Source organism: Ruegeria sp. AL12 (genome assembly GCF_056540885.1).
In genome coordinates, this window is sequence record NZ_JBQFXN010000007.1 from 1 (window position 1) to 55462 (window position 55462).

58 protein-coding genes (1 of these 58 cut by a window edge) are annotated in these 55462 nt (G+C 58.6%); 34 read left to right on the forward strand and 24 right to left on the reverse strand.

All coding sequences use genetic code 11. The features are described 5' to 3' along the window. Positions 1–133 precede the first annotated feature (133 nt). Positions 134–1966: a dihydroxy-acid dehydratase gene (ilvD, locus tag ACR0C6_RS16090; protein WP_480447159.1), complete on the reverse strand. Its 1833-nt coding sequence runs from the start codon at positions 1964–1966 to the stop codon at positions 134–136. 107 nt (positions 1967–2073) lie between these two features. On the opposite strand from ilvD, the gene ACR0C6_RS16095 reads away from it, so the two are divergent. The 4 genes from ACR0C6_RS16095 (at position 2074) to ACR0C6_RS16110 (ending at position 5013) form a co-directional block, all read left to right on the forward strand. After that, positions 2074–2637, forward strand: a complete 564-nt coding sequence (locus ACR0C6_RS16095; protein WP_480447160.1) for a helix-turn-helix domain-containing protein — start codon at positions 2074–2076, stop codon at positions 2635–2637. Continuing rightward, a complete protein-coding gene (locus tag ACR0C6_RS16100; protein ID WP_152459709.1) occupies positions 2634–2903 on the forward strand; it encodes a CBU_0592 family membrane protein in 270 nt (89 codons plus the stop codon). The genes ACR0C6_RS16095 and ACR0C6_RS16100 overlap by 4 nt, the downstream gene beginning before the upstream one ends. Positions 2904–2974: 71 nt before the next feature. Continuing rightward, the gene (sseA, locus tag ACR0C6_RS16105) at positions 2975–3829 is read left to right on the forward strand and encodes a 3-mercaptopyruvate sulfurtransferase (protein WP_480447161.1); all 855 of its coding nucleotides are present in this window, start codon (positions 2975–2977) and stop codon (positions 3827–3829) included. Continuing rightward, entirely contained in the window at positions 3829–5013 is a 1185-nt protein-coding gene (locus tag ACR0C6_RS16110; RefSeq protein ID WP_480447162.1) for an amino acid aminotransferase, read from the forward strand. Before sseA ends, ACR0C6_RS16110 begins: the two co-directional genes overlap by 1 nt. A 70-nt stretch (positions 5014–5083) precedes the next feature. Here ACR0C6_RS16110 and ACR0C6_RS16115 read toward each other — a convergent pair whose 3' ends face one another. Both ACR0C6_RS16115 and ACR0C6_RS16120 read right to left on the reverse strand, forming a co-directional pair. Beyond that, positions 5084–6406: an ammonium transporter gene (locus ACR0C6_RS16115; protein ID WP_171230246.1), complete on the reverse strand. Its 1323-nt coding sequence runs from the start codon at positions 6404–6406 to the stop codon at positions 5084–5086. Between the two features lie 33 nt (positions 6407–6439). Then, positions 6440–6778: a P-II family nitrogen regulator gene (locus ACR0C6_RS16120; RefSeq protein ID WP_152459713.1), complete on the reverse strand. Its 339-nt coding sequence runs from the start codon at positions 6776–6778 to the stop codon at positions 6440–6442. 258 nt (positions 6779–7036) lie between these two features. Here ACR0C6_RS16120 and ACR0C6_RS16125 point away from each other — a divergent pair, with 258 nt between their 5' ends. Further along, positions 7037–9211, forward strand: coding sequence for a transglycosylase domain-containing protein (locus ACR0C6_RS16125; RefSeq protein ID WP_171171870.1), 2175 nt, complete (start codon positions 7037–7039; stop codon positions 9209–9211). 75 nt (positions 9212–9286) lie between these two features. On the opposite strand, the gene leuB is transcribed toward ACR0C6_RS16125, so the two are convergent. Further along, positions 9287–10390, reverse strand: a complete 1104-nt coding sequence (gene leuB / locus ACR0C6_RS16130) for a 3-isopropylmalate dehydrogenase (protein WP_171120093.1) — start codon at positions 10388–10390, stop codon at positions 9287–9289. Positions 10391–10481: 91 nt separating this feature from the next. On the opposite strand from leuB, the gene ACR0C6_RS16135 reads away from it, so the two are divergent. Continuing rightward, entirely contained in the window at positions 10482–11009 is a 528-nt protein-coding gene (locus ACR0C6_RS16135; protein WP_480447165.1) for a redoxin domain-containing protein, read from the forward strand. A 3-nt stretch (positions 11010–11012) separates the two neighbouring features. Here ACR0C6_RS16135 and ACR0C6_RS16140 read toward each other — a convergent pair whose 3' ends face one another. After that, positions 11013–11906: a LysR family transcriptional regulator gene (locus ACR0C6_RS16140; protein ID WP_152459717.1), complete on the reverse strand. Its 894-nt coding sequence runs from the start codon at positions 11904–11906 to the stop codon at positions 11013–11015. 84 nt (positions 11907–11990) lie between these two features. Here ACR0C6_RS16140 and ACR0C6_RS16145 point away from each other — a divergent pair, with 84 nt between their 5' ends. Then, the gene (locus ACR0C6_RS16145) at positions 11991–12899 is read left to right on the forward strand and encodes a Rossmann-fold NAD(P)-binding domain-containing protein (protein WP_480620195.1); all 909 of its coding nucleotides are present in this window, start codon (positions 11991–11993) and stop codon (positions 12897–12899) included. Here the strand turns inward: ACR0C6_RS16145 and ACR0C6_RS16150 are convergent. The 6 genes from ACR0C6_RS16150 to ACR0C6_RS16175 form a co-directional block, all read right to left on the reverse strand. Then, the gene (locus ACR0C6_RS16150; protein WP_480620197.1) at positions 12891–13919 is read right to left on the reverse strand and encodes an endonuclease/exonuclease/phosphatase family protein; all 1029 of its coding nucleotides are present in this window, start codon (positions 13917–13919) and stop codon (positions 12891–12893) included. The two genes, ACR0C6_RS16145 and ACR0C6_RS16150, sit on opposite strands and share 9 nt — an antisense overlap. Continuing rightward, entirely contained in the window at positions 13916–14746 is an 831-nt protein-coding gene (locus tag ACR0C6_RS16155; RefSeq protein WP_152459720.1) for a hypothetical protein, read from the reverse strand. Before ACR0C6_RS16155 ends, ACR0C6_RS16150 begins: the two co-directional genes overlap by 4 nt. Positions 14747–15078: 332 nt before the next feature. Continuing rightward, a complete protein-coding gene (gene leuD / locus ACR0C6_RS16160; RefSeq protein WP_480620199.1) occupies positions 15079–15684 on the reverse strand; it encodes a 3-isopropylmalate dehydratase small subunit in 606 nt (201 codons plus the stop codon). A gap of 42 nt (positions 15685–15726) precedes the next feature. Beyond that, positions 15727–16281, reverse strand: coding sequence for an HdeD family acid-resistance protein (locus ACR0C6_RS16165; RefSeq protein ID WP_480620201.1), 555 nt, complete (start codon positions 16279–16281; stop codon positions 15727–15729). 37 nt (positions 16282–16318) lie between these two features. Then, on the reverse strand, positions 16319–17722 hold the full coding sequence (leuC, locus tag ACR0C6_RS16170; RefSeq protein WP_152459723.1) for a 3-isopropylmalate dehydratase large subunit: 1404 nt from the start codon (positions 17720–17722) through the stop codon (positions 16319–16321). Between the two features lie 43 nt (positions 17723–17765). Further along, complete coding sequence (locus ACR0C6_RS16175; RefSeq protein WP_224857982.1) at positions 17766–17861, reverse strand: isopropylmalate isomerase; 96 nt, start codon at positions 17859–17861, stop codon at positions 17766–17768. 115 nt (positions 17862–17976) lie between these two features. Here ACR0C6_RS16175 and ACR0C6_RS16180 point away from each other — a divergent pair, with 115 nt between their 5' ends. From ACR0C6_RS16180 to ACR0C6_RS16195, 4 genes are all read left to right on the forward strand, one after another. Further along, positions 17977–19329, forward strand: a complete 1353-nt coding sequence (locus ACR0C6_RS16180) for a mechanosensitive ion channel family protein (RefSeq protein ID WP_171230251.1) — start codon at positions 17977–17979, stop codon at positions 19327–19329. 164 nt (positions 19330–19493) lie between these two features. Further along, the gene (gene rsfS, locus ACR0C6_RS16185; RefSeq protein WP_058276550.1) at positions 19494–19853 is read left to right on the forward strand and encodes a ribosome silencing factor; all 360 of its coding nucleotides are present in this window, start codon (positions 19494–19496) and stop codon (positions 19851–19853) included. A 44-nt stretch (positions 19854–19897) separates the two neighbouring features. Beyond that, positions 19898–20368: a 23S rRNA (pseudouridine(1915)-N(3))-methyltransferase RlmH gene (rlmH, locus tag ACR0C6_RS16190; protein WP_480620203.1), complete on the forward strand. Its 471-nt coding sequence runs from the start codon at positions 19898–19900 to the stop codon at positions 20366–20368. Between the two features lies 1 nt (position 20369). Next, positions 20370–20855 (forward strand): flavodoxin family protein, encoded by a 486-nt coding sequence (locus ACR0C6_RS16195; RefSeq protein ID WP_171230253.1) that lies wholly within the window; start codon positions 20370–20372, stop codon positions 20853–20855. A 3-nt stretch (positions 20856–20858) separates the two neighbouring features. On the opposite strand, the gene ACR0C6_RS16200 is transcribed toward ACR0C6_RS16195, so the two are convergent. Together ACR0C6_RS16200 and ACR0C6_RS16205 are read right to left on the reverse strand one after the other, a co-directional pair. Further along, the gene (locus ACR0C6_RS16200; protein ID WP_480620205.1) at positions 20859–21206 is read right to left on the reverse strand and encodes a hypothetical protein; all 348 of its coding nucleotides are present in this window, start codon (positions 21204–21206) and stop codon (positions 20859–20861) included. Between the two features lie 35 nt (positions 21207–21241). Next, positions 21242–21952, reverse strand: coding sequence for a DUF599 domain-containing protein (locus ACR0C6_RS16205; RefSeq protein ID WP_480620207.1), 711 nt, complete (start codon positions 21950–21952; stop codon positions 21242–21244). Between the two features lie 95 nt (positions 21953–22047). Here ACR0C6_RS16205 and ACR0C6_RS16210 point away from each other — a divergent pair, with 95 nt between their 5' ends. From ACR0C6_RS16210 to ACR0C6_RS16240, 7 genes are all read left to right on the forward strand, one after another. Further along, a complete protein-coding gene (locus tag ACR0C6_RS16210) occupies positions 22048–23487 on the forward strand; it encodes an FAD-linked oxidase C-terminal domain-containing protein (RefSeq protein WP_480620209.1) in 1440 nt (479 codons plus the stop codon). Positions 23488–23536: 49 nt separating this feature from the next. Further along, on the forward strand, positions 23537–24637 hold the full coding sequence (glcE, locus tag ACR0C6_RS16215) for a glycolate oxidase subunit GlcE (protein ID WP_480620211.1): 1101 nt from the start codon (positions 23537–23539) through the stop codon (positions 24635–24637). A gap of 4 nt (positions 24638–24641) precedes the next feature. Further along, on the forward strand, positions 24642–25955 hold the full coding sequence (gene glcF / locus ACR0C6_RS16220) for a glycolate oxidase subunit GlcF (RefSeq protein ID WP_480620212.1): 1314 nt from the start codon (positions 24642–24644) through the stop codon (positions 25953–25955). 119 nt (positions 25956–26074) lie between these two features. Further along, positions 26075–26866 (forward strand): trypsin-like serine peptidase, encoded by a 792-nt coding sequence (locus tag ACR0C6_RS16225; protein ID WP_371813376.1) that lies wholly within the window; start codon positions 26075–26077, stop codon positions 26864–26866. After that, positions 26863–27678 carry a trypsin-like serine peptidase gene (locus tag ACR0C6_RS16230; RefSeq protein WP_171206399.1) on the forward strand — a complete coding sequence of 272 codons (816 nt, stop codon included), beginning with the start codon at positions 26863–26865 and terminating at the stop codon, positions 27676–27678. Before ACR0C6_RS16225 ends, ACR0C6_RS16230 begins: the two co-directional genes overlap by 4 nt. 123 nt (positions 27679–27801) lie before the next feature. Continuing rightward, on the forward strand, positions 27802–28269 hold the full coding sequence (locus tag ACR0C6_RS16235) for an Hsp20 family protein (RefSeq protein ID WP_152459732.1): 468 nt from the start codon (positions 27802–27804) through the stop codon (positions 28267–28269). Positions 28270–28413: 144 nt separating this feature from the next. Then, the gene (locus ACR0C6_RS16240; protein WP_480620214.1) at positions 28414–30639 is read left to right on the forward strand and encodes a HEAT repeat domain-containing protein; all 2226 of its coding nucleotides are present in this window, start codon (positions 28414–28416) and stop codon (positions 30637–30639) included. A gap of 109 nt (positions 30640–30748) precedes the next feature. Here the strand turns inward: ACR0C6_RS16240 and ACR0C6_RS16245 are convergent, their stop codons facing one another. Then, complete coding sequence (locus ACR0C6_RS16245) at positions 30749–32224, reverse strand: NAD-dependent succinate-semialdehyde dehydrogenase (protein ID WP_171171834.1); 1476 nt, start codon at positions 32222–32224, stop codon at positions 30749–30751. A 284-nt stretch (positions 32225–32508) separates the two neighbouring features. Here ACR0C6_RS16245 and ACR0C6_RS16250 point away from each other — a divergent pair, with 284 nt between their 5' ends. The 7 genes from ACR0C6_RS16250 to ACR0C6_RS16280 all read left to right on the forward strand — a co-directional run bounded on the left by ACR0C6_RS16250 (position 32509) and on the right by ACR0C6_RS16280 (position 40058). Continuing rightward, positions 32509–33591 (forward strand): hypothetical protein, encoded by a 1083-nt coding sequence (locus ACR0C6_RS16250; RefSeq protein ID WP_480620216.1) that lies wholly within the window; start codon positions 32509–32511, stop codon positions 33589–33591. Positions 33592–33907: 316 nt separating this feature from the next. Continuing rightward, positions 33908–35029, forward strand: a complete 1122-nt coding sequence (locus tag ACR0C6_RS16255) for a hypothetical protein (RefSeq protein WP_480620218.1) — start codon at positions 33908–33910, stop codon at positions 35027–35029. A gap of 57 nt (positions 35030–35086) precedes the next feature. Further along, positions 35087–37018 (forward strand): AAA family ATPase, encoded by a 1932-nt coding sequence (locus tag ACR0C6_RS16260; RefSeq protein WP_480447189.1) that lies wholly within the window; start codon positions 35087–35089, stop codon positions 37016–37018. A 9-nt stretch (positions 37019–37027) separates the two neighbouring features. After that, entirely contained in the window at positions 37028–37801 is a 774-nt protein-coding gene (locus ACR0C6_RS16265; protein ID WP_480447191.1) for a hypothetical protein, read from the forward strand. Continuing rightward, positions 37798–39135 carry a DUF6638 family protein gene (locus tag ACR0C6_RS16270; protein ID WP_480620220.1) on the forward strand — a complete coding sequence of 446 codons (1338 nt, stop codon included), beginning with the start codon at positions 37798–37800 and terminating at the stop codon, positions 39133–39135. The genes ACR0C6_RS16265 and ACR0C6_RS16270 overlap by 4 nt, the downstream gene beginning before the upstream one ends. 1 nt (position 39136) lies before the next feature. Then, on the forward strand, positions 39137–39403 hold the full coding sequence (locus ACR0C6_RS16275; protein ID WP_480447194.1) for a hypothetical protein: 267 nt from the start codon (positions 39137–39139) through the stop codon (positions 39401–39403). Positions 39404–39413: 10 nt separating this feature from the next. After that, the gene (locus ACR0C6_RS16280) at positions 39414–40058 is read left to right on the forward strand and encodes a DUF1523 family protein (RefSeq protein ID WP_152459741.1); all 645 of its coding nucleotides are present in this window, start codon (positions 39414–39416) and stop codon (positions 40056–40058) included. Between the two features lie 54 nt (positions 40059–40112). On the opposite strand, the gene ACR0C6_RS16285 is transcribed toward ACR0C6_RS16280, so the two are convergent. The 6 genes from ACR0C6_RS16285 to ACR0C6_RS16310 form a co-directional block, all read right to left on the reverse strand. Continuing rightward, the gene (locus ACR0C6_RS16285; RefSeq protein WP_480447196.1) at positions 40113–41207 is read right to left on the reverse strand and encodes a flagellar basal body P-ring protein FlgI; all 1095 of its coding nucleotides are present in this window, start codon (positions 41205–41207) and stop codon (positions 40113–40115) included. Then, positions 41204–42211: a flagellin gene (locus ACR0C6_RS16290; RefSeq protein WP_480447198.1), complete on the reverse strand. Its 1008-nt coding sequence runs from the start codon at positions 42209–42211 to the stop codon at positions 41204–41206. Before ACR0C6_RS16290 ends, ACR0C6_RS16285 begins: the two co-directional genes overlap by 4 nt. A gap of 2 nt (positions 42212–42213) precedes the next feature. Further along, the gene (gene flgK, locus ACR0C6_RS16295; protein WP_480447200.1) at positions 42214–43665 is read right to left on the reverse strand and encodes a flagellar hook-associated protein FlgK; all 1452 of its coding nucleotides are present in this window, start codon (positions 43663–43665) and stop codon (positions 42214–42216) included. Between the two features lie 32 nt (positions 43666–43697). After that, on the reverse strand, positions 43698–44993 hold the full coding sequence (locus ACR0C6_RS16300; RefSeq protein ID WP_171727056.1) for a flagellar hook protein FlgE: 1296 nt from the start codon (positions 44991–44993) through the stop codon (positions 43698–43700). Between the two features lie 91 nt (positions 44994–45084). Further along, positions 45085–45924 carry a flagellar motor protein MotB gene (locus ACR0C6_RS16305; protein WP_480620222.1) on the reverse strand — a complete coding sequence of 280 codons (840 nt, stop codon included), beginning with the start codon at positions 45922–45924 and terminating at the stop codon, positions 45085–45087. A gap of 85 nt (positions 45925–46009) precedes the next feature. Next, on the reverse strand, positions 46010–47302 hold the full coding sequence (locus ACR0C6_RS16310; protein WP_371808362.1) for a FliI/YscN family ATPase: 1293 nt from the start codon (positions 47300–47302) through the stop codon (positions 46010–46012). A gap of 132 nt (positions 47303–47434) precedes the next feature. Between ACR0C6_RS16310 and ACR0C6_RS16315 the strand changes: the two genes are divergently transcribed. From ACR0C6_RS16315 to ACR0C6_RS16355, 9 genes are read left to right on the forward strand one after another with little or no spacing between them, the layout of a single operon-like run. Next, positions 47435–47821 (forward strand): FlgB family protein, encoded by a 387-nt coding sequence (locus tag ACR0C6_RS16315; RefSeq protein ID WP_171666663.1) that lies wholly within the window; start codon positions 47435–47437, stop codon positions 47819–47821. Positions 47822–47832: 11 nt separating this feature from the next. Further along, the gene (gene flgC, locus ACR0C6_RS16320) at positions 47833–48219 is read left to right on the forward strand and encodes a flagellar basal body rod protein FlgC (protein WP_480620224.1); all 387 of its coding nucleotides are present in this window, start codon (positions 47833–47835) and stop codon (positions 48217–48219) included. 12 nt (positions 48220–48231) lie between these two features. Further along, positions 48232–48522, forward strand: a complete 291-nt coding sequence (gene fliE, locus ACR0C6_RS16325) for a flagellar hook-basal body complex protein FliE (protein WP_480620226.1) — start codon at positions 48232–48234, stop codon at positions 48520–48522. Between the two features lie 4 nt (positions 48523–48526). Continuing rightward, positions 48527–48799 (forward strand): flagellar biosynthetic protein FliQ, encoded by a 273-nt coding sequence (locus tag ACR0C6_RS16330; protein WP_152459750.1) that lies wholly within the window; start codon positions 48527–48529, stop codon positions 48797–48799. Beyond that, positions 48799–49509 carry a flagellar hook-basal body complex protein gene (locus ACR0C6_RS16335; protein ID WP_480447208.1) on the forward strand — a complete coding sequence of 237 codons (711 nt, stop codon included), beginning with the start codon at positions 48799–48801 and terminating at the stop codon, positions 49507–49509. Before ACR0C6_RS16330 ends, ACR0C6_RS16335 begins: the two co-directional genes overlap by 1 nt. 21 nt (positions 49510–49530) lie before the next feature. Continuing rightward, complete coding sequence (gene flgG / locus ACR0C6_RS16340; RefSeq protein WP_480447210.1) at positions 49531–50316, forward strand: flagellar basal-body rod protein FlgG; 786 nt, start codon at positions 49531–49533, stop codon at positions 50314–50316. Next, entirely contained in the window at positions 50316–50732 is a 417-nt protein-coding gene (flgA, locus tag ACR0C6_RS16345) for a flagellar basal body P-ring formation chaperone FlgA (protein WP_480447211.1), read from the forward strand. The genes flgG and flgA overlap by 1 nt, the downstream gene beginning before the upstream one ends. Beyond that, entirely contained in the window at positions 50732–51463 is a 732-nt protein-coding gene (gene flgH, locus ACR0C6_RS16350; protein WP_480447213.1) for a flagellar basal body L-ring protein FlgH, read from the forward strand. Before flgA ends, flgH begins: the two co-directional genes overlap by 1 nt. 9 nt (positions 51464–51472) lie before the next feature. Then, positions 51473–51979, forward strand: coding sequence for a flagellar basal body-associated protein FliL (locus ACR0C6_RS16355; RefSeq protein WP_480447215.1), 507 nt, complete (start codon positions 51473–51475; stop codon positions 51977–51979). 33 nt (positions 51980–52012) lie between these two features. Here ACR0C6_RS16355 and ACR0C6_RS16360 read toward each other — a convergent pair whose 3' ends face one another. The 4 genes in view from ACR0C6_RS16360 to flhA are tightly spaced (each overlapping or abutting the next) and all read right to left on the reverse strand, a layout consistent with a single transcriptional unit that may run on beyond the window. Further along, entirely contained in the window at positions 52013–52399 is a 387-nt protein-coding gene (locus tag ACR0C6_RS16360) for a hypothetical protein (protein WP_480447217.1), read from the reverse strand. Continuing rightward, positions 52396–53484 (reverse strand): flagellar type III secretion system protein FlhB, encoded by a 1089-nt coding sequence (gene flhB, locus ACR0C6_RS16365; RefSeq protein WP_480620229.1) that lies wholly within the window; start codon positions 53482–53484, stop codon positions 52396–52398. The genes ACR0C6_RS16360 and flhB overlap by 4 nt, the downstream gene beginning before the upstream one ends. Beyond that, the gene (locus ACR0C6_RS16370) at positions 53481–54254 is read right to left on the reverse strand and encodes a flagellar biosynthetic protein FliR (protein ID WP_480620231.1); all 774 of its coding nucleotides are present in this window, start codon (positions 54252–54254) and stop codon (positions 53481–53483) included. Before ACR0C6_RS16370 ends, flhB begins: the two co-directional genes overlap by 4 nt. Next, a protein-coding gene (flhA, locus tag ACR0C6_RS16375; protein ID WP_480447331.1) for a flagellar biosynthesis protein FlhA crosses the window boundary here: on the reverse strand, positions 54251–55462 show its 3' portion. It continues 816 nt past the right edge of the window; only the last 1212 of its 2028 coding nucleotides appear in the window; the start codon falls outside the window, past its right edge — the gene reads right to left on this strand; its stop codon occupies positions 54251–54253. Before flhA ends, ACR0C6_RS16370 begins: the two co-directional genes overlap by 4 nt.

Here is a 55462-nt window from a genome sequence, read left to right on the forward strand (position 1 = left end):
CGCGCGTTGCGCGGCGCCGGGCCCAAGGCCAAACGTGGCATCAGCGAAGCTGATGGTGCGATTTGGGCGTGGGAGCTCTTGAGGGCGGTTGATTACCCGGCTCGCCGCCTCGGCAAGCCGGTCGCGCAGGTGCTTAGACTTGCCGCACAGCCCCTTTTGCTGCGCTTGTCGTCAGCTTGGCATAGGCCTTGAGCGCGGTTGACACCTTGCGCTTGCGCGGTGCGGCGGGCTCCCACCCCTTTGCGTCCTGTTCTTCGCGGCGGGTGGCCAGCTCTTCATCCGAAACCGCCAGATGAATGGTGCGGTTGGGGATGTCGATCTCGATCGTGTCGCCATTCTGAACCAGACCGATCTCACCGCCTTCGGCCGCTTCGGGTGATACATGTCCGATCGACAGGCCTGATGTGCCGCCCGAGAAACGGCCATCGGTCAGCAACGCGCAGGCTTTGCCAAGTCCTTTGGACTTCAGATATGACGTCGGATATAGCATTTCCTGCATCCCCGGGCCTCCGCGCGGGCCTTCATAGCGGATGACGACCACATCGCCTTCTTTCACCTTGCCCGTAAGAATGTCGTTGACCGCCTGATCCTGACTTTCGCACACGTAGGCCGAGCCGGTGAATTTCAGGATATTGGCGTCCACGCCAGCAGTTTTCACAATACAGCCGTCGCGGGCGATATTGCCGAACAGAACGGCCAGACCACCATCTTGGCTGAACGCGTGTTCTTTCGAACGAATCACGCCGCCTTCGCGGTCGGTGTCCAGTTCCTTGTACCGGTTGGACTGGCTGAACGCCTGTGTGGTGCGCACGCCGCCGGGGGCGGCCTTGAACAGCTCCTGCGCCTTTGGATTGTTGGCGACCTTGATGTCCCAGTTGGCGATCGCCTCGCCCATTGTGGCCGAATGTACCGTGTTGCATTCCTCGTGCAGCAGGCCTGCGCGGCTGAGCTCTCCGAGGATCGAGAAGATACCTCCGGCGCGGTGGACGTCTTCCATGTGCACATTTTCGGTGTTGGGCGCGACTTTGCACAGGCAGGGAACGCGGCGGCTCAGGCGGTCCATGTCGGACATGGTGAAATCGACGCCACCCTCATGCGCGATGGCCAGCAGATGAAGCACCGTATTGGTGGACCCGCCCATGGCGATGTCGAGGCTCATGGCGTTTTCGAATGCTTCGAAGGTGGCAATCTCGCGTGGGAGAAAACCTTTTTCGTCTAGGTCATAATGGCGCTTGGTGATCTCGACGATGCGGCGGCCTGCCTCAAGGAACAGCTCTTTGCGGTCGGCATGTGTCGCCAGTGTCGAGCCGTTGCCCGGCAGGGCCAGGCCCAACGCTTCGGCCAGACAGTTCATCGAGTTCGCAGTGAACATGCCAGAACAGGACCCGCAGGTCGGGCAGGCATTCTCTTCGATGTGTTGAACCTGTTCGTCGGTGAATTTGTCGTCCGCCGCGGCGACCATGGCGTCGACGAGGTCGATTTTCTTGGCATCCAGATCTGCGATATCGATCTTGCCGGCCTCCATCGGCCCGCCCGAGACAAATATGGCAGGGATGTTCAGGCGCATCGCGGCCATCAGCATGCCGGGGGTGATCTTGTCGCAATTCGAGATGCAGACCATGGCGTCGGCACAATGCGCGTTGACCATGTATTCGACCGAATCCGCAATGACTTCGCGCGAGGGCAGCGAATACAGCATCCCGTCATGGCCCATTGCGATGCCGTCATCCACCGCGATCGTGTTGAATTCTTTTGCGACGCCACCGGCGGCCTCGACCTCGCGCGCAACCATCTGACCCAGGTCCTTTAGGTGGACGTGACCGGGCACGAACTGGGTGAACGAGTTGACGATGGCAATGATCGGTTTGCCAAAATCATCGTCTCCCATGCCGGTGGCGCGCCAAAGGCCGCGTGCGCCAGCCATGTTGCGGCCGTGGGTTGAGGTTCTGGATCGGTACAATGGCATGATGCTGTTTCCCTGTTGCCTCGGGTTGCATGTCTTGGGGTTCGTGCGTTATAGCGCACGTACCACATGTGCGCTATAACGCACAAGAGGATTCGCGGGACGACGAGATGAACTCTGACGATATAACGCTGAAACTGCGAGACGTGCGTGCGGCATCGGGCCTGAGCCTGTCGAAAGTGGCCGAGATGACGGGCGTGAGCAAAGCCATGCTGGGGCAGATCGAGCGCGGCGAATCCAGCCCGACCATCGCAACGCTGTGGAAAATTGCCAAGGGGTTTCAACTGCCGCTCAGCGCGTTGATCGATACGGTGAACGGGGACCCTTCGGTTTTTCAGACCGTAACTTTCCCCGGCACGATCGAGGTCAAGATCGTCTTTCCATTCGATCCCGCTCTGGGGGCCGAGACGTTCCACGTCAACCTCAAGCCGAACCAAAGCCACGATTCGCCCGCCCACGCGACAGGCGTGACCGAGGAGGTCTTTGTTCTGAACGGCACGCTTGAGATCCTGCGCGGAGACGAGTGGGTTTCCCTACAGGCCGGGCAGGGGTTGCGTTTCGCGGCCGATCTTCCGCACGGATATCGCGCCGGTCCAACGGGGGCGGCCTTTCTGAACATGCATCATTACGCCCAACACACCGAATTTGTAGAGAACGGCAAGGCCCATTCATGACCGCATTTTTCGACAGCCTGACCATCGTCGACGCCATCGGCTCTTTCGGGGCTCTGATCGTGGTCGCCGCGTATTTCGCAACACAGATGCGAATGATGAACTCGGATGATCTGGCCTTTCCCGTGATCAACCTGCTGGGCTCGGTGCTGATCGTCTATTCCCTGCTCCAGAACTTCAATCTCGCATCAATGTTGATCGAAGGGTTCTGGATTCTGATCAGCCTCATTGGGATTATCCAACATTTCCGCCTGCGCAGCGCCAAGTGAGCGCTATCCAGCCTTGAACCCCTATGCCGCCGGGTATAGGGAAAAATCAAGCGCGCTTAGGGGAGGCTTTGATGCAGGACGATCCAAAAACCGTCGTATCCACCGAATGGCTGGCCGCGCATATGAAGGATCCGGATCTGCGGATTCTGGACGGGTCGTGGTATTTGCCCGCGCAAAATCGTGATGCACGGGCGGAATATGACGCAGGCCACATCCCCGGGGCGCGGTTCTTTGACATAGACGAGATATCAGACCACCGTTCCGACTTGCCGCATATGGCGCCTCCGGTCGAGAAATTCATGTCGCGCCTGCGGGCGATGGGTGTGGGCGACGGTCATCAAGTCGTGGTTTACGATGGTGCTGGGCTGATGTCGGCTGCGCGCGTCTGGTGGCTGTTCCGTCTGATGGGGCAGGAAAACATCGCAGTTCTGGATGGTGGATTCCCCAAATGGCAGGCGGAAGGGCGCGAGGTCGAAGACCTGCCGCCAGTCATCCGTGATCGTCATATGACCGTCCGGGTGCAAAATCAGCTTGTTCGGGATGTCACGCAAGTTTCCGCCGCCGCCAAGCTGGGTGATCATGAGATCATCGACGCCCGCTCTGCCAGCCGGTTTTCCGGGGCCGAGGCCGAACCGCGCGAGGGGCTGCGCTCGGGGCATATTCCGGGTTCACGCAATGTCCCCTTTGGCCAGTTGCTGAACGCCAATGGTACCATGAAGTCGCCGGAAGAGTGCCGCGCCATATTCGAGGCCGCGGGCGTCGATCTGTCGAAACCGGCGATCACCTCGTGCGGGTCTGGCGTGACCGCCGCGATCCTCAGCCTTGCGCTTGAACGCATGGGCAAGAAAGACCACTCGCTTTATGACGGCTCATGGGCTGAATGGGGCGCCTTCCCGACCCTGCCCGTCGCAACCGGAGAGACCTGATGTTCGAGAACCTGAAACCGCAGCCTGCCGACAAGATCCTGGCGCTGATGCAGATGTACCGCGAAGACCCGCGTGATCAGAAGATCGACCTGGGCGTTGGCGTCTACAAAAACGCGGAAGGTATCACCCCGGTCATGCGCGCCGTCAAAGCGGCCGAGCAGCGCGTCTGGGAAGAGCAGGAAACCAAAGCCTATACCGGGCTGGCCGGCGACCCGGCCTATGCGGATGCGATGATCGGGCTGATCCTCGGCACCTCGGTTCAACGCGGCAACATCGCCGCCGTGGCGACACCGGGCGGCACCGGCGCCTGCCGTCAGGCCTTCGAGATGATCCGTATGGCCAACCCGTCGGCCCGCGTCTTCGTGTCGAACCCGACATGGCCGAACCACTTGTCGATCCTGAACTACCTGGGGATCGAGACGGTTCCATACCGCTATTTCGATGGTGACACACGTGGCGTCGATTTCGACGGCATGATCGAAGACCTGAAGACCGCCAAGGCGGGTGACGTGGTTCTGCTGCACGGTTGCTGCCACAACCCGACCGGCGCCAACCTCAACATGGTTCAATGGCAGGAGGTCGTGAACCTGATCAACGCACTTGGCCTCGTTGCGATGATCGACATCGCCTATCAAGGCTTCGGCGACGGTCTGGAAGAGGATGCGCAAGCAACACGTCTGGTCGCGTCTTCGGTCAAGGAATGCCTGATAGCGGCGTCATGCTCGAAGAATTTCGGCGTGTATCGCGAACGCACCGGTTTGCTGATGGCCATCAGCGCCGATGCCGGGCAGACCGCTTTGAACCAGGGTACATTGGCATTCCTGAACCGCCAGAATTATTCCTTTCCGCCCGACCACGGCGCACGTGTTGTGACCACGATCCTGATGGACGAAGCCCTGCGCGCCGACTGGATGGCAGAACTGGAAGAGGTGCGCCTGTCGATGCTGGGCCTGCGTCGCCAACTGGCCGACGAACTCCAGCGTCTGAGCGGCTCGGACCGCTTTGGTTTCATCGCCCAGCACCGCGGCATGTTCTCGCGCTTGGGTGCGGCCCCGGAGTTGGTCGAGAAGCTGCGCGTTGAACACGGCATCTACATGGTTGGCGACAGCCGCCTCAACATCGCCGGTCTGAACGCCAACACCGTTCCGATCCTTGCACAGGCGATTGTCGACGTCGGCGTCTGATTTTCAGGCATTGCCAAACAAAAAAACCCGGGCATTCGTGCCCGGGTTTCTTGTTTGGGTGGAGGTGGGCTCAGCCTTTCGAGAATTCGGGATAGGCTTCCATGCCCAGTTCGCCCATGTCGAGCCCGTTGATCTCTTCTTCCTCGCCCACCCGCAGGCCGACGGTGGCCTTGAGGATCGAGAACAGGATGAAGCTGACCACGAAGACGAAGATCCCGATGGCTGCGAAGCCGATGATCTGGGTCACGAAGGACGCATCACCGTTGGTCCATGCCACGATGAAGGTGCCCCAGAAGCCTGCGATCAGGTGAACCGGGATGGCGCCGACCACGTCATCAATCTTCATCTTGTCCAGCAGCGGCACGGTGTAGACCACGATCACGCCGCCGATGCCGCCGATGATCAGCGCCTGGAACAGCGACGGTGCCAGCGGTTCGGCGGTGATCGAGACCAGCCCGGCCAGCGCGCCGTTCAGAACCATGGTCAGGTCGACCTTGCCATACATCACCTGTGTCAGGATCAGGGCGGCGACGGCACCGGCGGCGGCGGCCATGTTGGTGTTGGCGAAGATACGGCTGATGTCGGCCATGTCACCGATCGTGCCCATGGCCAGCTGCGAGCCGCCGTTGAAGCCGAACCAACCCAGCCACAGGATGAACGTCCCCAGGGTTGCCAGCGCCAGGTTCGAGCCGGGGATAGGCACAACTTTGCCTTCCTTGTTGTATTTACCGATGCGCGGGCCCAGTACGATGGCACCGGCCAGAGCTGCGAAGCCACCTGCGGCGTGAACCAGGGTCGAGCCGGCGAAGTCGCTGAAGCCCATCTCGGACAACCAGCCGCCACCCCACTGCCAGGACGCTTCGATCGGGTAGATGATGCCTGTCAGGACGATCACGAAAAAGAAGAAGGGCCACAGTTTGACGCGCTCGGCCATGGTGCCCGATACAATGGACGCGGTGGTGGCGCAGAACATCAGCTGGAAGAAGAAGTCCGATCCGACGGACGCATATGACAGGTCGGTTTCGACACCTGCTAGACCAACCGGTTCCAGTGAGGTTGGCGAGAACGCGCCCAGAATGCCGGTGATGGTCCAGCCGTCGCCCGGATACATCAGGTTGAAGCCCACCAGCCAATACATGATGGCTGCAAAGGAAAACAGGCCCATGTTCTTGATCAGCTGCATGGCAACGTTCTTGGAACGCACCAGGCCGGCTTCGAGCATGGCAAAGCCCGCGGCCATCCAGAATACCAGAAAACCGCCGACCAGAAACAACAGCGAAGTCAGGATGTATTGCGTATGCTGCGCAGTCTCGCCGGTGGCCTCTTGCGCCAGGCCCATCTGCGGCAGCGCGACGATCGCCGCGGCAGGAATGAGAGATTTCATCAGGTTCATGTTCAGTCCTCGAATGATTGTCGGTCGCGGCGCTTACAGCGCCTCTTCGTTGGTTTCCCCGGTCCGCACGCGCAGCGCCTGCTCGACATCGAGGACGAAAATCTTGCCGTCGCCGATCTTTCCGGTCTTGGCGGTTTTGGTGATGGTCTCGACGATCTGGTCGGTCATCGCGGCAGGCACCACGATTTCCAGCTTGATCTTGGGCACGAAGTTCACCGCGTATTCGGCCCCCCGATAGATTTCGGTGTGGCCGGATTGCGAGCCGAAGCCCTTGATCTCGGTCACCATCATGCCGCGCACGCCGGCCTCGGTCAGTGCTTCGCGCACCTCCTCCAGCTTGAACGGCTTGATTGTCGCAATGATCAGTTTCACGTCTTTCCCCTCTGGTTCTCCGGTGGAACCGGTTTGTTTGCACCTGCAGAAAAATGCGCGACTGATCGTGGTAAGAAACGGCTCTTGAGGGCCAAAGGATCGCCAAACGGCGAAAAGTTGCACATTATTTGCACAAAATAGGCACGCTGATTAAATAATAGGCAGTATTGTGAGGGGAAATTTCGGAAATTCGGACCTCTACATACTCAGATCACCGGGGTATGGTGGCGCAAAAGAAAACCCGGGCAGAGTTTGAGCATGACTGAGTCCAAGCGACGCAAGCCGAAATTGGTTGCGGATAAAAGGTACCCGTCAAAGGGTCGTAAACCGTCGGCATCCAAGCGCCCGGCGGGCAAGAAGGCGACGGCTCGCAAAACCACCTCACGCAAAACTGCGCGCAAAAAGACGCGCAAAAGATCGGGGGGCAAAGGCGGCGGCATCTTGCGTCGTTTCTTCCGTTGGGTCTGGCGCATGGTCTGGGGTCTGACCTGGCGGGTCGGAGCGGTCGTGGCCATCCTGATCGCCCTGGCGGTGGGTGTCGTCTATTCCTCGTTGCCTGAGTTGGATGCCTTGTTGGACGGCCGTGCGCGCGGGTCTGTCACGCTGCTGGACCGCGACGGCAAAGTGTTTGCCTGGCGGGGCGACCAGTTTGGCGGGGTGATCACTGCTGATACGGTGTCGCCGCATCTGAAAAACGCCGTCATCGCGACCGAGGACAAACGGTTCTATCGCCATTTCGGGGTCAGCCCGCGCGGTGTGGCAAGCGCCGTGCGCATCAACCTGAGCGAAGGGCGCGGCCCGTTGTCCGGGCATGGCGGGTCAACCATAACGCAGCAAACGGCCAAACTGCTGTGTCTGGGCGTGCCTTATGATCCGACAGAATGGGAATCAGAGGCCGCCTATGAAGCCGATTGCCGTCAGGGATCGCTGTGGCGCAAGGCCAAAGAGGCCATTTATGCAATGGCAATGGAGGTGAAATACTCCAAGGATGAGGTTCTGACGATCTACCTGAACCGGGCTTTCCTTGGTGCAGGCGCGCGCGGGTTCGAGGCCGCAAGCCAGCGGTACTTTGGCAAGTCCGCCGCCGAAGTCTCGCCGGCCGAGGCAGCTATGTTGGCCGGGCTGTTGGTTGCGCCCACGCGCTATGCGCCAACGAACAATCTGCAACGGTCGCAGGACCGGGCCCGCCTTGTAATCGGTCTGATGGAGGATCAGGGCTATCTGACCGCTGCGCAGGCCAGCGAAGCCCGGGCGCGCCCGGCCCAACTGTCCGAGGCGGCGGCTGCGCGGGCCGGGGGGTATTTTGCAGATTGGGTCATGGCCAGCGGGCCCGAGTTCTTTACCCGCAACACGACCGAAGATGTGGTGATCCGGACCACCTTGGATCAGCGCATTCAGACCTCTGCGGAAGAGGCGCTGAAGTTCATCTTTCAGGAAAAAGTGCGCGAAGGATCAAAGGCGCAGGCGGCCATTGTGGTGATGTCGGCCGACGGTGCGGTGCGCGCGATGGTTGGTGGGCGCAAGACACGCGTGTCTGGCGCGTTCAACCGGGCGACGCAGGCGTTGCGACAGACAGGGTCATCGTTCAAGCCATTCGTTTACGCCACCGCGCTGGAACTTGGATATTCGCCGCTGGATACGGTGATGGATGAACCCTATTGCGTCGATATTCCGGGGTCAGGCCAGTGGTGCCCCAAGAACTACACCAACAAGTATTATGGGCGGGTGACCTTGGCGGATGCGCTGAAAAACTCGCTTAACATACCGGCGGTGAAAGTGGCCGAGATTTCCGGCCTGGACAATGTTCGGACGGTCGCCAGCGGCTTTGGGATTGCCAGCGACCTGGCACAGGGGCCTGCGCTGGCGCTTGGTGCATCTGAAAGCACGTTGATCGAGATGACCGGGGCTTATGCAGGCATCCTGAATGGTGGGTCACAGGTTGAACCTTATGGGCTGACCGAACTGAAGCTGCTGGGCGACGAAACACCCGTCATGGTCACGACGACCGGTATTGGCGAGAGGGTGATCAATGAAAAGGCCGCCAAACAGCTGACCTGGATGATGGAGCGCGTGGTCTCTGAAGGAACCGGCGGGCGGGCCAAATTGCCCGGCTGGCAGGTGGCCGGCAAGACCGGAACGACCCAGGCCGCGCGCGACGCGTGGTTCATCGGGTTCACGGCGGATTATGTGACCGGGGTCTGGATGGGGTATGATGACAACACGCCCTTGTCCGGCGTGACCGGTGGTGGCTTGCCGGCCGAGATCTGGAAAGAAACCATGCTGCGCGTGACCGAGGGGATGACACCCACGCCCTTGCCGATGATGGCGCCGGAACCACCGGTTCAGGTTGCCCAGCCGCAGCCCCGCCGAAAGCGCGGAGGTTTTGCCAATGACATCAACAATCTGCTGAAGAACATTTTCGGCGGCAACTAAAGCAATCTCGAAACGCCAAAACAAAAAAAGGCGGTGCCCGGTGCACCGCCTTTTGGTTTTTCTTACTTTCGTCACTCAGACGCTTGCGTCCAATGCAGATAGGATCGCGTCGCCCATTTCGCTGGTCGAGACGGGCTGAACGCCCTCATCCGCAAGCAGGTCGCCGGTGCGAACGCCGTCGGCCAGAACCTTCTCGATCGCAGCTTCCAGCCGATCGGCTTCCTCACCCTGATCAAAGCTGTAGCGCAGAGCCATCGCAAAGCTGAGAATGCAGGCGATCGGGTTGGCTTTGCCCTGACCCGCGATATCGGGGGCGGATCCGTGTACGGGCTCGTACATCGCCTTGGGGCGTCCATTGGCCATCGGCGCGCCCAGCGATGCCGACGGCAGCATACCCAGAGACCCGGTCAGCATCGCGGCGCAGTCGGACAGGATGTCACCGAACAGGTTGTCGGTCAGGATCACGTCGAACTGTTTCGGCGCGCGCACCAGCTGCATGGCACCGTTGTCGGCGTACATATGGCTCAGCTCAACTTCGGGGTAGTCAGCGGAAACGCGGTTGACCACTTCGCGCCACAGGATGCCCGATTCCATCACGTTGGCTTTTTCCATCGAGCACAGCTTTTTGTTCCGGCGCATCGCCAGTTCAAAGGCCGAGCGTGCGGCGCGTTCAATCTCGGATTCGGTGTAACGCTGGGTGTTGATGCCGACGCGTTCATTGCCTTCCTCGAAGATGCCGCGTGGTTCACCGAAATAAACGCCCGAGGTCAGTTCGCGCACGATCATGATATCCAGACCGGCAACGATGTCTTTCTTCAGCGACGAGAAGTCAGCCAGCGCGTCAAAGCACTGGGCCGGGCGCAGGTTCGAATACAGGTCCATTTCCTTGCGCAGGCGCAGCAGGCCGCGCTCGGGCTTCAGGCTGAAATCCAGATCGTCGTATTTCGGACCGCCGACAGCGCCCAGCAGAACCGCGTCGACCTCTTGCGCCTTGGCCATCGTCTCATCGGACAGAGGCTTGCCGTGGGCGTCATAGGCGGCACCGCCGACCAGGTCCTCGCTCACGTCAAATTGAAGACCGCGATTGGCGCCGAACCAATCGATGATTCTGCGCACTTCGGCCATGACTTCCGGGCCAATTCCGTCTCCGGGCAGGATAAGGAGCGAAGGGTTGGACATGAAGGGTCTCCTTGCGTTTTGTTGCACAGGGCCTAGCGTCTGCGTTGCATCGGGTCAATGAGACGAACCTGCCAAAACAGAAGGAAAACACATGCTGACTCCTGGAAATCCGGTTCCTGCGCTGAAAATCGAAACTGTTGCCCATGGCAGCTTCGATCTTGACGCGGACAAGGGCGAAAACGGGACGCTGGTGATTCAATATCGCGGGCTGCATTGCCCGATCTGCATCAAGCAGATGGCCGAGGTCGAAGCGGCGCTGGATGATTTCGCGGCGCTGGGCGTCGAGGTCATCATGATCACCACCGATACAGCTGAGCGCGCGGCGGAAACCGCCGAAAAAGCCGGAGCGTCGCGCCTGCGTGTGGGCCACAGCCTTCCCCTGTCCGCCGCGCGGGATGATTGGGGCCTTAACATCTCGACCAAGCGCGAAGGCAGCGCCGAACCGGACTTGTTCGCAGAGCCGGGGCACTTCTACGTGGCACCCGACCGGACGCTGTACTATGCGTGGCAACAGACCACGCCTTTCGGTCGCCCGTCCATGTCGGATATTGCGGGTGGATTGAAATTCACATTGGGCAACAACTATCCCGCGCGTGGAACTTATACCGGCCCGCTTTGACCCTCAAAGAGCGGCTTTGAGCCCTTCTGCCAACAAATCCCAGACTCTGCGGATGCGCGGGGTCTGGCGCATGGCCTGAGGTGCGGCCAGCCACACGGGTAGAATCGGGATGTCCACATCCAGCGGCAGGATTTCCACGTCGGGGTCGGCTTGGGCAACCTGTACCTGGCTGAAGCCTATGCCACAGCCCGCCCGGATCAGTTCCCAATAGGCGCTTTGCAGGTCACAGCGGGTGGCGAAACTGTCGCGGCTGGCAGGCCACCCCTTTTCACGCATGGCTTTGATGATCTCCTGGTTCGCGTCAAACCCTACCAGATCATGCGTAAACAGTTCTTCGGGTGTCTTGGGGCGCCCCTTCCGATCCAGATAGGACTTTGCCGCACAAAAGCACAGCGGCACATCCCCGAGATAGCGGGAAATGAGATCCACCTGCGCCGGGCGATACATCCGCACAGCGATATCCGCCTCGCGATAGAGCAGATTCTCGGTGGTGTCAGTGGCCACCAGTTCCAGCTGGATCGTGGGCTCCTGCTTGCGGATGGACGCCAGTATCGGTGGCAGCAAGTGATGCGAGGCAAAGACGGATGCGGTGATGCGCACCGAACCTTCAAGCTGTTGCGATTGCCCCGCGGCGGCAAGGCTGAACGCGGTCATGGCGCTGTGCATCTGCTGGGCCATCGGCAAAAGCTGTGAACCCGCTTCGCTGAGCTTCAGACCACGCGCGTGGCGATCGAAAAGAGAGACACCCAGCTCATCCTCGAGGTTTTGGACCTGTCGCCCCAAAGTGGGCTGACTACGATTGAGATGTCGTGCGGCGGCAGACAGCGATCCCGTCTCGGCCACGGCCAGAAAGCATTGGATCAGAGACCAATCTGCATGTGTCAGAGCTTTGTCCATTCAGAAATGAATACATGTTCTGCGAATTGCGGCAATTCCCTGCGCGAAGTGAATGGGTAGATTGATCTCAGACAGGAGGCAAACATGGCACAATCTGCACTGGTACTGGGCGCAACAGGTCGTTTTGGACGCAACGCAGCCCTGGCGTTCAGGCGCGCGGGCTGGGACGTGACGGAATTTGACCGCAGGTCTGATTCGCTGTCACGGGCGGCGCGCGGCGTGGACGTCATCGTGAACGGATGGAACCCTCCCTATCCCGATTGGGCGCGCGATGTGCCGGTACTGACCAAACGGGTGATAGATGCGGCCTCAGATACGGGGGCGACCGTGATCGTGCCGGGCAATGTCTACGTATTTGGTGGAAATACGCCGGGTCCATGGTCGGGCGGGACGCCGCATCGGGCCAGCAATCCTCTGGGCCGGGTCCGGATCGAGATGGAAGAGGCCTATCGCGCATCAACCGTGCGCACCATCCTTTTGCGCGCCGGGGATTTCATCGACACCAATGCATCCGGAAACTGGTTCGATCAGGTCATGATCAAGCGTCTTTCGCGCGGTCAGTTCGTTTACCCCGGTGATCCGGACGCGCCGCACGCTTGGGCCTTTCTGCCTGATCTGGCCCGCGCCGCCGTCGCGCTGGCTGAGATGCGGCAAGACCTTCCCCGTTTCTGCGATGTTCCATTTGAAGGGTATACTTTGACCGGGACGCAGATTGCCCACTCGCTTTCACAAGTCACCGGCCGGCCGGTTGCAGTGCGGCGCATGAAATGGTGGCCTCTGCAATTGGCCCGTCCGTTCTGGCGCATGGCCCCTCATTTGATCGAGATGCGGTACCTCTGGCACGTGCCGCATCAATTGGATGGCGGCTATATGAAGGAACTGCTGTCCTCGTTTTCTGAAACGAAGCTGGAGGATGCCTTGCGTTCCGCCATTCCGCCCCAACGTGCCGCTTCATCGTCAACAACCGGGAACAGGGGCGAGGTTCTAGGGTAGGATTATGTCAACCCAGACCAGTCGATGCCTGCTGGCACGTCGGGCACTGTCGTACAGCATGTCACCTTCTACGGGCCAGACAATGCCGGTTTCCGAGATTTGCAGATCACTGGACGGCAACACGTAGTCAACGCGCATTTCCCCGGTGGCTTTCCATTCGACCGTTGCTGATGACCCCGATGGGTCCTTTGGCATCGGGTCCTGCACCTTGGGATCGGTCAAAAGCGCGCGAATGGCCTGCTTGTGGCCTTCTCCGCGGGTCGGGTCGAGATTGGCGTCCGCTGCTATCACGAAGGGGCCTTGAGGAACTGGCCCCAGACCGCCATTCAACAAAACCGACCACAGGCGAATCTCATCCCTGTTGCGCAGACCGTTGCGATCCTCGGGTCCGTCAAAAACCGGTGGGGCAGCGTGAAAGGTCATCAGGCTGAATCGCCCCTGCGGGGTTTCGATCGGAAGCACCCAATGCACGGTCGAGGACAGGCGCTGAATGTCGTGCGCAGCTTCAGACGGGAAGGGGAGCCCATCCCTGCGTGGCAAAGCAGCCCCAGGCTGATCTTTCCACCGCAGATCGGTGTAATCCTGAACGTCATCGGTCATGATTTCGAAACGGGACAACACCGCCACCCCTCCGTGGCCGGTGAACTTCCCCCAGCCCTGCGCGTCTCCGGGGCCTTGCGTTTTGCCATCACCGTCCAGATCCAGCGGCGTTTCCAGCCCAGCATTTGGTTGGGCGGAGAAGTGATAGGGGAAATCCAGGCCCGCATTGCGCAGTTTCTCGGACAGGGCGCTCAGGGCTGCGCCTTCGAGATCCCAGTCGATGCCTTGCAGGGCAATGACATCAGGTCGCGCAGCGGCAATGACCTCGACAACGGCTTCAACCTGCGCATCATCCCGCTGGATGTCGCGCAGCAGCAGGCCGGGGCCGTTTCTGCTGAGTTCAGTGTTGTAGGTGGAGATGCGATAAACCTCTGCCTGCACCGATAAAGGCAGCAGCAGCAGAACAAGGGCACGGATCATGCGGCTTGCGTTGTCTCGCTTGTCGAATAGGCACGGCGCTTTTCCACGATCAGACCCGCGATGCGAAGCGTCGCCATGCCGCGCATGATCATGCTGGCGGGCAGGAAGGCCCAGGCGCACATGGTCCAGATCAACGTTTGCGGATTGCTCAGCGAGATCGGGGCGACGACGCTGCTCATGAGCTTGATGACAGCCGGAATGAGGAAGGGAAGCAGAACGCCAATGCAGATATTCAGGCGACCATCGCGTTGCAGACGGGTAACGACATCGCCGCCCTTGGTGGGATCAAACAACGGTAGATTGGTCCACACGTTGAAGGCGCCATTGCCCGTGGGCCAGCCACGCACTTTGACCGCATAGGCAAAGCTGGCGACGGTGACCAAGGCGGCCACGTAGGCCACACTGGCTGCGATCCGAACCAATTCGATCAACGGCTGGCCCGCATCCAAAGGCAGCATCAGCACGATCAACCGAACCGGAGAATAGGGAAAGTCCGCGACATTCGCAACGGCCAGGCCCGCGGTGTAGGCGAACGCGGTCAGCTCAGTCGGCTCATAGGCGTTTTTGCAAACCAGGGTCAGAAAGGTGACCATCGACATCAGCCCGACAAACCGCAGACGGTTCACCGGCGGCGCATCGCGAAATTCAATAAAGCTGGGAAAGGCGGAATTGTACTCGGCGAATGTCAGGATGAACGCGAGAATCGCGAGGAAGACCAGAATCTCGGTCCCGTTCGTCGATGATACAGGCAGGTACAACGCGGGTGTCAGCACCATCAGTGCCACAAGTATTCCGCGTATCGCCGCCCCTGTTGTGCGCGCAATCACTATCCGAACCCTTTTTCAAACCGGATAAGTCGATCTTCGCCGACTTACATTCCAACTTGTGCCCATCGTCTCGAGTTTTTGACGGATGCCTCTTTAGCGCCAACATGGACGATAAGCGGCATTTCGCTCAAGACAGGGTGCAGAAAACACGTGATTTCGGGCAAAATGATGGCGCAACTGGTGCGGGATTGCATCATTTTCGACGCAAATCCGACGTGTATCTCAATGTGAGACCAAGATGTTGTGGTTCTGGTAAATTCAACCCCAAGAATGAGAATGGGGCCGCCTTGGCGACCCCGTTAGGTTGAGTATCCAAAGAATCGGCTCGGGCCTTACACCCAGGGGCGGGCCTGACTTGCGTGATCCTCGAATTTGTCGATGTGGTGGTCTTTCTCCATGGTCAGACCGATATCGTCCAGACCGTTCAGCAGACAGTGCTTGCGGTGCGGATCGATGTCGAATTCGATCACGACCCCATCCGAAGTGGTGATCTGCTGATCTTCCAGGTGCACGGTCATGCGGGCATTCTCACCCTTATGTGCGTCTTCCATCAGGATCGCGTGGTGTTCTTCTTCGACCACGATCGGCAGGATGCCGTTCTTGAAGCAGTTGTTGAAAAAGATGTCGGCAAAGCTGGTCGAGATCACGACCTTGATGCCGAAATCCTTGATCGCCCAGGGTGCGTGTTCGCGCGACGAGCCGCAGCCGAAATTGTCGCCGGCGACCAGAATTTCGGCCTCGCGATAGGCGGGCTTGTTCAGGACGAACTCTTCGTTCTCGCGCCCGTCATCATGATAGCGCATTTCATCAAACAGCACGACGCCAAGGCCGGACCGTTTGATGGTTTTCAGATGCACTTTCGGAATGATCATATCGGTGTCGATATTGATCAGTGGCATCGGGGCGGCCACCCCGTGGACTTTTTCAAACTTTTCCATGTCTGCACTCCTGCAGGAGAGGGCCGCGCCCGTATCCCGCGATTAAGCTTCTTTCGCTTTGGTTGTTTCGTCCTTGGGTGCGTTCTTGACGAAGAACGCCATGAACACCAATCCGAACCCGTTGAACAGCATCTCGATGCCCAGCAGGATACCCAGAAGGCTCAGCAAAGCGGCGGGTTCGCTGCTTGCATAAGACCAGATGATACCTGCGAGGATGATCGACAAGATGCCCGAGAACATCGTGGGCCAGAAAAACTGTGTTCCTTTCATCTGGAACGACAGAATGACCCGCGCGATGCCGCCTGCCATGAACAGGATCAGCATCACGGTTGCCAGCGTCAGTGTTCCCTGAAGCGGGTGATCCAGAAAGGACCAGCCCAGGAACAGCATGACCACACCCATGATGAGTGACAGAATCTTGTTGCCTGTGCCTTCGACGGTGAAACCGCCGACCACCTGCATCGCGCCCGCAATCAGCAGCAGCGCACCGGTCACGACCGTTACGGCAAGCGAAGCCGCAATCGCATTGCCCAGCGCAAAGACGCCGAACGCAATTGATAGAAGCCCCAGCAGGAGCCATTTGACCCAGTCACTCATTTGTTCAATCCCTCAAATATCTAGATATGAGGGCACCTTACATCAACTCACGGACGTCTGTCAGCCGTCCCGTGATTGCCGCTGCGGCAGCCATTGCCGGGCTCAGCAGATGTGTGCGCCCGCCCCGGCCCTGACGGCCTTCGAAGTTGCGGTTCGAGGTGGCGGCACAGCGTTCGCCCGGTTGCAACTGGTCGGGGTTCATCGCCAGGCACATCGAACAGCCTGCCAGACGCCATTCGAACCCGGCCTCTTTGAAGATGTCGGCCAGGCCTTCTTCTTCGGCCTGGGCGCGGACCAGCCCCGAACCCGGCACGACCATGGCGCGCATCCCGTCCTTGATTTTCTTGCCTTTCAGGATCTCGGCCGCGGCACGCAGGTCTTCAATACGTCCGTTGGTGCAGGACCCGATAAAGACGGTGTCAATCTCGACATCGCTCAGCTTCTGACCGGCCTTGAGACCCATATACTCGATTGACCGGCGGGCCGCCTCGACCTTGCCACCTTCGAAATCCTCGGGGTGCGGCACGGTTGCCGTGATCGGTAGAACATCCTCGGGGCTGGTGCCCCAGGTGACGACAGGCGCGATGTCTTCGCCACGAATCGTGACAACCTTGTCGAAATGCGCGCCTTCGTCGGTGTAGAGTGTTTTCCACCAATTCATCGCGGCTTCCCACTGCGCACCTTTCGGCGCATGCGGACGGCCTTTGACATATTCGAACGTGGTCTCATCCGGTGCGATCAGCCCTGCGCGTGCGCCGCCTTCGATGGCCATGTTGCAGACGGTCATGCGGCCTTCCATCGACAGGTTGCGGATGGCTTCACCGCAATACTCGATGACATAGCCGGTGCCGCCGGCGGTGCCGGTTTCGCCGATCACGGCCAAGGTGATGTCCTTGGCGGTCACGCCCGGCTGCAATTTGCCGGTGATTTCCACCTTCATGTTCTTGGATTTCTTCTGGATCAGGGTCTGCGTGGCCAGAACGTGTTCGACCTCGGACGTGCCGATGCCATGGGCCAATGCGCCGAATGCGCCATGGGTGGCGGTATGGCTGTCGCCGCAGACGACGGTCATGCCCGGCAGGGTCCAGCCTTGTTCGGGGCCGACGATGTGCACGATGCCCTGACGGACGTCATTCACCGGGTAATAGTGAATGCCGAAATCCCGGGCGTTCTTGTCCAGCGCTTCGACCTGAATGCGCGATTCCGGGTTTTCAATACCGTTCACCCGGTCCGGTGTGGTCGGAACGTTGTGGTCCGGCACGGCAATAGTCTTTTCTGGGGCGCGCACCTTGCGGCCCGCCATGCGCAGGCCTTCGAACGCCTGCGGGCTGGTGACCTCGTGGACCAGATGGCGGTCGATATACAGCAGGCAGGTTCCATCATCGGCTTCGTGCGCGACATGGGCATCCCAGATCTTGTCATAGAGTGTTTTGGGGGACATGTGTCCTCTCCCGTATGTAATGAGAAATAGCTGGCGAGTTGGCTCAGGCGACGGGTAGGCGCGCCAGGACCGTGCGGGCAGCCCCAAAGAACCGTTCGCGCAGACGCGCGCGGTCTTCCAGATTCTGTTCTTGGGCCACATTGAGTCTCATGCGGTTCAGATATACCGCGCCTTTGCTGCAATCAAGGTTCAAAACTGGTGTCAGACTTGCATCGCCTAGCATTGCTGTCCAAGCTGCCGTGCAGGAGGCGCGTATGAACCAAGACCTGATCCCCAGCTCGCTGACAGACCTTTACAACAACATGGTCGCGGGGTTCTCTTCCGAGCTTCAAGAACTGGTCGAGTTGGTGGTTACGCCGGGCTGGCGGCAGTATCAGTTGGTCATCATCCTTTTCATTTGGGCGCTGGCTTTCCTTCTGAAAGTTCTGACACAGCCGCGATGGGATGCCTGGACGCGCGCCCGCACCGGATGGCCGAAATGGCGGCTTCGCACCATGGTACAGCTGATGCAGCGGCTGACACTGGTCTATTTCGTGCTGCTGTCCTGGCTCTTGTATCAGGTTATGCAGCATGTCACCTGGCCGTCGCGCAGTTATCTCATTGGGATCATTGCAACTCTGGCAACTGCGTGGCTGGCGATTGCACTGGTGGCGAGGCTTGTCCGCAACCGGACGCTGCGACGGATATTCAAGTGGGCAATGTGGGTCTATGCAACGCTTGTTGCGTTGAATCTGACGGATGACGTGGCCGAATTCCTCGATGGGGTCGCGATTTCCGTCGGTGACCTGCATATTTCCTTGCTGGGCATTCTCAAGGCCATCCTGCTGATCGGAGTCCTGTTAACGCTGGCCCGCATCGGCACCCGCGCGGCCGAGCGTGGATTGCAGAGCAATGACGACATCACCCCGTCCATGCAGGTGTTGTTGGCCAAGGGAATTCAGGTGCTGCTGTATGGCGCGGTCTTTCTGGCTGCGATCCGCACGCTGGGCTTCGATCTGACCGGCATTGCGCTGTTGTCGGGCGCGATCGGCGTGGGCATCGGGTTCGGCCTGCAAAAAGTGGTGTCGAACCTCATATCGGGGATCATTATCCTGATGGATCGGTCGATCAAGCCAGGCGATGTGATCTCGCTGGGCGATACGTTCGGTTGGATCAATGCGCTGGGCGCACGCTATGTCTCGGTTGTCACGCGGGACGGGCGGGAATACCTGATCCCGAACGAGGACCTGATTACCAACCAGGTGGTGAACTGGTCGCATTCCGACAAATTCGTGCGGTTGGATCTGGATTTCGGCACCAGCTATGAGGATGACCCCCACAAAGTGCGCGCAACGGCGATCCGAGCTGTAAAGGCAGTGACCCGCGTATTGAGTGGTGGAAAACATGAACCGGTTTGCCATATCACCGGTTTTGGCGACAGCAGCGTGGATTACGTTCTGCGGTTCTGGATCAGCGATCCGACCAAAGGGCTGACCAATATCAGGGGAAATGTCTATCTTGCGCTGTGGGATGCGTTTCAGGACGAAGGCATCTCGATCCCCTTCCCGCAGCGCGAGGTTCGGCTTTTGTCGGAAAACGCAAACATGCAACAAATCGCAGAAGAGTGACCAACCCTGCGCGGGGCCGGACGCGCTTTCATTGAAATGTTGCATTCCCCTTGTTACCTTATTAGTACCCCGGCGCCGGGGTTTCACGGCGCGCAGCAAAGGAGGACTATGTCCTGTCACTACATACACAGGCGGGTTTGCCTGCCGAAGACGGGTCCCGTGTAATGGCCCACTCTCAGTCAATCAGCGACAAGCTGCTTGAGCGTATCCTTTCCTCACTTTCCGATGACAAGGCCGAAGACGTCGTGCAGATCAACCTGCAAGGAAAGTCGTCTGTCGCGGATCACATGGTCATTGCTTCGGGTCGGTCGACCCGTCAGGTCTCGGCCATGGCGGAAAAGCTGACGGATCGCATCAAGCAGGAATTCGGTTTCACCTCGAAGGTCGAAGGCAAGGATGCCGGCGATTGGGTGCTGATCGATACGGGGGACGTGATCGTCCATATCTTCCGCCCCGAAGTGCGCGAATTCTACCAGCTGGAAAAGATGTGGCTGCCACAGGGCGGCAGCGCCTCGGCGAACTGAGGCGCCATCCCGGCCCGTATTGAGGGGCCGGAGGCGAGAGAGATATGCGTATCAGCATAGTTGCGGTCGGGCGATTGCGCGCCGGACCGGAGAAGTCCCTGCTTGATGATTACCTGACCCGCTTTGACCGGACCGGCCGTGGCCTGGGCCTTGGTCCCGCGCGGGTGATCGAGGTCGAGGACAAGAAAAACGCAGGCATGGGGGCCGAAGCCGCGTTGCTGCGCAAGGCGCTGCCCAAGGGCGCGGTGATCTGTACGCTGGACGAACGCGGGCGCGTGATGTCCTCGCCCGATTTTGCCAGGAAACTGGGTAGTTGGCGCGATGCGGGGCGGCAGGATCTGGCGCTGATCATCGGCGGAGCCGACGGAATAGACCCTGCTTTGCGGGCGGAAGCCGACTTTTCCATCTCGTTCGGGTCGATGGTCTGGCCTCATATGCTGGTCCGTGTGATGCTGGCCGAGCAACTGTATCGGGCCGCGACCATTCTGTCAGGTGGCCCCTATCACCGGGTCTGACATGGCGCAGCTTCTGATCGTTTACCATTCGCGCACAGGTGGTGCCCGGCAGATGGCCGAAGCGGCGGCTGAATCGGCACGGGCAGAGACCGAGGTTGAGCTTGTGCCTGCGGATCAGGCGGGGCCGGAGGATGTGCTGGCCGCCGACGGCTACATCTTCTGCGCGCCAGAGAATCTGGCGGCGATCTCTGGCTTGATGAAGGAATTCTTCGACCGCTGTTATTACCCAGTTCTGGGACAGATCGAAGGTCGTCCATATGCGCAGATGATTTGCGCCGGGTCGGACGGAGAGAATGCAGCCCGCCAGATCGCACGGATAGCCACTGGCTGGCGGTTGAAAGAGGTCCAGTCGCCGCTGATTGTCTGCACGCACGCGCAAACGCCCGAGGCCATTCTGGCCCGGAAAACCATTCCGGAAGATCAGCTGGATCGGTGTCGCGAGATCGGCGCCGCGCTGGGTGCGGGCCTGGCCATGGGGATTTTCTGAAGGTCAGTTCAGTTCGACCAATGTCGTGTCTTCGTTCCAGCCATCCACATTGCACCGGGCCTGAATCTGCACCTGTGAAACGTTTTCCGGAATCACCACGCCGCCAAGCGAGCGGGTAAAAGGTTGTTCTGTCTCGTGCGGGTGGTGCAGCACCCGCATTCCCAGTTCATTCCCGTCCATGTCCAGAACGCGCCAGCCGTCGGCGTAATGATCCCAGCCTGTATCGGGATGCCGGATCGTCACGTCGAACCGCCATGTGTCACCGGTGGCACTGGCGCGGACCTGTTCGATTGTCGGCGGGTCGGCAAGGGCAGGTACAGCCAGAAAGGCACTGAGAATCACATATCGCATGGTTCGAACCTAGGGTTTAATGCTGCGCTTGGGGATCACGTCTCTGTGTTCTGGCGTTGGGCCATGAGGATTGCGCGGGAATGCGACGCAAACTCGCGGCGATACAGGACACCGAATGTGATCATCGTGCCCAACACCAATGCCATCGGCCCAAGAAACCACGCCAGCGAAGCAAGGGCGAAATAGGTGGCGCGGAGACCGCGGTTGAAGCTTCGGGCGGCGGTCACGCAGATCTCGGCCGCCTGACCGGCCCTAGGATAGGCGTTTGGGTCCTCAGGATCGTTGGGGACCGAGGCCATCAAAACGGCGCAATACCCAAAAAGGCGATGTGCCCAGACGTATTTCAAAAAAGCATTGGCCAGCAGCAGGACAACCACAAGTATCTTGATTTCCCAGACCATCGCCGGTGCGCTGCCGATGGCAAGATCCGTCGCCACCCCGGCCAATCGTTCGGTATTGCCCAACAGGGCCAGACCGCCCCCGATGGCAATCATCGTGGTCGAGGCGAAAAAGGTGCTGCCTTGCCGCATGGCAGCCACGACCTGTGCATCGAACATCCGTGGCTGACGCGTCACCATCTCGTGCATCCAGTCGCGGCGGTAGCCATCCATCACAAGGGCGACGGACGGCTTCTGTGGTGACGGGTGTTCGATCTTCCATCCGATCCACAGCCACGCACCCAGCAATATTGCAATGGCAGCATAATCCAGAGGGGAAAATAGGGCGGCACGTTCGATCCAGGTCATGGCGCGACAGTACGACCGGACATCGCAACTTGCCAGAGTGGTGAATTGGTAATATTATTTTACCAAAGGGAGGGATGCCATGAGGGAGGGATGCCATGGAAATGCCAAAGCCAAGCCCGGACGTACTGAACCGGAAAAGCGCGATCGTTTCGCGGCTGTCGCGGGTTTTGCCGGATACGGCAATTATCCATGATCCGGCTGAAACCCGAGCCTATGAGTGCGATGCCCTGACGGCTTACAAATGCCCGCCGATGCTGGCCGTGCTGCCGTCGAGCACGCAGGAAGTCTCGGACGTTTTGCGCATCTGCCATGAAGATGGCGTGCCTGTCGTGCCGCGCGGTGCGGGTACGTCGCTGGCCGGCGGGGCATTGCCAACGGCTGATTGCGTCATTCTGGGCGTCGCGCGGATGAATGAGGTGCTGGAGGTTGACTATGACAACCGTTTCATCAGGGTGCAGACGGGCCGCACCAATCTGAGCGTCACCGGCGCGGTCGAGGAGGAGGATTTCTTTTATGCGCCTGATCCTTCCTCGCAACTGGCATGCGCCATTGCCGGCAATATCGCGATGAATTCAGGTGGCGCGCATTGCCTGAAATATGGCGTGACAACGAACAACCTTATGGGCGTGACCATGGTGATGATGGATGGCAGTGTCGTCGAGATCGGCGGCGCGCATCTGGATGCGCCCGGTCTGGACCTTTTGGGCGTCATTTGCGGCTCGGAAGGTCAGTTGGGCGTGGTGACCGAAGCAACACTGCGCATTCTGCGCAAACCCGAAGGCGCGCGGCCGGTTCTGATGGGGTTCGACGACAACGAAGTCGCGGGTCAGTGTGTTTCTGACATTATCAAATCGGGCATTCTGCCGGTCGCGATCGAGTTCATGGACACGCTGTGCATTAAAGCCTGCGAAAACTTTGCGCACGCCGGATACCCCGACTGCCATGCGCTGTTGATTGTCGAAGTGGAAGGGTCTGAAGCGGAAATCGACCATCAGCTATCGAAAATCATCGAGATCGCCAAACGCCACAACCCGGTCGAACTGCGAGAAAGCCAGTCGGCCGAAGAAAGCGCAAAAATCTGGCTTGGTCGGAAATCGGCCTTCGGCGCCATGGGGCAGTTGAACGATTACATGTGCCTGGACGGTACGATCCCGGTGTCGGCCCTGCCGACGGTGCTGCGCCGCATCGGCGAGTTGAGTGAAGAATTCGGGCTGCCTGTTGGAAACGTATTTCACGCAGGGGATGGGAACATGCATCCGCTGATCCTCTTCGATGCCAACAAACCGGGTGATCTGGAAAAATGCGAGGCATTTGGGGCCGAAATTCTGAAATTATGCGTGGACGAAGGCGGTTGTCTGACCGGTGAACATGGCGTTGGCATCGAGAAGAGGGATCTCATGTCGCATCAGTATGCCCCTGTCGATCTTGAGGCGCAGATGGCGGTCAAAGATGTGTTCGATCCCAAGTGGCTGCTGAATCCTGCGAAAGTTTTCCCATTGGATGTGTCTCGGGCGCGGCGCATTGCGGCGGAGTAAGAGGGCTCTGCCCCCTTGCCCCCGGAGTATTTTGGAAAAGATGAAGCAAATGAGACCTGAGACGGAAGCTGAATTGGCCGAGCTGGTGGCCGGGCTGAGCGGTCCGGTGCGGATTGCCGGAGGTGGTACGCGCGGTGTGACCGGGAGAGAGCCTGAACTGAAGGTATCCGGGCTGAGCGGTATTACCCTCTATGAACCCGGGGCGCTGACACTTGTGGCAAAGGCGGGTACACCGCTGGCTGAGATTGAGGCGGCGTTGGATGGGGAAGGGCAACAGCTGGCCTTTGAACCGATGGATCACCGCAGTTTGCTTGATACTCAAGGTGAACCAACGATCGGCGGTGTCGTCGCGGCCAATATCTCTGGCCCGCGGCGGATTCAGGTTGGCGCCTGCCGGGATTTCCTGCTGGGTGTGCGTTTCGTCGACGGGCGCGGGCAGGTGGTCAAGAATGGTGGGCGAGTTATGAAAAACGTCACCGGTTATGATCTCGTTAAATTGATGGGTGGGTCTTGGGGAACACTGGGAATTCTGACCGAAGTGTCGTTGAAGGTGCTGCCCAAGCCGGAAAGAGTGGCGACTTTGTCCGTCGCCGTTCGGGATGCCGGCAACGCGGTGAAAGTTCTTTCCGCTGCGTTGAAATCACCTTTTGAAGTGACGGGTGCCGCCTATGACCCGGCGGATGGAAATGCCCTGCTTAGGGTTGAGGGATTTGCAGAGTCGGTGACGTACAGGATCGGTCGGTTGACCGCCTTACTGGCAGATTTTGGTGAGGTGACAGACGAGGGAGACGCCACAGCGCTTTGGACCGGGATCCGCGACGTTCACCCATTTCAGGGCAAGGACGGGGACGTCTGGCGGCTTTCGGTAAAACCGAGTGACGCGGCGGAGATTTCGGCGCGCGCCGAAGCGGGTCAAACGCTGTTTGATTGGGGCGGTGGTCTTGTCTGGCTGCGGGTCCCGGCCGGCACGGATGTGCGTGGCCGGCTTGGTGGGTTTTCGGGTCATGCCACTTTGGTACGATCCGACCACGAAACGATCAGAAAACTGGGGCGATTTCATCCGGAACCCACATCAATATCGGCTCTGACAAAGGGCTTGCGTGCGAAATTTGATCCTCGCGGTTTGTTCAACCCGGGGCTGATGGGATAGGGCGATGCAGACAACATTCACGGATGAGCAATTGCAAGATCCGGCAATCCAGCGCTCGAACGAGATTCTGCGAAACTGCGTCCATTGCGGATTTTGCACGGCCACGTGTCCGACATATCAGGTGCTGGGAGACGAGCTCGACAGTCCGCGTGGGCGCATCTACCTGATCAAGGACATGCTGGAAAACGAGCGTGTGCCCGACGAAAAGACGGTCAAGCACATCGACCGCTGCCTGTCCTGTCTGGCCTGCATGACCACCTGCCCATCAGGTGTGCATTATATGCATCTGGTCGATCACGCGCGCGAATATATCGAGGCCAACTACAAGCGCCCGCTGACGGATCGGGTGTTGCGCTGGGTTCTGGCGCAGATCCTGCCTTATCCGATGCGGTTCCGTTGGGCCCTGATCGGGGCCAGGCTGGGTCGTCCTTTCCGGTTCCTGATGCCAGATGCCCGGCTGCGCGCGATGTTGGAGATGGCGCCCAAGCATATCCCGCCTGTCAGCCGCAACGATGATCCGCAGAGTTTTGCGCCCGGCGGTGAACGAAAAATGCGAGTGGCGCTGATGACAGGCTGCGCACAAAAGGCGCTGAACACCGATATCAATGACGCCACGATCCGCCTGCTGACACGGTTGGGGTGCGAGGTCGTGATCGTCGAAGGTGCCGGGTGTTGCGGAGCTTTGACCCATCACATGGGCAAAGTGCAAGACAGTCATATGGCGGCAAGCGCCAATATCAGAGCCTGGAAACGGGAAATGGACGGTGATGGGTTGGACGCCATCGTCATCAATACCTCTGGCTGTGGCACTACCGTGAAAGATTATGGGCATATGTTTCGCAATGGCCCGCTTGCCGAAGATGCAGCGCGTGTGTCTGCAATCGCCATGGATGTCAGTGAACTTCTGATCCAGCTGGACCTGCCGGCGGGGGAAAACCAAAACCTGACCGTCGCCTATCATGCAGCCTGTTCATTGCAGCATGGGCAGAAGATCAAATCCTATCCCAAAGATTTGCTGAAACACGCGGGTTTCACGGTTGTCGAACCCGCCGACAGTCATTTGTGCTGCGGCAGCGCGGGAACGTACAACCTGATGCAGCCGGAAATATCAGGCCAGTTGAAACAGCGAAAAGTCAGAACACTTGAGGCGAAACAGCCCGATATCATTGCCGCCGGCAATATCGGGTGCATGATGCAGATCGGTTCTGGTACGCAACTGCCGATTGTTCACACAGTAGAGTTGCTGGACTGGGCGACCGGCGGGCCAAAGCCACCGGCCTTGCAGGGAACAGGGAACTCGGTTCCCGTCTTGCGGTGAATCATGCTGATGCCAGCGCGCATCATTTCCCAGGGAAATACCTTTGGTGCATGACCGCCCTATTTTCGCCCAACGCGGCACGTAGGACAAAAGCTTCGAAGTGAGTCTCGGAGAACCGCGTGCGTAACTGGATCAAGGCAACCGTGCTCTGTGTCTTGCCATTGGCGGCCACGGCGCAGGACACTAGGCTGGAAAGCCTGGATACGTCGGATTCCGGGCGCGAGTGGATGGCTGTCGGGCGGTTGGATATCGCCGGCGCAGGGTTTTGCACCGGAACGCTGGTGTCGCCGACGCTTGTACTGACAGCGGCGCATTGCCTGTTCGACAAAAGATCCGGACAACGGATCAACCCCGCGGATATCGAGTTTCTGGCCGGGTGGCGTTTGGGACGTGCGTTGGCCTATCGGACCGCGCGCCAGGCTGTGATCCATCCGGACTACCAATATGGCGTCGATTCTACGGCCGACCGGGTAAGCGCGGACGTGGCTTTGATCGAGCTGTGGCAGCCGATCCGTAATACCGCCGTCATTCCATTTGAGTCGGGCGATCAGCCCAAACGTGGCGCTGAAGTGGGCGTTGTGTCTTATGCGCATGACCGGTCAGAAGCTCCGTCGCTGCAACAGGTCTGCTCGGTCATGAACCGGCAGGCCGGGGTTATGGTCATGTCCTGCGACGTTGATTTCGGGTCTTCGGGGGCACCCGTTTTTTCTTTCACGGGCGCGCGCCCTCAGATCGTATCGGTGGTTGCGGCCAAGGCCAGTATGGACGGCCAGAGTGTCGCAATTGGAACCGCGGTTGAGCATTCGCTGCAATTGCTGCGTGACGAACTTTCTGCGGGGCGGGGATTTGGGCTTTCCTCGTCTGGATCGGGAACGAACAAGAACATAGGCGCAAGGTTCATTCGACCATGATGAGAGTCTTCTGGAGCCTGTTATTGGGCCTGAGCGTCTTGGCAACAGCGCCGCAAGCGCAATCCAACAAGCGCAAGCTGACCGACCGGGATGACCTTTATGGTTGGGAGGCTATCGGTCGGCTGGATGTTCGCGATGCCTCGTATTGCACCGGCACGTTGATCGCACAGGACATGGTGCTGACTGCAGCCCATTGTGCGGTGGATCGTCGTACCGGGAAGACTTATGTGCCCGAAGATATCACGTTTCGTGCAGGCCTTAGCAACGGCAACGCCTTGGCCGAGCGTCAGGTCACGCAAATCGCCCTTCATCCCAGCTATGGGGCGCAGAACCCGCTGTCGCACGAAGGTGTCCAGTTGGACGTGGCCCTGATGCGGCTGAACGAGCCTATCCCGTATTCGGTTGCCGACCCTTTTGCACTGCACAGCGGCCGTGTTCCGGGCAACGAGATCAGCATTGCCTCGTATGGGCGCGGACGGTCCGAGGCGATCACCCGAGAGCGTTCGTGCCGTATCATCGACCGCAGGCAGGGTCTGATCACCTTTGATTGCGACATTACTTTCGGGTCTTCCGGGTCTGCAATTCTGGCGAAAAACGGTGCGCGCTGGCAGATCCTGTCCGTGGTATCGGCAGTAGGGACGAACGGCCGCAGAAAGGTGGGGTTTGGCATGGAGCTTGACGGGATCGTTGCCGAGCTCAAGGCCATCATGCGGCGCGATGCACCTCAACCCAAGGCGTCGATCCGCCGATTGCAGGTCGGGTCCGGTAAGTCAGGATCTGGTGCGAAATTCATCAGTTCTGGCGGGGGTTGAACTCGGCGAAATCGCTACCCATGTGATGTGTATCGGACCGCCACAACGGGGTCCGGTACTTGAAATCGCCCGTCCAGTCGGAGGGCACTTATCGCAAATCGCTCAAGAATGAGGATATGACACATGCGTACGTTTGATTTTGCACCGCTGCACCGCGCCACCATTGGCTTTGACCAGATCGCCGACATGATGGATCGCGTTCTGACCAACGATGGGGCCCAGCCCAGCTATCCACCCTACAACATCGAAAAAACCGATGTCGACACCTACCGGATTTCGGTGGCCGTTGCCGGTTTTTCGGAAAACGACCTGACCGTGGAAGTGAAAGAGAATTCGCTTGTCGTGGCAGGTAAAAAAGCCGCCGAAGACAAAGAGCGCACCTATTTGCACCGTGGCATCGCCACCCGCGCGTTCGAGCGTCGGTTTGCCCTGGCGGATCATGTCCGCGTCACCGGTGCGAGCCATGAAAACGGCATGCTGAACATCGAACTGAAGCGCGAGGTTCCAGAGGCCCTGAAACCGCGCCGGATCGAGATCACCTCGGCCAAAGCCATCGAGAAGGATGTGGTGGACGCCAAAGCCGTGAACTGAGGCTTCTGAATATCCCGCGGCAGTTCACTCCTCCCGGACTGCCGCAACACACGCCCCGCGTTCCTCCAGACGCGGGGCGTTGTGTTTTGGGCGTGTGCGAAAACTGGTTCCCAGCAAATTATCCGCCTGATAGTCTTCGGTATTATGGAAAGCCGACCAAAACGTCGACTAGCAGCTATCCTGGCAGCCGACATCGCCGGCTACTCAAGATTGGTTGGTCTGGACGAAGAAGGTACCATCGCAAGGCTTCGCCTGATCCGCAGCGAAGTCATAGAGCCGGCGATCGCCCGGCATTCAGGGCGCATCGCGAACACTGCGGGAGACAGCTTTGTGATCGAATTTCGCAGCGCCGTCGATGCGGTTCACGCTGCCGTGGAAATTCAGGCCGACCTTGCAAAGAGAAACGCGGGTACCGATCAAGATAGCGTCATCACGTTTCGGATCGGCCTGAATGTCGGCGATGTGGTTTCGAACGGGGATGACATCCTTGGCGACGGGGTGAACGTTGCCGCGCGGCTCGAGGCACTGTCAGATCCCGGTGGTATCATTGTTTCACAATCCATCGTCGATTATGCGCGCAACAAAGTGCCCTATGGTTTTGCCCCGATCGGGCCACAGAACGTAAAGAACATCGCAGACCCGGTTCAGGCCTTTCGCGTAGAAGCGGAAACTTTGCCTTCCCCGCGAAAAAGCCGCACACTGAGGAAATCTCGCTGGCTGCCGCTGGCGGCTCTGTTCGTGATGTTGGCGGCTGTTGGGCTTTTTCTGACGAAACCGTGGAAGACTGGCCAATTGCGCGCCTCAGAGGCGCAGATGGTTTACCCTTTGCCGAATCTGCCTTCCATCGCAGTGTTGCCGATTGCGAATTACACCGATGACGCATCCAAGGAGATGCTGATCAACGGTATCTCTGAGGATTTGATCACGGACCTGTCCCGAATATCCGGATTGTTCGTCATCGCCGGGAATTCATCCTTCGCATACCGCGACAGAAACATAGATATCGCACGTTTCGCCGAAGAACTTGGGGTTCGCTACGTCGTTGACGGCAGCGTGCGACGTGCGGATGAAGATTTCCGGATCAACATTCGCCTGACCGACACATTGAGCGGGCGATTGATCTGGGCGGACAGGTTTGATGGCGCGATTGATGACATCTTTGAAGTGCAGAAAATCATTGTTCTCGCAATTGCTCAGGAGCTGGATCTTCCGCTCGACCCTCAAAGCCGGCAAGCCATCGAAAGCGTGGAAACCCAGACCATTGCAGCACGCGAAGCCTTCCAACGCGGGTGGGAGTTGTATTCGCAGTTCAACGAACAGGACAACCTTGCGGCAATTCCGCATTTTGAAAAGGCCGTGGAACTGGACCCGGATTATGGGCGTGCCTGGGCGACGCTTGCCCTGGCGCATTTGCGACCGCACATCTTTCATCATTGGAATGGGTTTGCAGAGTCAGGCGCGCAAATGCATATCGGCCTGTTTTACAGATATTACCGGGATGTGATGGAGCAGGATACCGCCCTGGTGCACGTTATCCGGGCTATTGTCAGTCTCAACCTTCCGGATTGGGACAGTAACCTACGGGTAGGTCGGGGGACGGAAGAAGCCAGACGAGAAGCAGCGAAAGCCATCGCGCTGCAACCCAGCGACCCCGAGGCGCATCTGACGATGGGATGGGCGCTGATTGCAGCCGGTGAGCCCGAGGAAGGATTGGCCTTTGTACAGGCCGCGACCCGGCTGGATCCCAATTATCCCAGCCACTACGCGCTGTTTGAAGCGGCGGCTCTTTACGCATTGAATGACCTGACGGGTGCGGCAGATGTGATCGAGAAAGAGTTGAACAGAAATCCGCAGGCAACCGAGCTGATGCCATTTGCAGCCTCGGTTCTGGCCCTGAACGGAGATCGCCGTGCGGGCAGGGCGATCATCGACCGATGGCAAAAGGGCAAGCATGCCGGTGTCATACAGGACGCTGTTCAGAATTACTTTTTCATCATTCGCTGGGTCGGTGAGAACCAGCATTTGAACGCCCGGTTGAACGACGGGCTGCGTCTGGCGGCGTTGCCTCCGGAAAAAACCATAGCAAGTCTAACGGCGGATCTGTCACGGGGGGATGCCAAAGATCAGCGGACGGCAGCCCAATCGCTGGCCCTGTTTGGTCCCGAGGCAGAGCCAGCGGTGCCGGAATTGATCGCGCTTCTTGAAAGCCCGTCGGTGTTTGTCCGAAAAGAGGCAGCCATTGCATTGGGGAAAATAGGTGGCGCGGCGTCCTCTGCATTGCCCGCGCTGGAAGCCATGGTGGACGGTTCGTTGCAGGGAAAGTTCGCGACCCGTGCAATCGAACAAATCCGCGACAAGTCCGCAGAATAGCCGTGTCAGCGTCGACTGGGACGCCGCCATGAACAGTCAAAAGACGACGCGATTGCGTTTCCGGATACGGGGTCTCTGCCCACCGCAATGGGACAGAGACCGTATTGGATCAGACTGACATGCAGACGTATTTCATTTCCAGATAGTCTTCCATGCCGTGATGGCTGCCTTCGCGGCCCAGACCGGATTGCTTGACGCCGCCGAACGGGCCCAGCTCGGTCGAGATGATGCCGGTGTTCACGCCGACGATACCGTATTCCAAGGCTTCGGCCACCTTGTATACGCGGCTCAGGTCCTTGGCATAGAAATACGAGGCCAGACCAAAAATCGTGTCATTGGCCATGGCGATCACGTCGTCTTCGTCCTCGAACTTGAACAGCGGGGCCAGCGGGCCAAAGGTTTCGTCCTGCGCCACCAGCATGTCCTGCGTCACGCCGGTCACGATGGTTGGCTGGAAAAACGTGCCGCCCAGATCATGAGGCAGACCACCAGTCAGAACCGCGCCGCCCTTGTCGGTCACGTCCTTGATATGTTCCTCGACCTTGGCGACCGCGTCGGCGTTGATCAGCGGGCCGGTGGTGGTGCCTTCGGTCAAGCCGTCGCCGATCTTGAGTGCCTCTACTGCCGTTTTCAGTTTGGCCGCGAATGCGTCATAGACGCCGGCCTGCACATAGATACGGTTCGCGCAGACACAGGTCTGGCCGTTGTTGCGGAACTTGCACAGCATCGCGCCTTCGACGGCGGCATCCAGATCGGCGTCGTCGAACACGATGAACGGTGCGTTGCCGCCCAGCTCCATCGAACATTTCATGACCTGATCGGCTGCCTGGCGCAGCAGGATGCGGCCCACTTCGGTCGATCCGGTAAAGGTCAGCTTGCGCACACCGGGGTTTTCGCAGAACTCCTTGCCGATCTCACTGGCCTGCGACGAGGGCACCACGTTGAACACGCCCGCAGGTACGCCGGCCTGTTCGGCCAGCAGCGCCAGCACCAGCGCCGACAGGGGCGTTTCGGTGGCCGGACGGGCCACAAACGCGCAGCCGGCAGCCAAAGCCGGGCCTGCCTTGCGGGTGATCATCGCGTTGGGGAAATTCCAAGGCGTGATCGAGGCCGCAACGCCGATCGGCTGCTTCATCACCATGATCCGCTTGTCGCGCTGATGGCCAGGAATGGTCTCGCCATAGACGCGCTTGGCCTCTTCACCGAAGAACTCGATGAATGACGCGCCATAGCCGATCTCGCCGATGGCTTCGGCCAGGGGTTTGCCCTGTTCAGCGGTCAGGATCTTGCCCAGATCCTCGGCGTTTTCCATCATCAGATCGAACCAGCGCCGCAGGATGGCTGCACGTTCCTTGCCGGTCAGTTTGGCCCATTCCTTCTGCGCGGCTTCGGCCTGTGCGATTGCTCCGGCGACCTGAGCGCGGCTGACGTCTGCCACTTCGGCGACCACATCGCCCCGAGCGGGGTTTGTGACTTTGAACGTGCCATTGTCACCGTCCACCCACTGACCGCCGATATAGGCTTTGGTTACAAGCAATTCGGGGTTCTTCAGGATTGACTTCAGATCGGTCGTTGCGTCCAGCATGATAAGCCTCCGGCGTGAATTGGGTTGCGCGCACCCAATCAGGTGATGTCTCAATTGTCTATGGCCACTCTGGATGTGGAATCAATCCAGGTTTGATCAAAAAATATTTAACAAGTTAATTTAATTGAGTCACCCGAAATCTGCGCGTTTCATTGGCCGGTCTCGCCTTTCTTTTTGCTAAGGAGTTTGCCAAAGTCTGGGTGAATTTTGAGACCCAGGGGATGTAAATCAGTGTAACATTCCCTATCTTATTGGGTAATAGAAGAAAAAAAGGGATAGAAGCGATGTCGAACCAGCAATTCGAAGCGTTGATAGAAGAGACTCAAGCCAAAGTGCGCGAAAGCCAGTCTCAGATCGAAGGGCTGACCTCGCGCATTGAAGCGGCCCGCGCCAAGATCGGCACTGCCGAGGCCGATATCGACATCGAAAACGCCACGCTCGAGGATGTGCACGCCCATACCGAGGTGATGAACGCCAATATCGCCGAACTGATCATGGGGCTGGACGACGTCACCAGCGCGTTTTCCAAGGATTTTGACGAGATGCGCTCGAAAACCGGGTGGGAGTCGTTTGTCGGCATCTTCTCGAAAGGTAAATCCGAGTCGATGCGGCAGGAGCGGATGCGCACCGCCAATATCGATGACAAGCTGCAAGACCTGATCGCCAAATCCGACGTGATCGTGAAGTTGCTGCAAGGGCAACTGTCCGTGCTGGAAGAACAGCGCGTCAAGGTCGAGGACAACCTGACCGTCACGCTGGACGATCGCGAGGCAACCGTGGCGGAACTCGAGGCGCTGCGCGCCGAGATTCAGGGTATGGATCCGACGATCATCACGCTGGAAAACAAGATCAGCGTCGAACAGGACGCCGCCGCGCGCACCCAGTTAGAGACTGAATTGGCAGAGCTGAACAAGCAATACAACGCCAAGGTTCAGGAAGAGCAGGTGAAGCTGGCCAAGTCCCAGACGTTGGAGCGTTATATCGAAAAGGGCAAGACCTGGGTCGATTCACTGCAAAACCAGGCGGCGACACAGATGGTGCTGATCAACAAACTGCAAACAGACACGCAACAGCGCGTGGTGCTATATGATGCCCTGACCAAATCGCTGAAAACCGCACAGCAGCAGGACGTGGCCCACCGCATCAACGAGATCGGCGTGCAGACCGACCAGGAGGCTCAGACGGCAATGGCCGCCATCGGCACCGCGACCAACCAGAAAATGGCCGACATGCTAGAGGCGCATGAGGATCACATGGTCTTTGCCCGCGACGTGCTGGAGAAAAAAGCCAAGGCGGATGAACGCTTTGCCCGCCGGTTTGCGTCGATTGTCGAGAAGCATGATAAGAATTTGTATGGGGGTTCTTGAGGGTCACCGTTGTGACTAAACACACCAATAACCGTTATACATCGGGTCTCACCCGCAGTGACATTCAGCTTCCCGCTTGGGTAGAGAATGCGATGATCCTGCGCTGGTTCGCTATCGGTCTTGGCGTAATTTTCTACTGGATCACGGAGTCTCTTTGGGCTCCGGCTATTGGGGTCGCAGTGTTCGTAGGGATCGGGCACTTGGTTTATCTAATTTACAAAAAGGAAGACCCGGTTTCGGCCGAAATCGCGTTCCACAACGACACTGATGGGTATCACTCAGGAGACGCGGATGGGGACGGAGACGGTGGAGACTAATGGAGACTAACCCCACCCAAGACCATGTCGGCCTGACCGACACTTTCGCCTCGCGCCGCTATTTCCGCAAATTCGAGGTGATCACCGTCCACCTGCTGCGCGTGGCCGCGACGATGGAGGCTGAGGGCGCGATCAGCAAACAAGAGGTGAGGATCATTTCGCGTTACCTCTCGGGGCTGCTCTACACCTTCCGCGCGCTCAGCATGAAATACCTGCTGGTCGGGCGCGATACGGGGCGGTTCTTTGGCAGCCTCGCCATGGACAAGCGCGACAGCGGGTTTCCCGTGGCGGCCGAGTTGCTGACCATGGCCAATGACGCGCAGCAGGCGCAGGTGCATCTGGCGAATATGCCCTCGGAAGAGGATCTGAAAACCGACATGGTGCGCGCGATTATTGGCGATCAGGAAATCCCCACTAAGCTGCAATTCGCGCTGTCCCAAAGGCTCTATTACGAGGAATTGCTTAAGGGTCAGCTGTTCTGGGCCCGCAACGATCCCGAATGCCACTGGATCGGAAATGAAGACGAGCGGCGCAAGTTCATGATCCACTGGGCGGTCTATGACAGCCAGATCAACCTGCCGGTCATCTACCTGATGCAGTTGGAGGACAGCGGCAAGACGGCCCTGCCCAAGGATCAGCGCCGCTGGCCCGAGGTGCAGGCGCATCTGATGGCGCAGTCCTTAGGCGGGTTGAAGCTGGTGACGATTGCCAAAGGGTTCGATCAGGATTTCGACGACCTGCACCCCAAACACATGCGGCGCATTCATGTGGGTCCGATGTATTCCTCGGCCTATACCGAGCAATCCGGTCCTTTGCGGCAAGTACTGGAAGACGCGCAGGCGCCCGAAGGGCAGGACTGGGCGCTGGCGTGGACCACGGAAGAGCTGGAAAGCGAAGAGGTCATCGAAGAGCGCGCCGGGTGGTTTTCGACCGTCGAACGCGAGGTCTTCGCTTTGGACCCGTTCGGCGGCCAGGGGGCCGAGACCGGCGCAACCCGCACCCAACGGTCGATCATCCTGCCGCAGCGCCCGTTTCAGGTGCTGGCCGAGCGCAACCCGCCAGGCTTTGCCGATGTGCGCAAGTTCGTCGTCAGCAAGGCCGGGCAGGTGCTGAGATACTGAATTTTTCGCCTCCGGCGGGAGTATTTTTGAAAAGATGAAGCAAGGGCGGTTATTGAGATGAGTTTGACGTCGGATCAGATGGAATTGCGCGAAGACGACATTCGCAAGCATTATCCCGCAGCGACCGCCCTGTTGAACGGGTTCGAGCATGCACCGCGGATTGCCAAGCCCGTTGAGGCCGCCGTCGAACGGTCTCCGGGTGTGTCGACGGGGCGGCGGTTTCGATCCACGACGCCGGGGCTGGTCACGCGGCGTACGGTGCGGGCGGACGGGGTGCATCTGGTTGAACGGATCGAGGCCTCGGATGATGGCGATACGCTGGTCTCACCCCCACAGGCCAATGCGCAGCAGGCCATCCGGCGCGCGATTGCCATCGCTCTGGCCGTGGCCGAGACTTATGCGGAGCAGACGCCGTTGGCTGATCTGAAACGTGCCAATTTGGCCGGGGATCTACCTGCCGCGCGCAAGACTGAATTTTCGGAATTGCTGACCGCCGAGGCTTTGATCACGCTCCATACGTTCGGCAACGCGCTGGCCTATCTGATGTCTTCGCATCTGGGCGAAACCACGGTTGATCTCGATGAGATCGAAGAGGTTCTGACCGACAATGGCCAGCTTGCCCTGCATGGTGCGCTGTGGGAGCTGGATCAGGTGCTGGCCAAACACGCCCCCGACGACGCCCATCTGATCGCGGCAACCAGCGCTTATGCCGAACAACTGATGGAAAAGGCCGCCCTGCGTGCAGGGTCCGCAGGCCATCTGGCCCCGTTCCAGAATGCCGCCTGGCAAATCGAGGCCGACGACCTGACCATCCGAGGGTTTGAGCCGGCCTCAAAAGCCAAATCCACCACGCTCACCATGACGTTCAAGAAACCGAATGAGGTGGTGGGTAACCATATCGCCAAGTATCAGGCGATGAAACTGGCCAAGATGCTGATGGCCTATGATTTCGATCGCCGCCTGAACCCGTTCGCGGAACTGGGCGGGTTCATCTTTACCTTCATGGGCGACGGCAAGCCGGGCACCGGCAAGACCACCCTGATCCAGATGATGGCCGGGCTGATCCATGATTATTGCCAGAACGCGGGCTATCCGTTCCGCTATCAGAACCTGAGCACCGACAATATCGACAGCTATCAGGGCAAATCCGGCCAGAACGCCAAGGCGTTTATCAACACGATCATCGACCCCTCGGTCATCGGCTTTGGCACCATCGACGATATAGACCAACTGGCGGGCAAACGCGGCGACCGGCAGTCCAGCGCAGGTCAGCTGGAAATCACCGCCGTGCTGATGGAGAGCTTTGCGGGTGCCAACACCGTCGTGCGCGGCAACTGCACCTTTGGCATGTTCTCGAACTACCCCGAGAATGTAGATGACGCCCTTCGCCAGCGGGCGGGCGCGCGGTTCCTGGTGGACGGGCCGCAAACGCGCGAGGATTACATCGACATCCTGCACCTGCTGATGGGCCGCAACCATGACATCCCGCTGGGCGAGCACGAGGCCTATGCCGCGCAGGAAATCAAAAAGGCCGTCGCCGCCAGTTTCGAAAGCCACTCCCGTCCGCATGAGGACGCTCTGTTGCAGGTCTATGACCGGGTCTCCGGCGAGATCGGCCAGATGGACACCATCGCCAAACTGGGCACCTACCTCAAGGCGATCCAACAGGCGGATGAGCGGTTCACCGGCCGCGCGATCAAGAACATCACCGACGCGGTCAAAGTCCGCGCGATGGATTTCGAACTGCCCGACGAATGGATGGAGAACCCGGACCTGTTCCTATTCCGCGACTACGACACCAAGAAGGCGATGATCGAGGACCTGCGCCAGCCGATTACAGTCGAGATGGTGATCCAGGAGATCAACCGCTATGCCGACAGCGAGTTCCGCTATGCCGACAAGAGCGACGAGGTCGCCATCGAGAACGCCGTCCGCGAGATGGGCCGGATGGAAGAGGCCAAGCGACGGTATCTGGAGGGGAAGGGGTAGAATTCATTTATGAAAGCAATTGAGAAAATAGTCGAAATCCCAATCTATTGGGACGACCTGAAATCGCTTTCACTTGACGAGAAAGCCCTTCTTGCGTTGGCAAGCTACGCCGCTTCTGAGTCTAATACGATTAGCAAGCTGTACTTGTTTTCCACTCACAAGATGACGGGGGACGAAATCGTGGACTCGGCGATTTCAATTCAAATCATGGTTTTGCTAAGATACTGGTCTGCAAAACTCTTTGAGTTTTTTGAAAGCATCTCCGAGATATCCAATTCCCGCGGTACAAAAGACGATAACGTTATTCGTCTCGCCAAGGAATCCTTCGATGCGTTTTCAATACTTGAAGAACTTCGTGGATACGAAATTGCCCGCGCCATAAGGCACGGAGCTACCAATCACTATTCCTTCAAGGCCGCCAAAAAGAACATCGGTCACGTTTCAGATCGAGCGAACTGCAAGCTATACTTGCACAACAAAGATGGGAACTCATGGTATCCATTTGGCGAAGAAGTAATGTTTAGTGGGCGTCTAAACCGAGCCGGCGCATCCCTTAGGACTAAAGAGGAAAAAAACCAGCTACTGAAAGACTGGTTGGACTGGAACCTGAGTGCGACACGGTGGGCTAACAAAGCATACGAGTTGATCGCAACCGAATTGGTTTTGGATCGCTTGCCGGATAGAAACGCGAGACAAAAATTGCTATGGTTAGAACCCGAGCTTGTGGGTGAAATTGAAGGGCGAAAAACACCGGTCTTTCTGAGAAACGGGGTAGGCAGATGATCCGCCTCATCGAAAAAGGCCTGATGTTTGGCAACCTCGTCCACATCTCCAGCCCGGCTCTGGTCGAGCGGTATAACCGCGCGCTGCAGCACCTGGCGGGCAAGACCACGGCGCTGACGGATTTTCATATCGATATCTCGGGCTATTCGCCGGAGGTGGGGATTGAGCTGGACGACCCGCTCTACCTCAACCCCAACGGGGTCAACCGGCAGTTCATCCTGCTGACAACCGAGCAGAAACGCGCGCCTCTGTTGAACGTCAAATTCTCGACCTCGCGTGATATCCTGCGCGAATTCATTGAGATGAACGAGGCGCAGTTGTTCGCCCTGACCGCCACCGATGCGGTGGCCGGAGAGCTGGTGAACTCGGTCTTCAAACTCACCACACCGCGCGACCTGTTGAACCTGCGCAAGATCGAGATCGAGGCCGACACGGTTGGCGGCACCCTGCGCAAGGCGCAGCAACTGGCGGGTATGGTCGAACGGTTCAAAACCGAAGAGGACGCCTGGTTCGACGATGTGCTGATCGCCAGGATGATCGAAACCGCCAGGGAAACCGGCGACGTCACCCGCAACCCGGTCCGCTTGCGCCATACGGATTTTGAGCAGCGAAATTTCTGGACGGCACATTTCGGTGGGCTTTATCTTTTTCCCGACGTTGATCACCCGGCAGCGATTTGCATGGGTGAAAAGCCTGACGACTTGCCGATCAAATACACGTTTGATCCGTCGCAGCGGAACCAGATTGCCAAGTTTCTGGATTACAACGATCTGGTTGAGCCCATCGTCAAGGCGCGCGGCGTGGATGCGGCCGCGATCCTGCAACAGAAGATGGATTTCCTGACCGTCGACGCAGCGGCGGATGCCGATGTCAACCTGACCGGGCTGGATCGCAGCGACATGCGGCGGTTGGCGCGGAACCACGCGGATCGCCTGCCGCAGGCCTATCACGGGCTTGCGCAACTGCTGCGCTGGGCAAGCGATGGAGGGCCGTGGCCGCGCATCACTTCGGACCACCCGGCCTATTTCTACACGCTGCGCGCCGCCGATACGCCGAACCGCGATCTGGTGAATATGCTGTTGTCCGAATTGGCCCCGTTGGACCCGCGCCAGATGTTCATCTGCCACAAAGAATTGTTCTACCGAACATATTCGGGCTGGCCCGAGAGCAAGAAGGCCTATGTGGCCGACTTCCTTGCGCGCGAATATCAGGTGGACAAGCAAGGCGCCCGCGCCGCCCTGTTCGGACATGAGCCGGATATGAGCGGCGACGATCGCGTCAGCGATGACATAATTGCCCGGGTCGGTCCGTGGGGTTCGGTGAGGAAAGGTTGAAATGATTGGATTATTGCGCCTTTTGCTGATCTTGCTGGTGATCCAGACGATTGCCTATGTCGGGCTGTCGTTCTACTCGCGCGGCATACGCCGGCGCAAACTGGAGAACTGGTGGGACGAAAAGGGCAAGACGGGCAACAAAGAAGCCTTTGTCGAACGCGGATTGCATGTGTATGACAACTCGTTTCGGCGTAAACTGATCCTGGGTGTCTATATCGTGCCGTGGTTGGCGATTGGCGCGCTGATCTACATCGTGAATTACATGTGAGGGTTTAGGCATGGCCTATGTGAAATGGGCGTTCATTATCATTTTCTGGGGTACGATTGCCGTGATCCTGCAATATTCTCTGCCCCAGCATGACATTGTGCGCATCGTCAACACCTATGAAGAACGGCAGGATCTGAACGACTGGACCCGGATCTTCTGGTCAGAGCCGGAAGATCAATCCACCAGCCTGTCCAACCGGGATGTGCAGTTCATTCAGGCGGTGCGGGCCAACGGAAAACCCATCGTGTACCGAAATGAGGATACCGGCTGGGGATGGCCCCCGTATTTCAAGTTCGACACGGCGAACCTGTATACCGAGGCCAATGATGCGAAATCCACCAAGGAAAACCCGAAATGGGTGGTCGTAACCCACTACGGGTGGCGCAACGAATTCATGTCGATCTTTCCCAACGCCATTTTCATCAAAGACGTTGAAGGGCCGGATGTTCGGATCATTCCCTGGTTCAATATCATCTTCCTGACGATCTTTGCGGCGTTCGTCTGGGCGATATGGGTGCGTTGGCGCAGGTTCCGGCAAGCACGGATTGATCCGATGATCGAAAACGTGGAAGACGGCCTATATGCGGCGGGTGACGCCATAGAAGAGCGACACAACAGATTTCGGCGCTGGCTGGACAGCTGGAAATCGAAATAGATACAAGCTTTGGTGGGCGTGCCAGCAGCACGCCCATCCCGCTGGCGGTGCCCTTCACCTGACGATGAATTCCGCATGCAGCGCGCCTGCTGCCTTGATCGTTTTCAGAATGTCGATCATGTCCTGAGGCGAGACCCCAAGCGCGTTCAGACCTGCGACGACCTCGGACAACGTGGTGGCCTCGGGGATTTCGGCGAGGCCGGTTCCCTCTTCTTCCTCGATCCCTGCGATTGTACGTGGCACGACCACTGTTTCACCTCTGGCGAACGGGTTGGGCTGCACCGCAATCGGTGCCTCCTGAACCGTCAGAGTCAGGTTGCCTTGAGACACCGCAACACGCGAAATTCGGACCTCCTGCCCCATGACAATGGTGCCAGAGCGCTGATCGACAACAACGCGCGCTTTCGATTCAGGCTCGACCAGAATGTTTTCGATACGCCCTATAGCGTGGGCTGTCGAAACCGCCTGCGTCGCCGCGACGTTGATCTCAACCGTTCCGGAATCCCGCATGATCGCCACGGCTCTGTTGAACTCGGTGTTTATCGCGGTTTCGATGCGCGCGGCTGTGGTGAAATCGGGCTCTCTGAGTGCAAGGCGCATCTGAGTGAGAGTTGACAAGTCGAAGTCAATTTCACGCTCGACCCTTGCACCGGATGGGATCACGCCCGAAGTCGGCACCCCACGCACGACCGAGGCTGCCTCTCCTTCAGCCGAAACGCCACCTGCAAGGATTGTGCCCTGCGCGACCGCATAGATTTGGCCATCGGCTGCGTTAAGCGGGGTCATGATCAATGTTCCACCCAACAGGCTGCTTGAATCGCCTATGGCTGAAACCGTTACATCGATTTGACCACCCACCCGTGCAAAAGGCGGCAGGCTGGCCGTGACCAATACCGCTGCCACGTTTTTGGGCCGAAGATCCTCACCTGTGACGTTGACGCCAAGACGTTCGAGGATATTGGACATGATTTCTTCGGTGAAGGGCGCGTTGCGTAACCCATCGCCGGTTCCGTTCAAGCCGACCACCAGGCCGTAACCCACCAGATCGTTGCCCCGCACACCGTCAAAATTCACGAGGTCCTTGAGACGGATTGTCCCAGCCCAAGCCATGCCGGGAAGGAAAATCAGGAGAAATATCAGCGCCCTCATCTCAGAAAGTTCACCAGCGACAGGTTCGCATTGCGAACGGTTACGGAATACAGGCTTTCCAACTGAAATTGCACCGTTTGCAGTTTCGCTGCCGTTTCAAAAGGATCGGCCGCGATCAGTTCGTTCCGGCTGAATTCCAGGCTGGTTCGGGCCGAGGAATTGCGTGTTGCGGCCTCTTCGATGCGGGCTTCGGCCGCCCCGACCTTTGCCCGGAGCTTGACAGTGGCATCCTGTGCGTTGGCCAGATCGACCCCTAACTGCGTGAACAAAGCCGTGCGTTGATCGGGGGAAAGTGCCAATGCGCTGTCGGTGGCCAGCGCCGCAACGGCGACATCCCTGAGTGCGGTCTTGAACGCCGGGTCCGTTGCCGTGATCGGCAGCGTGACGCCTTCATTTTCCGAAATCTGCATCGGAGACAGTGTGCTGTTTGACCCCTGATAAATCACGGCGTCGAAACCGGCTGGGTCATTGAACCAGTTTTCTGCCGCCAGCCTGATATCAGCGACCGTGGCAAGCCCCGTCAACTGCGATTTCAGCGCCGTCAAAAGATCGTTCATAGATTGCAGGGGCGACACATCGGTGGCGGTACCGGAAAACAGGCTGCGCCCTCCTACGCGCGTGTTCAGTGCCGAGATCATCGTGTCCAGTTCATTCTTCGCCTTTTGGGACGCTTGTTCATGATTGACGGGCTGATTGGCGGTTCCGTAGGCCAGCAAAGACGCGGTCATGTCTCCGACCGAATCTCCGAAGGTTTTCAGGCTCAGTTGCATGGTATCGGTGAACAGGGCCGCTTCGGACGTTGCGATGCCAAAGGCGTCGAGTCTGGCGAGGCTGCGGTCGAGATCCAGAATTTGCGAATAATCCCCGCCAAGCCGCCCCGAGACGTCCTGTACCCGCCCGGTGGACATTTCATAAGACAGGGTTTCGATCTGGGTTTTGATATCTGTTGCGCGGGTTCGCAAGGTCATTCCTCGCGCCAAATCGCCGATAGAAGTGATATTCATGGTCACAACCTCAGAAGAGTTTCCATAAGCTCGTCAACAACCGAGATGACACGAGCGTTTGCGGCATATGTCTGTTCGACCTGCATGAGCCGCTGTAGTTCCTGATCGGTATCCACGCCCTGCGCGGCCTCGATCTGCGCCATTTGCTGCTGGAAGCTGTTTGCAAAAGTCTTGCGCTGATCTGCGGCATGGGCGTGTGCGCCCGCTTTCGACAACAGGGCCTCGGTCAACTCGGCAGCGCGCATGTTTCCCGTGCCGAACAGCCCGCCGGGTACCGGACGTGCGTCGTTCAATATGTTCCCGAACGCGCGCAATTGAGCAGCCTGCCCGGGATCACCCGGAGTTGCGGCACCCAGACCCGCGCGCAGTTTCCAACTGTCCCCGCCCTTGTCAGGGTCCACGGTTGAATTGAGTGAAATCCGTGATGCAAGCCCGACAACAGATGCAGGATCAAATCGGTTGCCATCGTCGGTGAACAGACCAGGATCTGTCGCAAGAGCCGACGAATCCAAACCGGGCGTTTCAAATCGTTCAATCAGGTCCCTTGCAACCGTGTCGAGCTGAACCTGCGCCTCGACTGCCAAGTCGTCGCGGATGGTGAACTGCGCCATCAGTGCCCCGCCGCGGATTTGAGCGTTGTCTCCGCTTGTCCGTACCGGGTTGCCGTTCATCTCCAGGCCGGACAACAGACCATTTGCCACGGTCATGTGAGGCTTTGTTTCGCCGGTCGTGGAAAAAGTGAACTCCGAGGCTGTGCCTTCCAGCAGGATCAGCCCGCCCTCAGAGTACAGAGATACCTGATCATTGGCGCGCGGCACGACATTGACCGGGATCAGGGTGTTGACCTGGTCGATCAGGACATGCCGCTGATCCAGCAGGGCACCGATGTCACCGCCAGAGTTTTGAACGGCGGGAATCTTGGCGTTCAGGTCTTCGATATCTTTCAGAGTCTGATTCAGGGTGTCGATCTGGGCGCCAATTTTTCGATCAGCATCCGAGCGTGCCTGGCGTACGCCTTCGGACGCCGCGTTCAGCTCGTTGGTCAGATCGCGGGCCGAGCGTGCAACCTGATCCAGCCGTTCGATCGAGTCAGGCAGACTGGCCGCCGTGATAAAGGCGTTTTCCAACGAGGAAAGACGAGTAGACAGCGAAGGGCCGCCATCAGGAGACCCCACCAGTTGTTCGAACCGTGCGTGAAAATCTGAAACGTCCGACCGATAGGCGAGTTCGGCATCAGACGAACGTCTGTTGGCGGTCAAAACCGGATCCTGATGCCGGATCACGCCAACGGTGCGTACGCCATTTCCGGAAATTGGGCTTGTGGCAAGTTCCAGGGACCGGCGCGCATAGCCGGGGGTCAGCGCATTCGCGATGTTTCCGGACACCACAGCTGCCCCGCGACTGGCCGCAGTCAGCCCGCCCAATGCGTTATTGAGTGCTGTCGACATGTTCATGAGGCCGCTCCTTTCTTGGGGTCAGAGCTGGATTAACGCTTCAGGTTTGTCGTTTCCTGCAACATCTCGTCCACCGTCTGGATCACCGTGGCGCTGGAGGAGTAAGCACGTTGCGTCTGAATCAATGAGGTCAGCTCGGTCGCTACATCCGTGGTGGATTCCTCACGCGCGAAAGAAACAAGATCCCCGGTCGGGCCTTCGCCGGCATTCCAAAGAAAGAACGTACCGCTTTCACGGGAAGGCGCGTAAGTCTGGCTGTCCAACGCGGTTAAACCGTTGGGATTGGGTACATCTGCCAATGGAATCTGGTACATCCGGCGACTGACGCCGGTGTCGTAGAACGCGTAGACATATCCTCTCTCATCGACCTGAACGCTGGTCATTGTTCCCACGGCAGAACCGTCACGTGTGATCGAAACAGGCGCGAACGTGTCGGACAATTGGGTTATCCCGTCTGCATCCCCGATCAGGCCGATATTGACCTCCATCGGTCCGCCGGCGACGTTGACCATGACACTGCCCGTTGCTGGATCGTAAGCTCCGCCAGAAACAGGTGTGACGCTGGCCAGAGTGCCGCCTGCCGTTCGGTTGTCGGTGAATGTCAGCGTGTATTCACCGATGACCGCGCCACCCGACGCCGAGTCACGCAAGACCATGGTCCATTCGTTGCTGCTGCCGGTTGCGGGAACCGTTGGGATCAGCTGGATATCGACGCTTTCAGACTTGCCGAGATTATCGAAATACTCAACCGACAAAGGTTGAACGTCGCCCGGCGCGCCCGCATTTGTCGCCGTGGCCGGAAGGTTCATACGCAGTTTCATTTCTGTGGTTGGTGAACCCGACAGCTGGTTCACGCTCAGCTGAATGGGTTCAAGCGCGGCGGGTGTATCGCGCGAAACCGGTGGAATAGTGCCATCGGGTGCCGCGGGCCACCCCAGAAGAACAAGGCCGGATTCGGTAACCAAATACCCTTCTTCGTTGGTGCGGAACGACCCGGTGGTGGTCAGTAGCATCTCGTTCGAATTATTCCCGATCTGCGAACTGGGGCGCACAGGCAACATGCCGCGCCCGCGAACTGCCAGATCGGTAGAGTTGCTCGTCGTCACCAGGGGCCCGCGTTGATCAATCATGCGCTGGCTTGTCGTCCGCACGCCGCCTGCCGAATAGCTGCCACCCTGGCCCGACGTGACCATTGAATGAAAATCCGTCTCGACCCGTTTATACCCGTAGGTTGAAGAATTCGCGATGTTGTCGGAAATCGTCGCCAACCTGTTGGCATTGGCTTTCAGCGCCGCCACACCGGCATTGAGCGAAGAGGAAATGGTCATGGGTGCGCCCTTCTGTTGCGTCCGTCTTTGATGCAACAGGTAACGCGCTGCCCCTTAACAGCGCGCTAACATGTAAAATACGCTCTATCATTTAGGGCTGGCGCAGAAAGATCACTTCGATCCTGTTGTTCCGCGCAGCCATGGGATTGTCGCCGAACAATTCTCGGTCTGCATGGCCCGTAACACGATCCATCCTTTGTGCCGCAACGCCCTTGTCCTGTAGCAATTGACGCAATTTTTGGGCCCTTGCCGTGGACAGTTCCCAGGCAGTGTTGCGCGCCTGCACAACCGGAGACGCGCTGACATGCCCTTCGACGGCGATCGAATTGACGACAAGATCCGAGGCTCGGGCGATGATCAGGGCCAGGGACCGCAGAAAGCTGGTTGGCTTGTCAGAACCCGATTCGAACAATGCCTGATCGTCGGTGTCGAACAGTTCCACCACCAATCCTTCATCGGTGACCCGTGTGACGATATGCTTGAGCAGTTTGTCCGAGACCTCGCTTTCACCCGTGCGCCCCAGCAGTTGCGCCTCCAACGTAGAGAAATCTTCCTTGGCCCCTTTGCCGCCGCCCTCGGCATTCACTCCGATCGAGCCACGGGCCTGATGCGATTCGGTCGGATGTGTGGTCGTGGCACCCTGACCGTCTCGCAGCAGCACTTCTTCAGACAGCATGCTGTCGCCGCCAAACGCCCCGTCCCCGCCGCCGGATTCCGGGCTTAGCGGGATTGTCGGCGCGAAATAATCCGCCAACCCTTTTCGTTGCTGTTCCGTTGTTGCGTTCAGCAGCCACATCAACATGAAGAAGGCCATCATGGCCGTCACAAAGTCGGCATACGCGACTTTCCACGCGCCACCGTGATGGCCATCGCCACCCGATACACGCTTCTTCTTGATGATGATTGGCGCCGCATTGGTTTGCGCACCCATCTCCACCACCTTTTTATCACCCGACTATTGGAATAGCAGTGCAGGTCTTAAGGCGGCCTTAATACTTAAAACTGTTCCGAGTTCACTAACGCGGCAGGCCGGCCGAGGCACGGCGCAGAATCAGGGACAAGCGGTTAAAGCTGTTTTCAATTCCTTCGGAATCGGGTTTGCCGAAAAACGCGTCCAACTCCTCATGAACGCGCACGGCCTGATCCAAGAGCGGATCTGATCCTTCTGAATACAGCCCGGCCTTTATCATGACTTCAGATTGTTCGTAGCTGCCGACAAGTTTGCGGGTTTCGTTGATCATCTGGTTCTCGGCCTCTGACGCGGCCTCTGGAAGGCTGCGGGATACGGATTTGCTGAGGTCGATGGCCGGGAAGCGCCCGCGTTCGGCAATCTCGCGGCTGAGTACGATATGCCCGTCCAACACACCGCGCAGAATGTCGGCGATGGGTTCATCCATGTCGGAGCCCGCAACCAGGACACTGAATACGGCGGTAATATCACCCTGCTCCTGCGTGCCGGGGCCTGCGCGTTCACACAGGTTGGCTATCAGGGGGGTGACAGAGGGCGGATACCCTCGGAGTGACGGGGCTTCGCCCATGGCAACGGCGATTTCACGGTGCGCTTCCGCGAAACGGGTTACCGAATCGGCCAGAAACAGAACGTTCAGCCCCAGATCCCGCAGGAACTCGGCCGCCGACATGGCCGACCACGCGCACCGTCTGCGCGCCAATGCAGACTGGTCGGACGTCGCAGCGACCACGATAGTGCGCTTCATGGCTTCCGGGCCTATGGCGCGGGCAACAAACTCGTTCACTTCACGCCCACGTTCGCCGACAAGAGCCACCACAACCACGTCAGCCTGCATGTAGCGCGCCAGCGTCGACAGCAGCGTCGATTTTCCCACACCCGATCCCGCAAACAACCCAACGCGTTGACCGCGTACAATCGGCAGCATGGTGTTGAGAACCGATAGTCCGGTGGCCATCCGCTTTCCCAATGGCTTGCGCGCCACCGCAGGCGGGGGGGCTTGCATGATATCGCGATCCTGTGGCCCGTTCAGCAGGGGTTTTCCGTCCAGCGGTTTGCCAAACGGATCAATGACGCGCCCAAGCCAGTGCAATGCGGGCGCGAACCCCGGCGAGGGATCAAGGTACACACGGTCCCCGAGGCTGACACCGTCCGGGGCGGAACCCGGAATCATGTGGATATGGTCTGCACCGACATGCAGCACTTCACCGGCCAGATCGGGCCCCGCGCGCCGCCGCAATGTAAGCAAGTCTCCGATTCGCGCATGTTCGTTGAGGCCACTGATCTCGATCAACCCTTGTGCGACGCTACTGACCAGGCCCACGTGGCGGATCGAAGTCATCCGATCGAATTCATGTTTCAGAAGCATCGGGTCGAGATCGGACATCTTGGGTTCTCCAATTGGGTTCTGAAAACGGTTTCTAAAGGAATCGGGGTTAAGCCTTGATTGAAATTGATCGAGGGAGAAGCCCCGATGTTCTATGACTTGAACGTCCTTAAGACTGCGTACGCAATGGCAACCCATGCCGGGCAACGGCAGGCGGTGATTGCGCGCAACATGGCCAATGCGGATACGCCGGGCTACCAGCCGCGCGATATCGAGCCCTTCCCAAAAGCACTTGAAAACTCGGGACGCGAAGTGACCATGATGGCCACGCGGCGGGGTCATTTGCATGGCGGTACGGGTGCGCAGCCTTGGGCAGAGCACCAGGCCGCTCCGTCGGGTGATCCAAATGGCAACGGCGTATCGCTTGAAGAAGAGATGCTGAAATCGGTCGAGGTCAAACGACAGCACGACCGCGCGTTGGCGATCTACAAATCCTCGATGAACATCCTTCGCACCAGTCTGGGACGTGGATAAGGAGGCCGAGGATGAGCGATTTTTCCCACTCACTTGCGGCATCCGCCAGCGCCCTGCGTGCGCAGGCAGCCCGGCTGCGCCACGTGTCCGAAAACATATCGAATGCGGATACGCCCGGGTACCGGCGCAAGACGGTGCCGTTTGAGACCATAGAAAAAGATGGTCAGAACGTGGTGCAAGCTGGCCGCGTAAAGCTTGATCGACGCGACCTGACACGAATTTTCGACCCCGGCCACCCGATGGCAGATGCCAGTGGTCACTATCTGGGATCGAATGTCGATCTGATGATCGAAATAGCCGACGCGCGTGAGGCGCAGCGGAGCTACGAAGCCAACCTCAAGATGTTCGATCAAGCACGGCAAATGTCGTCGTCATTGATGGAACTGCTCAGAAAATAAAGGACAGCCAGAATGGACATCCGATCCTTGACCGCCGCGCAGAATTATGCCGGCGCCCGTCCTGCAACCCAGGCCGACCCCGATCACCCGGGCATGGTGCAGGGGCTGAAGGCAAGTTTTCAGGACTTTGCATCCACGTTGAAACACAGCGAGCAGATGTCGCAGACCGCGATGGTCGGGCAAGCCGACCCGCACGCGCTGGTGCAGGCGCTGGCACAGACCGAACTGGCCGTCGAGACAGCAGTGATCGTTCGCAACAAGGTGGTCGAGGCCTATCAGGAAATCCTTCGGATGCCGGTCTGATACGATGCTGAGCGAAGGTCTTTTCTATGACATCGTGCGTCAGGCTCTTTGGATCGCCGTCATCACATCGGTCCCGATTCTGGCAGTTGCTTTGGTGTCAGGCCTGATCGTTGGTCTGTTTCAGGCCCTGACGTCGATTCAGGAAATGACACTGACCTTTGTTCCCAAACTGATCGCCATCGTCGTCGTGTTCTGGATCTCGATGGGGTTCATGACTCAGACACTTGTTACGTTTTTCACCGGTACGCTTGTTCCATTGATCGCAGGAGGTCGCTGATGGACACCGCCTATGTCACCCTGTCCCGCCAGTCCGGGCTGATGAATGAAATGCGCCTGGTGGCGAATAACATCGCAAATGCCAACACGACCGGCTATCGCCAGCAGGGGCTGGTGTTCTCGGAATACATTCGAGATATGCCGAACAGCCCGTCCCTTTCCATGAGCCGGGCCGAGGCGCGAAATTCGTCAATGCAACAAGGCGTGCTGACGCAAACCGGCGGGCAATTTGATTTTGCCATCGAAGGCGACGGGTTCTTCATGGTCGAAACCGAGAACGGCAACCGGCTGACGCGGGCTGGCAGCTTTTCTCCCAATGCCGATGGCGATCTGGTTTCAATGGATGGTGCGCGTGTGCTCGATGCCAATGGCGCGCCTGTGTTCATCCCGCCTGACGCGGCGTCAATCGATGTCGGCAGCGACGGAACGCTGAGTGTCGATGGTCAACTTCTGGGTCAGCTGGGCGTTTTCAACGTTGCCGACACGAACGAACTTGTACGCGAAGGAAACACTCGTTTCCGCACCGACGGTGCGATTGAGCCGGTCGACGAGCCGGTGGTTTTGCATCGCTTTCTCGAAGGGTCAAACGTGAACGCGATTCAGCAAGTGACCCGTTTGGTGGAAATCCAGCGCGCCTATGAGCTGGGGCAAAGCTTTCTTGAGAGTGAAGATGCGCGCGTGCGTGGAGCACTCAAGGCGCTGATGCGCTGATTTGGATGAGGAGAGATAGACATGCGGGCCCTTAAAATTGCCGCCACCGGGATGACAGCGCAACAGATGCGGGTCGAGACGATCTCGAACAACCTCGCGAATATGAACACCACCGGCTACAACGCCCGACGGGCCGAATTCGCCGACCTGCATTATCAACAGATGGCGCGGGCCGGCACCGTGAACGCGTCGGACGGAACGGTTCTGCCCACGGGTATTCAACTGGGTCTGGGTGTGCGACCGGCCGCGGTGACAGTGCAATTGGAACAAGGGGCCTTGTCGGCCACCGGGAGCGACCTGGATGTTGCAATCGAAGGTCGCGGATATCTGGAGGTGACCTTGCCCAGCGGTCAGGCCGCGTATACGCGCGACGGCAGTTTGAAGCGGTCGGCAGAGGGCCTGATCGTCACCTCTGACGGGTTTGCGGTTTCGCCGGAAATCACCATCCCCGACGATGCGCATTCTGTTTCGATCAACGCGTCGGGCGAGGTCTATGCATATTTTGACGATTCCCCCGAAGGTCAGTTGCTTGGGGAGTTTACGCTGGCCAGTTTTTCCAACGCCAAAGGCCTGGAAGCCGTCGGAGGCAATCTGTTCAAGGAAACCGAAGCTTCCGGTGCTCCGGTTCTGGGTACGCCGGGCGAAGACGGTCTGGGAACTTTGCGACAGGGTTATCTGGAAGACAGTTCGGTTGACGCCGTTCGCGAAGTTACCGAGTTGATCGAAGCGCAACGCGGCTATGAGATGAATGCCAAAGTCATCACGGCGGTGGACCAGATGATGAGCGCGACAACGCAGGTACGGTGATGCGACTTCTGGTTCTTTCTCTGGTGCTTCTGGTGCCAATTGCCGCCCAGGCTGACATTGTGGTGCCGACACGTACGATCCGGTCCAAGGAAGTCATTTCTGCGACCGATCTCGAGTTGAAGCCAACAGATGTTGCCGATGCAATTTCAGACCCTGATCTTCTGATCGGACAAGAGGCCCGGGTGGCGCTCTACCCCGGTCGGCCAATTCGCGGCACTGATGTCGGGCCACCTGCCATCGTGGATCGAAACGATTTGGTCGTGCTGGTGTTCAGCAGCCAACCCTTGTCGATCACCACCGAGGGCCGGGCCTTGGGGCGCGGCGCGGCGGGGGATCGCATTCGGGTCATGAACCTTTCATCCCGAACAACCGTAACAGGCCGAATCCGTCCGGACGGTCAAATCGAGGTACAGTGATGCACGGATTGCCAAAAACCCTTGTCCTGACGGCTTTTACCTTGTCCGCATGTGGTCGAATGGATCATTTGGGCAAACCGCCAAGTTTCACACCCAACGAGGATTCCCCGGAACAGGTTGCAATGTTGTGGCCGGGTTTGCCATTGCACACCCAACCCCAGCGAAACGTCGACCGGTCCTCTTTGTGGAGCGGCGGGCAGCATTCGTTGTTGGGCGACCAGCGCGCGATCAAGAAAGGCGACATCCTGACCGTTGTCATCGAGCTGGACGAGAAGGCAGAAATTTCGAACAACACCAGACGATCCAGATCTGGGTCCGAGAACCTCGAAGTCCCCAGCCTCTTCGGCCTGCCTCAACGCGTGCAAAAGAATCTGCCCCAGGGCGCGTCACTGGATGAAGCCGTTTCGATTGAAGCGGATTCCTCGAGCTCTGGCCGGGGATCCGTCAGGAGAAATGAAAAACTGACCCTGCGTGTTGCCGCAACAGTGCTGGATGTGTTGCCGAACGGAGTTCTTTCAATATCGGGGTCCCAGGAGTTGCGGGTCAACTTCGAACTGCGAGAGCTTCTTGTGACGGGATATGTCCGGCCGCAGGACATATCGCGGCAAAACGAAATAACCTATGACAAAATCGCGTCAGCGCGCATGTCATATGGCGGCAGAGGGCAGATAACGGATGTCCAGCAACCCCGCTATGGTCAGCAGGTTCTTGATTCCCTTTTGCCGTTCTGAGGTGAGATCGTGGTCGCGAAATTGATTCCCGTGATTTTTCTGATTGTTGGACTCGGTGCGGGTATTGGCGCGGGTCTGGTTCTTGCACCTGCAAAAAAACCTGAAACTGCCGTTGCCGAAAAAGAAGCAGTCAAAGAGGATAAGTCGGCCGGCAAGAAAACCGGGAAATCAAAGGAAAAAGGCAAGGGGGAGAGCTTTGGTTATCTGAAAATGACCAAGCAATTCGTCGTCCCCGTTGTAAAAGACGACCAGATCGAAGCCATGGTAACGCTGTCGCTGAGCCTTGAGGCGAACCCGGCCATTACAGAAACCTATTATGCAATCGAGCCTAAACTCAGGGATGGCTTTCTTCAGGTTCTTTTTGACCATGCAAACACGGGTGGCTTTGACGGGGCTTTTACAGAATCCGGGAACCTGGATGTATTGCGGAATTCCTTGCTGGAAGTGGCGCGCAAAGAATTTGGCGACGACGTGTCCAAAGTGCTGATCCTGAGTGTAAACCGACAAGATAGCTGACACTGACCGACCCGATAATTCGGGTCGGTCAAGCTAGGGCCCGAAGTGCTTTTTGGCATTTGCTTTTCGGTTTGCTTGCTGAACTTTCTTTCGCAATTTTTCCACCGCTTGTTTTCGCCCAAAGGCAGTACGCAAAGCTTCCATTCCGGCCAGTTTCTGCGCGCGCGTTCGTGCCAGTTGCAGGTTCAATTGTCTCCGCGTCGCGGACTCCCAACTATTCCAGAGAACGTCGGTCCCTGAAACCTGATAGCCTTCGACCTTGGTGCTGTCTTGACGCGCCTGACGGAGTTGACCGTCCAATCTGGCAAGTTGCTGCTTGATCCGTGCCTCGGCCTCCAGGATCGGTCGTAGCACTTGAAATTGCTTCTGAAACGCAGCGTTGGTCACTTTTTCCAGATCGGGTAATTGCGTGTGGGTCATCGAACTTGCTCCTTCGCGCGTTTTCGCATCGCTTCGGCAAACCGGATCGCGGCGGCAACAGGACGATAGTGCTCTTCGGCGATCTCCTGACCTATGTCCACGGTCGCGTGAAGGGCGCGAGCTGTGGGAGGGTCTGAATGGATCGGAACGCCTGCTTCTCCTGCGGCGGATCGGATGGTGGCGGCGATTTCGTCCACCCCTTTGGCAACGCAAACCGGGGCGCTGCCCGCAACCCGTGTCCATTTAAGCGCCACAGCATAATGGGTGGGGTTTACGATCACGACATCCGCGCCTGGAACATCTGCCAACATTTGGTTGGTTGCGATTTCCTGTGCGCGCTGGCGCCGGTGTTGTTTGACATGAGGGTCGCCCTCGGCATCCTTGGTTTCATCCATGATCTCCTTGCGCGACATACGGTTCTTGCGCATGTGTTCGGCATATTGCCAAATAAAATCGACAACCCCGATGGCCAGTGCGATCGCGATCACGATGAACAGAAAGCGAAACAGCAGGTTCATCATCAGCAGAATGGATGACTTTGCCGGCGCCGCGCTGGCAGACAGAATCTCGGTTAGATTGGCTTTCAGAAAAAGCGCAAGGCAGGTGCTGTAGATCAACAGTTTGGTGGTGCTTTTGGCAAACTCGAACAGGCCGCCCCGCCCGAACTTGTTCTTTGCGTTCGAAACCAGAGAGATACGCGAAAGTTTTGGCTTCAATTTGCTTGGGGCAAAGATCAGCGCGCGCTGGGCGATCAAGTTCAGCAGAACAGCCGCGGCAGGAAGGCAGAACAGCAAAGCAACAGGCAGCAGGGCACTTTTCAATATCCCCGCAACCGGAGCATGCGATGGCCCATCCGTCAGAAGCCGTGCAAATGCGTCGGACTGATCGATCAGAACCATGAACCCGGTGCCCATATGCTCGACACTGTATTGACCGACTGTAAGCAGGGCGATCAGAAGCCCGGTATATGCCGCCACGACCGACAAGTCGTTGGATTTTGGAACCTCACCCTTCTCGCGCGCTTTCAGCAGCTTTTGCGGTGTCGGCTCGTATGACTTGTCGCTGTCGTCATCACCTGCACTCATCTTTGCGCTCCCATCGGGTTGGTGAAGAAGGCGACCAGCGCGTCAGCCCACACGGACAGGATCAGCGGTGTGCCGGCGAACAGCAGAAACAGCCCGGCGAAGGTGATTGCAGGAGCACCAACGAAGGCCACCATCAGCTGGGGCATTGCCCGGTTGATGACCCCAAGTGCCAGGTTGTAGATCAAAGAGGCGATGACGAACGGTGTTGCCAGTGCAAAAGCCAGCCCAAAGCTGTTGGCGACCTGATGCAATCCCCAGCGCGACGCATCCGCGGCATCAGGTGCCAGCCCTATTGGGAACAGGGCATAACTCTGGATCAGGAACTGCGCGGCCCGGATGTGCAGGTCCATGATTACGGCAAGTGTCAGTCCTGCCAGGGTCAGCAGGTATCCCATGGCGGGGATCGGATCGGCCGCCGCGCCACCCAGCAGTTGCGACAATGACGTGGACTGAGCCGCAATAGACCCCGCGGTTTGCAGCGCGAGAACGAACAGGCGCAGGCCTATCCCCAGGACAAGCCCGATCAGAACTTCGGTGCCGACCAGCCGCACGGTCGCCCAAAGGCTGGGATCTATTCTGACGGGGGGCGCAGCGGGCAGTATGATCAGCGTGAAAGCAACGGAAGCACCAAGCTTTACCCGTGTCGGAATACTGCGCTCACCGAAAGCTGGAAGCAGCGAAACAAGAGCGGAGACGCGCAGAAACACGACAAAGGCCTGCCAGATTGCTTCGGCCAGCTGCGACAGCATCTCTGGCGGCAGGGCAATCACGCTGCAACAGTTCCGACCAAGGCAGGTTTGGCTTCCAGCCCGATTTCTTCGAAGGACAAAACCGGGTTGGACACGCCGCGTGCTTGCATGACGGTGCGCAGCAACCGACGACGCCGGGTCGAGGTCACGACGGCTGGAAACAGACCGTTGTCAGCGGATTTGGCGATGGTGCTCACGACTCCGTCGGCCAGTTTGTTGAACACGTTCGGGGGCAGCGCGACATCCATGCCGGTATTTGGGGCGTCGATCTGGTAAGAGGCGAATGTGTCCTCCCATTCCGGGGCCAACTGGATCAGAGGGATCGAACCATCCTCGCGCTTCATGTCCGCGACCAACTGAAAGCCAAGACGCTGACGCACAAGTTCACAGATGCCTTCGGGCTGGGTTGTGGTCAGCCGCGCCTCGGCGACACTTTCAAGAATCAGCGCCATGTTCCGGATCGACACACGTTCGTCGAGCAACAGGCGCAGAACAGCGTGCAACGTGTCGATCGGCACTTTGTCGGGGATCAGTTCATCCAGCAGCTTACGGTTGGCTTCGGCGCGTACCGGGTCGCTCAGGCGGGTCATTTCCGACAGCAGGCGCCGGAGGGATTTCAGTGTCAGCAGGCGCGAGAAGTTCTGTTTGATGATCTCCAGCAGATGGGTGGCAAGAATCTCGGGCGGTGAAACTATGGTGGCACCGCTCAGCGCGGCGTCCTCCTGATCTTTCGGCAGGATCCAGCGCGCCGGAGCACCATAGACCGGCTCGGTCACGTCATTGCCCTCCGGCAGCAGGTCAAACCCGTCCTGCACGAGCGCCAGGATGAGATCGGGATGCAAGACACCGCGTGCCTGTTCGACGCCCTGAACCTTGATCACATACGTCCCGGTCGGCAGGTCGGCGCGGTCGGTCAGGCGGATTTCGGGCAGGATCAGGCCAAAGGTCGACGCCACATAGGTCCGCATATTGGCAATACGAGCGTCCAGCCCCGTGCCAGGATTCAGAACCATGCTGACCAGATCCGGAGCGAACTCCAGATGGACATCATCCAGGTCCAGGATGTCGCCGATAGCCTGGGATGTCGGCGCTTCGGTTTCGGTCGAGGGCAGTTTTGCCGACGCGTCTGCGTCTTGCTGCTTTCGGTGAACATTGTAAGCCGCATATCCCAGAATGGCCGCGCCGAGGATGAACGGCAGAAAAGGAAGACCGGGCACCAGAGCGAACAG

Excerpts from the sequence above, each read along its gene's own strand:
- ilvD (WP_480447159.1), bottom strand. The coding sequence starts at position 1,966 with ATGCCATTGTACCGATCCAGAACCTCAACCCACGGCCGCAACATGGCT.
- ACR0C6_RS16095 (WP_480447160.1), top strand. The coding sequence starts at position 2,074 with ATGAACTCTGACGATATAACGCTGAAACTGCGAGACGTGCGTGCGGCA.
- ACR0C6_RS16100 (WP_152459709.1), top strand. The coding sequence starts at position 2,634 with ATGACCGCATTTTTCGACAGCCTGACCATCGTCGACGCCATCGGCTCT.
- sseA (WP_480447161.1), top strand. The coding sequence starts at position 2,975 with ATGCAGGACGATCCAAAAACCGTCGTATCCACCGAATGGCTGGCCGCG.
- ACR0C6_RS16110 (WP_480447162.1), top strand. The coding sequence starts at position 3,829 with ATGTTCGAGAACCTGAAACCGCAGCCTGCCGACAAGATCCTGGCGCTG.
- ACR0C6_RS16115 (WP_171230246.1), bottom strand. The coding sequence starts at position 6,406 with ATGAACCTGATGAAATCTCTCATTCCTGCCGCGGCGATCGTCGCGCTG.
- ACR0C6_RS16125 (WP_171171870.1), top strand. The coding sequence starts at position 7,037 with ATGACTGAGTCCAAGCGACGCAAGCCGAAATTGGTTGCGGATAAAAGG.
- leuB (WP_171120093.1), bottom strand. The coding sequence starts at position 10,390 with ATGTCCAACCCTTCGCTCCTTATCCTGCCCGGAGACGGAATTGGCCCG.
- ACR0C6_RS16135 (WP_480447165.1), top strand. The coding sequence starts at position 10,482 with ATGCTGACTCCTGGAAATCCGGTTCCTGCGCTGAAAATCGAAACTGTT.
- ACR0C6_RS16140 (WP_152459717.1), bottom strand. The coding sequence starts at position 11,906 with ATGGACAAAGCTCTGACACATGCAGATTGGTCTCTGATCCAATGCTTT.
- ACR0C6_RS16145 (WP_480620195.1), top strand. The coding sequence starts at position 11,991 with ATGGCACAATCTGCACTGGTACTGGGCGCAACAGGTCGTTTTGGACGC.
- ACR0C6_RS16150 (WP_480620197.1), bottom strand. The coding sequence starts at position 13,919 with ATGATCCGTGCCCTTGTTCTGCTGCTGCTGCCTTTATCGGTGCAGGCA.
- leuD (WP_480620199.1), bottom strand. The coding sequence starts at position 15,684 with ATGGAAAAGTTTGAAAAAGTCCACGGGGTGGCCGCCCCGATGCCACTG.
- ACR0C6_RS16165 (WP_480620201.1), bottom strand. The coding sequence starts at position 16,281 with ATGAGTGACTGGGTCAAATGGCTCCTGCTGGGGCTTCTATCAATTGCG.
- leuC (WP_152459723.1), bottom strand. The coding sequence starts at position 17,722 with ATGTCCCCCAAAACACTCTATGACAAGATCTGGGATGCCCATGTCGCG.
- ACR0C6_RS16180 (WP_171230251.1), top strand. The coding sequence starts at position 17,977 with ATGAACCAAGACCTGATCCCCAGCTCGCTGACAGACCTTTACAACAAC.
- rsfS (WP_058276550.1), top strand. The coding sequence starts at position 19,494 with ATGGCCCACTCTCAGTCAATCAGCGACAAGCTGCTTGAGCGTATCCTT.
- rlmH (WP_480620203.1), top strand. The coding sequence starts at position 19,898 with ATGCGTATCAGCATAGTTGCGGTCGGGCGATTGCGCGCCGGACCGGAG.
- ACR0C6_RS16195 (WP_171230253.1), top strand. The coding sequence starts at position 20,370 with ATGGCGCAGCTTCTGATCGTTTACCATTCGCGCACAGGTGGTGCCCGG.
- ACR0C6_RS16200 (WP_480620205.1), bottom strand. The coding sequence starts at position 21,206 with ATGCGATATGTGATTCTCAGTGCCTTTCTGGCTGTACCTGCCCTTGCC.
- ACR0C6_RS16205 (WP_480620207.1), bottom strand. The coding sequence starts at position 21,952 with ATGACCTGGATCGAACGTGCCGCCCTATTTTCCCCTCTGGATTATGCT.
- ACR0C6_RS16210 (WP_480620209.1), top strand. The coding sequence starts at position 22,048 with ATGGAAATGCCAAAGCCAAGCCCGGACGTACTGAACCGGAAAAGCGCG.
- glcE (WP_480620211.1), top strand. The coding sequence starts at position 23,537 with ATGAGACCTGAGACGGAAGCTGAATTGGCCGAGCTGGTGGCCGGGCTG.
- glcF (WP_480620212.1), top strand. The coding sequence starts at position 24,642 with ATGCAGACAACATTCACGGATGAGCAATTGCAAGATCCGGCAATCCAG.
- ACR0C6_RS16230 (WP_171206399.1), top strand. The coding sequence starts at position 26,863 with ATGATGAGAGTCTTCTGGAGCCTGTTATTGGGCCTGAGCGTCTTGGCA.
- ACR0C6_RS16235 (WP_152459732.1), top strand. The coding sequence starts at position 27,802 with ATGCGTACGTTTGATTTTGCACCGCTGCACCGCGCCACCATTGGCTTT.
- ACR0C6_RS16240 (WP_480620214.1), top strand. The coding sequence starts at position 28,414 with ATGGAAAGCCGACCAAAACGTCGACTAGCAGCTATCCTGGCAGCCGAC.
- ACR0C6_RS16245 (WP_171171834.1), bottom strand. The coding sequence starts at position 32,224 with ATGCTGGACGCAACGACCGATCTGAAGTCAATCCTGAAGAACCCCGAA.
- ACR0C6_RS16250 (WP_480620216.1), top strand. The coding sequence starts at position 32,509 with ATGTCGAACCAGCAATTCGAAGCGTTGATAGAAGAGACTCAAGCCAAA.
- ACR0C6_RS16255 (WP_480620218.1), top strand. The coding sequence starts at position 33,908 with ATGGAGACTAACCCCACCCAAGACCATGTCGGCCTGACCGACACTTTC.
- ACR0C6_RS16260 (WP_480447189.1), top strand. The coding sequence starts at position 35,087 with ATGAGTTTGACGTCGGATCAGATGGAATTGCGCGAAGACGACATTCGC.
- ACR0C6_RS16265 (WP_480447191.1), top strand. The coding sequence starts at position 37,028 with ATGAAAGCAATTGAGAAAATAGTCGAAATCCCAATCTATTGGGACGAC.
- ACR0C6_RS16270 (WP_480620220.1), top strand. The coding sequence starts at position 37,798 with ATGATCCGCCTCATCGAAAAAGGCCTGATGTTTGGCAACCTCGTCCAC.
- ACR0C6_RS16275 (WP_480447194.1), top strand. The coding sequence starts at position 39,137 with ATGATTGGATTATTGCGCCTTTTGCTGATCTTGCTGGTGATCCAGACG.
- ACR0C6_RS16280 (WP_152459741.1), top strand. The coding sequence starts at position 39,414 with ATGGCCTATGTGAAATGGGCGTTCATTATCATTTTCTGGGGTACGATT.
- ACR0C6_RS16285 (WP_480447196.1), bottom strand. The coding sequence starts at position 41,207 with ATGAGGGCGCTGATATTTCTCCTGATTTTCCTTCCCGGCATGGCTTGG.
- ACR0C6_RS16290 (WP_480447198.1), bottom strand. The coding sequence starts at position 42,211 with ATGAATATCACTTCTATCGGCGATTTGGCGCGAGGAATGACCTTGCGA.
- flgK (WP_480447200.1), bottom strand. The coding sequence starts at position 43,665 with ATGAACATGTCGACAGCACTCAATAACGCATTGGGCGGGCTGACTGCG.
- ACR0C6_RS16300 (WP_171727056.1), bottom strand. The coding sequence starts at position 44,993 with ATGACCATTTCCTCTTCGCTCAATGCCGGTGTGGCGGCGCTGAAAGCC.
- ACR0C6_RS16305 (WP_480620222.1), bottom strand. The coding sequence starts at position 45,924 with ATGGGTGCGCAAACCAATGCGGCGCCAATCATCATCAAGAAGAAGCGT.
- ACR0C6_RS16310 (WP_371808362.1), bottom strand. The coding sequence starts at position 47,302 with ATGACTTCGATCCGCCACGTGGGCCTGGTCAGTAGCGTCGCACAAGGG.
- ACR0C6_RS16315 (WP_171666663.1), top strand. The coding sequence starts at position 47,435 with ATGTTCTATGACTTGAACGTCCTTAAGACTGCGTACGCAATGGCAACC.
- flgC (WP_480620224.1), top strand. The coding sequence starts at position 47,833 with ATGAGCGATTTTTCCCACTCACTTGCGGCATCCGCCAGCGCCCTGCGT.
- fliE (WP_480620226.1), top strand. The coding sequence starts at position 48,232 with ATGGACATCCGATCCTTGACCGCCGCGCAGAATTATGCCGGCGCCCGT.
- ACR0C6_RS16330 (WP_152459750.1), top strand. The coding sequence starts at position 48,527 with ATGCTGAGCGAAGGTCTTTTCTATGACATCGTGCGTCAGGCTCTTTGG.
- ACR0C6_RS16335 (WP_480447208.1), top strand. The coding sequence starts at position 48,799 with ATGGACACCGCCTATGTCACCCTGTCCCGCCAGTCCGGGCTGATGAAT.
- flgG (WP_480447210.1), top strand. The coding sequence starts at position 49,531 with ATGCGGGCCCTTAAAATTGCCGCCACCGGGATGACAGCGCAACAGATG.
- flgA (WP_480447211.1), top strand. The coding sequence starts at position 50,316 with ATGCGACTTCTGGTTCTTTCTCTGGTGCTTCTGGTGCCAATTGCCGCC.
- flgH (WP_480447213.1), top strand. The coding sequence starts at position 50,732 with ATGCACGGATTGCCAAAAACCCTTGTCCTGACGGCTTTTACCTTGTCC.
- ACR0C6_RS16360 (WP_480447217.1), bottom strand. The coding sequence starts at position 52,399 with ATGACCCACACGCAATTACCCGATCTGGAAAAAGTGACCAACGCTGCG.
- flhB (WP_480620229.1), bottom strand. The coding sequence starts at position 53,484 with ATGAGTGCAGGTGATGACGACAGCGACAAGTCATACGAGCCGACACCG.